Origin of the sequence: Pseudoxanthomonas yeongjuensis (genome assembly GCF_010093345.1) — a bacterium.
GTDB classification, from domain to species: domain Bacteria; phylum Pseudomonadota; class Gammaproteobacteria; order Xanthomonadales; family Xanthomonadaceae; genus Pseudoxanthomonas_A; species Pseudoxanthomonas_A yeongjuensis.
The window spans coordinates 171857-224512 of sequence record NZ_PDWT01000005.1; the positions used below are offsets into that span (position 1 = coordinate 171857).

Here is a 52656-nt window from a genome sequence, read left to right on the forward strand (position 1 = left end):
GGCTGCGTACCCGGCTGCGGTTTTCCGAACGCGGCGGGGGTGCCGAACGCTCCGGCGGCCGCGACCTTTCCACCGGACGGGGCCGCGAGGGTTCCGCCATCCGCTGCGGTGGTTCGCTGGCCGGGCGCTGGCGGATCCCGTTGTTGCCGCTGGGCTCGCGCCCGTCACCCACGACCCGGGGCAGGCCGGGAGACTGGGGAACGCGGTTCTGCGGCGGGATCTTCACCCGGCCCGATTCCCGGTAGCGCCCGTCCTCGGGGTTGCGCCACGGTGGCGCGCGATCATTGTCGGGATCCGGCTTGTCATTGTGGCCGGGGCGGTGCGGACGATGCGGGCGGTAGAGATAGTACGGGTAGTAACCGCCGTAGCCGTAATAGGGCGAGTAACCGTAATAGCCATAGCCGCCATAGCCATAACCGTCGTCGTAGGGGCCATAGCTCGGCGCGGAACGTCCGTAGTAGTAACCGCCCGGGGCGCTACCGCCAGCGTAGTCGTAGGTGGCGCAACCGCTGAGCGCGGCGGCGGCGATGAGTGTGGTGATCAGACGTAGTTTCATGACGCCCCCCGGCGTTGCTTGCAGTGAGCATCGGCCCGCGGCATTGAATCCGTGCTTAACCCTTCCGGCGGCACGCGGAACAACGGGTTCCATTCACATGTCGGTGGCGACAGTCGACGATGCTGGAATCCGTACTCGCTTCGATCGCTTCCGGGAAGCCGGGCCCGATACGTTAATCTTTCGGGCATGCCTGCCCCACTCCCCGTTTTCGAAGACCTCCTGGCCGCCGCCGCGCGGATCGCACCGCATGCGCTGGTCACCCCGGTGCTGCGTTCGCGCGCGCTGGATGCGCTGGCCGGCGCGCAACTGCATTTCAAGGCCGAGCACCTGCAGCGCGTCGGCGCGTTCAAGTTCCGCGGCGCCTGCAACGCGGTCTGGTCGCTGACCGAAGCGGAAGCGCGCGCCGGGGTGGTCACCCACTCTTCGGGCAACCATGGCGCCGCGCTGGCGCTGGCGGCGCGGACCCGCGGCATCGCCTGCCACGTGGTGGTGCCGGAAGGCGCGGTCGCGGCCAAGGTCGCTTCCATCCAGCGCTACGGCGCCACCGTGCATGCCTGCGCCGCAAGCATCGTCGCGCGCGAGGAAATGTGCGCGCAGGTGCAAGAAGCCACCGCCGCTGTGCTGGTCCATCCCTACACCGACCCGCGGGTGATCGCTGGCCAGGGCACCGCCGCGCTGGAACTGCTCAATGCCACCGACGCACTCGATGTCCTGGTGGTGCCGGTGGGCGGTGGCGGTCTGGCCGCGGGCACCGCTATCGCGGCCGCCACGCTGGCGCCAGGTTGCAAGGTGCTGCTGGCCGAGCCCGAGGGCGCCGCCGACACCTTCCGTTCGCTGGCGGCGGGCCAGCGACGCGTCGATTTCACTCCCGATACGATCTGCGATGGCCTGCGCGGCAGCCTGGGGCAACCCAACTTCGAATTGCTGCGCCAGTACGCGGCGGAGGTCGTCACCGTCAGCGACGTGCGGACCGTTGCTGCGATGCGCCTGTTCTGGCAGATCGCCAAGCAATTGGTCGAGCCGTCTTCGGCCATCGCCCTGGCCGCGGTGCTGCAGGATCCGTCGCGATTCGCCGGGCAGCGCATCGGCGTGCTCCTGTCGGGGGGCAACGTCGACCTGGACGCGCTACCGTGGGGGCGGGCGTGAACGCGCGGGCCAAGAGGAAGCGGAAGGGATTCCTCGGCTGGGCCTGGCGCCTGTTGCTGCTGTTGCTGCTGTGGCTGACCGGCGTGGCCGCCTACATCGTATGGGTCGGCGAACGCGACCAGGCCGCGCCTTCCGACGCGATCATCGTGCTCGGCGCCGCCGCCTACGACCGGAATCCCTCACCGGTGTTCAAGGAACGCATCCGTCACGGCATTGATCTGTACAAACGCGGCTTGGCCCCACGCCTGATCTTCACCGGCGGCTTCGGCAACGGCGCGCCGTATTCCGAGTCGCAGGTCGCCCGGCGCTTTGCGCTGAAACAAGGCGTGCCGGCGCAGGCTATCCTGATCGAATCCCGCTCACGGACCACGCGCCAGAACCTGCAGGAAGCGCGGGCCTTGATGGAAGCCAACCACCTGCGCCGCGCGATCATCGTCAGCGATCCGCTGCACATGGCGCGCGCGCTGCGCCTGGCGCGCGAACTCGGAATCGACGCCCTGGGTTCCTCCACCCCTACCAGCCGTTTCCGCAGCTTCGCCACCCGCAAGCGCTTCCTGCTGCAAGAGGTGTATTTCTTCCATCGCGACCTGCTGCTGGAATCGAGGTAATCCCCGGCGACGCCATTGGCGGCATGCGGCGCTATGATGCGGCGCTGCTACTTCACAGGGGACCCCCGGCCCATGAAAATCGATGGCAACCGCAAGCAGGACCGCGCCACCGAACTGGTCCTGACCTATTACTCCGCCTTCAATCGCGGCGACTGGGACGGCCTGCTGGCACTGCTGGCCGATGACGTGGCGCACGATCCGAACCAGGGCGCGCGCGAGAACGGGCGCGAAGCGTTCGCCGCGCACCTGGCGCGGATGCGTGCCAGCTGCCACGAACAGTTGCGCGATATCGTGGTGCTGGTGGCGCCGGATGGCGACCGTGCGGCCGCCGAATACGTGGTGCATGGCGAATACCTGGAGACCGAAGAAGACCAGCCCGCCGCGCATGGGCAGAAGTACCGGCTCCAGGGCGGCGCGTTCTTCGAAATCCGCGAGGATCGCATTGCGCGGGTATCGCATTACTACAACGAGCAGGCGTGGCTGGCGCAGGTTTCGGCCTGAACTGCGCGGGCCGAGCTTGCCCGGATGCCGTTGCCCCTGCTTCGTAGATCCGAGCTTGCTCGGATGCTCTCGCGGAAGATCAAAAGCATCCGAGCAAGCTCGGATCTACATGTCTTCGCGGCGCTCGGTCACTCGCGGCGCCGGATCGGGATCGCCGACACCGGCACCGTCGCGATTTCCTCGCCCTGGCCGCGGATCGGCGCGCCCGGCGGCGGCGCCCAGGCATGGGCATAGATCACTTCCCAGGTGCTGGGCAGCTTGCCATCGTCGCGACGGAAAGTGTCGTAGGCCATGCTGGCCGCGGCGAAGCGCGAACGTCCTGTCAGTGTGTGCCTGCGTGATCGCAGGGCATTGGTCGCGCCCATCGCGCGCAGTTCGCGCATCAGCGCCGGCAGGTCGTCGTAGGTCAGGGTGAAGCGGTCGCGGTCCAGCACCGGATCGCGGAAGCCGGCGATCAGCAACGCATCGCCGAACTGGGCGATCGGCGGGAAGCGGCTGACATGCGGCACGGCGTCGGCCTGGGCGAAGGCATCGCGCAGTTCGATCAAGGTCTCGGGGCCGAAGGTCGAGCACAGTAGCAGCCCGCCCGGCTTGAGCACGCGGCGGAACCCGGCGAACACCGCCGGCAGGTCTTCGACCCATTGCAGGCACAGATTGCTGAACAACACGTCGACGCTGTTGTCGGCGACCGGCAACGCGCGCGCGTCGGCGCAGACGCGGGCGAAGGGCTTCCACCAGCCGGCATGCTTCTTCGCTTCGCGCAGCATCGGCATGGCCAGGTCCAGCGCGACCACCTGGGCGCGCGGCCAGCGCTTGCGCATCTCCGCGGCCGCGTGCGCGGGGCCGCTGCCGACGTCGAGCACTACCGATGGGGTCCGCTCGCCCAGGTAGTCGAGCGATTCCAGCAGGCGCGCTTCGACCTCGTGCTGCAACGCCGCCGCTGCGTCGTAGCTGGAGGCGGAACGCGAAAATGCGCGGCGGATCTGGCGGTGGTCGAAGGGGGTGTTCATGGGCGACGGTGATTCTGAGCCGGGTCGTAGGAGCGACGTGAGTCGCGAAGAGGTTTTATCGATTGCACTTCATTCGCGACTCACGTCGCTCCTACGCGCCCGGTCTTGTCCATGAAACGGCGGATTTCATCGGCGACCTGGTCGGCGTGGCCCAGGAAAGGCGCGTGTCCGCCGCCACTGATGTCGAGGTAATGGCTGCCGGGCGCCATCGCCGCGGCCTCGCGCATCGCCGTCGGCGATACCAGGCGATCGCGATGCCCGGAGATCCACAGGCTGGGTATCGGCAACTCCGGAAGCACTGTCCGCAAATCGCTTTGCTCCAGCAGCGCAAGGCCTTGCTGCAGCGCCTGCGGCGCGGGTTCGCCGCGTGCATACAGATTTTCTTTCAAGGTACGCAACTCGGCCCGCGCATGTTCCGAGCCGATCGTGTCCAGGGCCAGGAACCGTTCCAGCGTGCCGCGATAATCCTGCTCCAGGTCCCTGCCGAACTGCTCGAACACGGAAGGCTCCACCGCGTGCGGCCAGTCCTGCCCGCGCACGAAACGCGGGGTGGCCGCGACCAGGGCAAGGGCACGAACCTGCGATGACACCGAAGCGGCATGCAGGGCGAACAGGCCGCCCAGCGACCAGCCCAGCCATGCTGCCGGCGGCGTGCGCGCGAGGATTTCGGCGGCGCAGGCTTGCAGCGTCAACGATGTAGCGTCATCGCGGCTGTAGCCATGGCCCGGCAGGTCGGGCAGGTGCAATTGGTAACGGCCGGACAAACGATCCACCAGCGGCGCGAACACCCCGCCATGCAATCCCCAGCCATGGACCAGCACCAGCGGTGGGCCCTCGCCCACTACCTCGATATGCAACGCCATCGGCTCAGGCCGCGCCGCGAACGCGCTGGACGGCGTCGCGCGAACGCGCCAGCGCCTCGACCAGCGCATCCACTTCGGCAGCCATGTGCAAGGCCGACAAGGTCACCCGCAAACGCGCCTTGCCTTCAGGCACGGTCGGCGGACGGATCGCGGTGACCAGGTAGCCGGCGCTTTGCAGCGCCGAGGACATGGCCATGGCGCTGGCGTCGTCGCCGCACAGGATCGGCTGGATCGGCGAATCGGAAACGATCGTTTCCAGCCCGTGCCGCTGTGCGCCGCCGCGGAAACGCGCGATCAGGCCGGTGAGTTTCTCGCGCCGCCATTCGTCGCGACGCGCGTGCTTGACCGCGACCAGGGTCGCCGCGGCCTGTGCCGGCGGCAGTGCGGTCGTGTAGATGTAAGGGCGCGCGGTTTCGGACAGGTGCTGGATCAGCGCATCGTCGCCGACCACGACCGCGCCGTAGCCACCCAGGGCCTTGCCCAGGGTGACCAATTGCAAGGGGATTTCAACCGGGCCCAGGTTGGCCTCGGCGACGCTGCCGCGTCCTTCCGGTCCACGCACGCCCACGCCGTGCGCATCGTCGACGTAGAGCAAGGCCTTCTGCATGCGTGCGACCAGGGTCAAGGCGCGCAGCGGAGCGACATCGCCATCCATGCTGAAGACACCGTCGGTGGCCAGCATCGCCGCGCCCTCGGGGGCGTGCTTGAGCTGGCGCAAGGCGCCTTCGGCATCGGCATGCGGATAGCGCCGCAGCTTGCAGCCGGCGAGCAGCGAAGCATCCAGCAGGCTGGCATGGTTGAGCCGGTCCTGCACGCAGACATCGCCATCTTCCAGCAGTAAAGCCTGTTGCACGGCCAGGTTGGCCAGGTAGCCGCTGCCGAACAGCAATCCACGCGGATATCCCAGCCATTGCGCGATCTCGCGCTCCACCGCCTCATGCGCGGCGTGGTGGCCGCTGACCAGATGCGAGGCTCCGGCACCGGCGCCATCGCGCCCAGCGCCTTCCTGCAGCGCGCTGACCACCTGGAATTGTTGCGACAGGCCCAGGTAATCGTTGCCGCAGAACTCGGTCAGCCAGCGCCCGTCCATTTCCACGCGTACGCCATCGCGGCGGGTGATGGTGCGACGCACGCGCACGCGTCCCTGGGCGATGCGCAGTTTGCGCAGGGCTTGGATGCGTTCGTGGAGGTCGGGTCGGGACATTTGCTGGTTATCTCTTCGGTCAATGGGCGATAAGGACTTCGGCAAAGGGGCAAAGCACAAAAGTCTGTTGTTCCACTGCTTTCAGGCGACCTGTTCGCAGACTGCCGTCTCGACGATGTCCGCATGCACGGTGCCGCTCCGCACTTCCACCGCCATGGGGCGCAGGCCAAGGCGTGCGAACAGCGCCAGGTCGCGCTCCGTGTCCGGATTGCCGGTGGTCAACAGTTTTTCCCCGTAGAAGATCGAATTGGCGCCGGCGGCGAAACAGAGCGCCTGCAGCTCGTCGCTCATGGATTCGCGGCCGGCCGACAACCTGACCATAGAGTGCGGCATGGTGATGCGCGCGATTGCGATGGTGCGCACGAATTCGAACGGATCCAGCTCGGCGGTACCGTGCAGCGGGGTGCCTTCGACCTGGACCAGGCGGTTGATCGGCACAGAATCCGGGTGCGCCGGCAGGTTGGCCAGCGCCAGCAGCAGGCCGGCGCGCTGGGCCCGCGACTCGCCCATGCCGACGATGCCGCCGCAGCAGGTCTTCATGCCGGCGTCGCGCACGTGTTCCAGCGTGTCCATGCGATCCTGGTACTCGCGGGTGTGGATGATCTCGCCGTAGAAGTCCGGCGCGGTGTCCAGGTTGTGGTTGTAATAGTCCAGACCCGCCGCCTTCAAGGCATCGGCCTGGCCACCGCTGAGCATGCCCAGGGTGGCGCAGGTTTCCAGGCCCAGCGCCTTCACTTCGCGGATCATCGCCGCGACCTTGGGGATGTCGCGATCCTTGGGCGAACGCCAGGCCGCGCCCATGCAGAAGCGCGAGGCGCCGGCGGCCTTGGCCTGTTTCGCCTTTTCCAGCACCGCTTCGGTACTCATCAGCTTCTGCGCGTCCACGCCGGTGTGGTAACGCTGGGCCTGCGGGCAATAGGCGCAGTCCTCGGGGCAACCGCCGGTCTTGACCGAGAGCAGGGTGGAGACCTGGACCTCGGCCGGATCGAAATGCTGGCGATGCACGCTGGCGGCGCGGTGCAGCAGCTCCGGAAACGGCAGCTCGAACAGGGCCAGCAACTCGGCCTGCTGCCAGTCGTGGCGGAGCGGGGGGGCGGCGGAAATGACGGAAGCGGACATCGGGGCCTCGCGGCGTTAAAGTCCGGCCAGTCTGGAAACCGCAAGCAAGGCTGTCAACCGCATGGATGCTTTGAAAGTTGACGGATGGCTGCGCAAGGCCGTCCGTACGGTGTTCCCGCCGCGCTGCCTGCTATGCGGCGAAAGCGGCGCGAATAACCGCGACCTGTGCCCGGCCTGCGCCGAGGCCCTGCCCTGGAATGCGAGCGCCTGCCTGCGTTGCGCCTTGCCGTTGCCGGTCCCCGCCACTTGCGGCGCCTGCCTGCAAAAGCCGCCGTCGATGGACGAAACCCATGCGGTGTTCGTCTACGGGTTCCCGCTGGACCGGCTGGTGCCGCGACTCAAATTCCACAACGATCTGGCCGCCGGACGCTTGTTGTCGGGGTTGATGGCCGAAGCCCTGGGCGCCTTGCCCAGGCCCGCGGCGCTGGTGCCGGTGCCGCTGCACGGCACCCGCCTGGGTCGGCGCGGCTACGACCAGGCGCTGGAACTGGCCGCACCGCTGGCTCGCAGCTTGCGGATTCCCCTGCTTGCCGACGTGTTGCTGCGGACCCGGGCCACTGCGCCGCAATCCGAGCTCGATGCCGGTGCCCGCCAGCGCAACCTGCGGCGCGCATTCGCGGTCCGCGCCGATGCGCCATTGCCCGGCCATGTGGCGCTGGTCGACGACGTCATGACCACGGGGGCCACGCTGGAAGCGGCGGCCCGGGCCTTGCGGCGCGCCGGCGTGTCGCGGGTGGACGCATGGGTCTGCGCGCGGGTGCCGTGACCACCGGTGATGCCTGCCGAACGGGCAAATCCTGCCGCCACTCAGGCATGCCGCCGGCCAGGGATTCCCGGCGCCGGTCTGCGTACCGGATCAGCGGTCCGGGGGCCCGTACTGGGTGTCGTGGCCGTAATAAGGATACGGATAACGTCCTCCGAAAGCCGGCCCGTCGCCCTGTTCGACATTGATCTGCAGGTTGACGCTGTTCTTGCGTTCGCCCTCGCCGAAGGACTTGCTGACATTGATCTCGGCGGCGTTGAAGTGCGAAGTGCCGTAGCCCTTGCTGTGGCCGATGCCGGTAGTGAAGCTGCCCCAGACCTTGGCCTTGCCATCATCGGCCTCGGCTTCTTCGGCAAATCCGGACGAGGCGGGCTTGCCGCTGGTGTCGCCGTAGTAAGTGCCGGGCGGATCGCGTTGCGGACTGGGCTCTGCCGCATACGGATTGGGCTGTTCGGGCAGGCGAAGGTCGAGCGACTCGGCGGTGGCCTGGGCCCAGGCATGGCTGGCAGCGAACAGGCCGAGGCACAACAAGACCAATCGTTTCATATGGCGCCTGCGAATGGGGAAGGTTGCCTGGAGCCTTAGATTCGGACCAAGCCTTCGGACAACAGGACGATAGCCCGGCCAGCTTGAATGCAGGCTGCACTCTTCAGTGCGCCGGCTGCGACTTCCATCATTCGCTTGTCGTGGAGGGAGGCGCGGGCGGCGAAATATCCGCCCTGGGCGCGCGACCGGAGCCGATGACCGCCTCCGCGCGCAGTTCCATCGGCGCATCGGCCGAGTACAGCGCGCTGGTGCCTACCGCGGTCCATGCCGGGTAATGATCCTTGAAGAATTCACGATGCACGCGCAATACCGGCTCCAGGCGGGCGCGGAACTCCGCATGGTCCGTGGCCACGTGGAAGCTGGTCAGCTCGACCACGTCCTCCATGGTCGCCCCGGCTTTTTCCAGATGCAGGCGCAGTTGCTCGAATGCCCAGCGGATCCTGGCTTCTTCGCTGTCGCCCTCGATCGCCGGAATCCCGGAAACGATGACCCGGTCGCCGATCTTCACCACCGGCGAGTAATGCAGTTCGTTGTAGGAGCCCTCCCAGCCGGAGGGCGCAAGATGTTCGCGCGATGGCGATGCCTCGGCGGCGCAGGCGCAGTGGGCGACGAGCAGGAGCAGGCAAGCGAACGGGATTCTCATGGCGTCGACCTCTGGCGAGCGGAAGTCCTGGCGGACCATCGGCAGGGTAATGCGCTGGGCCGGCTTCAGCTTTGCACGGCGTGGTGGATCGCGATCCCCGCGAACAGCGCGGCCCCGACCCAGTTGTTGTGCAGGAACGCGCGGAAGCAGGCTTCGCGCTCGCGATGGCGGGCGATGACGAATTCGTAAATCACCAGCACGGCGGCGACGGCCATGGCCGTCCCGTAGTACATGCCGAGCTGCGCCTGCCGGCCGACCAGGTACAGCGCCAGGAACACCAGTGCGTACAGCACGCCCTGCGCGACCAGGTCCAGGTCGCCGAACAGGATCGCGGTGGACTTGGAACCGGCGCGGATGTCGTCGTCGCGGTCGACCATCGCATACCAGGTGTCGTAGGCGGTGGCCCAGAGGATGTTGGCGCAATACAGCACCCACGCCACCGGCGGCACCGTGCCCTGCACCGCGGCGAACGCCATCGGGATGCCCCAGCCGAAGGCCAGCCCCAGGTACACCTGCGGCAGGTAGGTATGGCGCTTGAGGTAGGGATAAGTGGCGGCCAGGAACAGCCCGACCACGCTCAGGACCATGGTCAGCCGGTTCAACGTCAGCACCAGCGCGAAAGCCACCAGCATCAGCACCGCGAACACCGCCAGCGCCTCGCGCCCGGAGACCGCGCCGGTAGCCAGCGGTCGCCCCTTGGTGCGCTCCACCTGCGGATCCAGCCAGCGGTCGGCGTAGTCGTTGATCACGCAGCCGGCCGACCGGGTCAACCATACGCCTGCGGTGAACACGAACAGCGTCCACAGCGGCGGCACCCCCGCCGCCGCGATCCACAGTGCCCACCAGGTCGGCCACAGCAGCAACAGCACCCCGATCGGGCGGTCGCCGCGCACCAGTTTCCAGTATTGATCGAGGCGTTCGCGCCAGCGCGGCAGCGGCGGCGATTGATAGCGTTCGTAACCCATGCCGCCAGACTATCAGGCCCGTCGCCGGCGGAAAAAGACGATTCGCCGGTTTGCCGTTAGAATGCACGCCCCGTGCGCCTGTAGCTCAGCCGGATAGAGTAGTGGCTTCCGAAGCCATTGGTCGGGGGTTCGAATCCCTCCAGGCGCACCAGCTTCTCTTTCCGCTACAACTGCCCCGGGTCGACCCTCGCGCGTCGACGATGGCGGCTGGCCGGCCACTGCAGGCGGGAATTTTTCTGAGTCGCGCCGCCGCCGGGCGGGTCCGGTCGCTCCGCGCCGCTGGCGTACGGCGATCCCTCCCTTCACGGTCCTGCATCGTCCGTGGGCGTCCAATAATCGCATCGGCCGGGTTTTGGCATGAAGCGTGCGTGCAATCGTAGGGAGGACTACCCTGCCAGGGAAGCCCGCCCGGCATCCGCCCCGTCCCAGAGCACAGGTATTGCAGGTGGAACCAGCAACCCCAGCGGCAGCATCCCCGCCTCGGCCGCCCGGTCGCGATGACGAGCGGCGGCTGCAGGGAATGCCGCCACTGGCCTGGGCTGCCGCCCTGTTGATCATCGGCTTCCTGTTCACTGCCTGGGTCGCACGCAGGGAGTGGCGGGATGCCCGGCATCGGGCGGATACCGCTTACCAGATAGCCGCCGACCATGGCGCGCAGCGCCTCGAAGCCCAGCTTGCCGCCACCGCCGCCCTGTTGCGCGCCATGCAGACGGTATTCCTGGCCGACGACCAGATGGACCAGGCGCAATTCTCCCAGTACAACGAGAACCTGCGGCTGCGGACCCGCCTGCCCGGCCATGTCGCCACCGCCTTCGCCCGCCGTCAGCTCGACCCGGCCGATCCGGGACGCATCGCCTATGTCTACCATCTGGCTGCGCCGGTGCGCGGCAACGAATCGCTGATCGGCTTCGACATGGCCCGGCAGAAGGAGAACCTGCTGGCCCTGCAGCGCGCCCGCGATGCGGATGCCGCCACCGTTTCGGAACCGTTTCCCTTGCGCCAGCTGTCGGCCGACGGCAAGCCGCTCATGGGCATCACCGTACGCCTGCCGGTGTACTCGCGTGGCCTCATTCCCGATTCGGTGGAGTCACGGCGCGCTCGCGAAATAGGCGCGCTGGCGGTCAGCCTGCGGCTGGATGCGCTGATCCGGGACGGCTTGCCCGCGCAGGCGCTGGAGCAATTCCGGGTACGGATCCGGGACATGGACGGGGCATCGTCCATCGCCTTTTTCGACTCGGGTACGCCCATCGCAGCGAATGCGCGCCTCTATGTGCGGACACTGGAGTTCGGCGGCCGCCGCTGGCAACTCCAGTTGCAGCCGCGCCCGGCGCCGCTGGACACGGGGCGCCTGCGCACCGTGGTGGTCGCGGGCGTGGTCATCAGTTCGCTGCTGGCCTTGCTGCTGTGGTCGCTGGCGACCACGCGGCGGCGCGCGCTGGTGCTGGGCAGCAGGATGAGCACGCGCTTCGGCGAAAGCGAAGCCCGTTTCCGTACCCTCAACGAATTGCTGCCCGCGCTGGTGCTGCTGGCCGATGGCGACGACGGACGCATCGTCTACGCCAACCAGGCCGCGCGCCTGCGCCTGGGCGATATCGGCGGCCGGGCCATGGCCTCGCTTTTCGAAGACCCGTTGCTGAGCCTTGGCGTCGCCGACCTGGAGGCCGTGGGTCGTGGCTGGAACAGTGTGGAAGCGGAGTTGGCAGGGTCGGAGAGCGGATCGTTCTGGGTGAACTCCTCCATCGCGCAGGTGGAGATGGAAGGCAAATCGCACTTGCTGATGGTGGCCACCGATATTTCCGAGCAGCGCGAACTGACCGAACGCCTCAGCTACCAGGCCACCCATGACGCCCTGACCGAGCTGTGCAACCGGCGCGAATTCGAACGCCGGGTGGAGCAGGCCCTGGCCGAACGCAAGGTCCGGCCCGGGGCCTTGCCTTGCGCGCTGCTGTACATCGACCTCGACCAGTTCAAGCTGATCAACGACCTCTCCGGACACATGGCCGGCGACCAGCTGCTCGCGCAACTGGCGCTGACCATGCGCCAGCAGGGCCGTGCCGGCGACGTGCTGGCGCGGCTGGGCGGCGACGAGTTCGGCCTGCTCGCCTTCGAGGTCGATGCCGAGGCCGCGCTCGCGCTGGCCGACGACCTGCGCGAGCGGATCGAGGCGCAGATGTTCACCTGGCAGGAGCACACCTACACGATCAGCGCGAGCATCGGCGTGGTCATGGTCGACCACGGCGACCCGACCCTGAAGGACCTGCTGGCCTGGGCCGATACCGCCTGCTACCTGGCCAAGGAAAACGGCCGCAACCGCGTGCATGTCTATCGCGAGGACGATGAAACCACGCGCCGGCTGGGCGAGATGGAATGGGCCAATCGCCTGCGCAGTGCGATGGAGCAGGACCGGTTGCTGCTGGACTACCAGGAAATAGTCCCGCTGGGTTCCGTACCCACCCATGCCCCCAGCCTGGAGTTGCTGCTGCGCCTGCGCGACGAGGAAGGAGGCATCGTCTTGCCCGGTACTTTCCTGCCGGCCGCCGAACGCTACGGAATGATGCCGCTGATCGACCGCTGGGTGATCCGCACCGCCCTGGCCCACTTCCACGAACTCCATCCCGCCGGCGCGCGCCTGGGCGTCTGCGCGATCAACCTGTCCGGCGCCAGCATAGAGGATCCGGCGCTGGCCGACTTCATCCTCGCCTGCGCGGCCGAGTTCAAGGTGCCGGCGCAGAAGCTGTGCTTCGAGATCACCGAGACGGTCGCGGTGCGCAGCCTGCTCAAGGTGGTCCATGTCATCGAGCGCCTGCGCGAGGCCGGTTGCCTGATCGCGCTCGACGATTTCGGCGCGGGCATGTCCTCGTTCGGCTACCTCAAGAACCTGCCGGTGGACATCATCAAGATCGACGGCAGCTTCATCCGCGACCTGGGCGTCGACCCGATGAGCCGCACGATCGTCAGCGCGATCGCGCAGATCGGCCATCAGCGCGGATTGAAGGTGGTGGCCGAATGGGTCAACGGCAGCCATATATCCGCGGCGCTGTCCCTGCTCGGCGTCGATTACGGCCAGGGCTATGCGCTGCATCGGCCCGAGCGCGTGCTGTTCCAGCGTCCGGGACCGGAATGGCGTCGCGCGATCGGACATTGAGGCGCGCGACCCATCGCGGCGACGCGTATCGGGGCGACGCTCAGTCGCTGTGCAGTTCCGCCACGAAATCGTAGGCGTCGCCGCGATAGAACGAACGCGTGGACTCGACCACGCGGCCGTCGGCGAGGAACGCGCGACGTTCGATCAGCAGGCCCGGGCTGCCCTCGGGCACGCGCAGCAGGCGCGAGGTTTCGGCATCCAGGGCGACCGCGCGCAGGTGCTGCAACGCGCGCACCGGCCGGTTGCCGTGCGGCTGCAACGCTTCATACAGCGAATCGACCACGCTCAGCGGATCCGGCAGCAACGCATGCGGCACCAGGGTGCGTTCCACCGCCAACGGCGACTCGCCGCCGTAGCGCACGCGATGGAAGCGGACCACACCGCTGCCCGGCGACAGGTTCAGGGCCATGGCTTCTTCCGGGGTCACCTCGCCAACGGCGCGCTCGAAGAACTCCGAACGCGGATCCAGTCCGCGTTCGCGCAGGTCGTCGGTGAAGCTGGTCAGGCGCGAGAACGAACGCTGGATGCGCTCGGCGACGAAACTGCCGGCGCCGTGGCGCTGGGTCAGCAGGCCGGCTTCGACCAGGCCGGCCAGGGCCCGGCGCACCGTGACCCGCGACAGCGACAGTTCCGCGCCCAGGTCGCGCTCGCTGGGCAGGGCCTGCCCCGGCTGCAGCACGCCGCTGTCGATCAGGTTGTGCACCGCCCGGCGCAGGCGCACATAGGCCAGGGCGCGGGTGGTTTCGGCGGCGCCGAGACGCTGGTATTCGAGGGACAAGGGCGAGGACATGCGCCGAAAGTACCAGTGAAATACCAATCATGCAACCACGAGGCTTATCGACCATCAAACAAGTACATGAATGGCGATCATGGTATTTCGGTGGTATTTTCCTTACTCCCTCTCCGGCCCTACTTGCGAGAACTGACGTGACCGCCAAGACCGTCCCCGTCGACACCTTCGACCTCGTCATTTTCGGTGGTACCGGCGATCTGGCGCTGCGCAAATTGTTGCCGGGCCTGTTCCGCCGCTATGCCGACGGCCAGATCCCCGAGGACAGCCGGATCATCGGCGTGGCCCGCGACAAGCTGGCCGATGCCGATTACCGCAGCAAGGTGGGCGAGGCGCTGGCGACGGTCGTGCGCGGCGAGGCCTCGCTGCAGTCCAAGCTGGAGCCGTTCCTGCAGAAGCTGGGTTATCACGCCCTGGATGCGACCCTGGACACCGGCTGGCAGGCCTTCGCCGAGGAACTGCTGACCCATGGCGAGCGCATCCGCGTGTTCTACCTGTCCACCAGCCCCGGCCTGTTCGTGGATATCTGTACCCGCCTGAAGGCGCACGGGCTCAACGGCGGCAAGTCGCGGGTGGTGATCGAGAAACCGATCGGCAAGGATTCGGCCAGCGCCGCGGTGATCAACGACGCGGTCGGCAGCGCGTTCCCGGAAAGCCGGATCTTCCGCATCGACCATTACCTGGGCAAGGAGACGGTGCAGAACCTGATGGCGCTGCGCTTCGCCAACATCCTGTTCGAACCGCTGTGGAACGCCAACTACATCGACCACGTGCAGATCACGGTGGCCGAGACCGTGGGCCTGGAGAAACGCGCCACCTATTACGACGGCTCCGGCGCGCTGCGCGACATGGTCCAGAACCACTTGCTGCAACTGCTGTGCATGGTCGCGATGGAACCGCCGGCGGCGATGGAGGCCGACGCGGTGCGCGACGAGAAATTGAAGGTGTTGCGCTCGCTGCGCCCGATAAGCAACGACGAGGCCGCGCAGGCGACCGTGCGTGGCCAGTACCGCGCCGGGGCCAGCAACGGTTGCGCGGTGCCGGGCTACGTGGAAGAACTCGCCGCGCTGCAGCCCGGGCGCACCGATTCGCGCACCGAGACCTTCGTCGCGCTGAAGGCCGAAGTGGACAACTGGCGCTGGGCCGGGGTGCCGTTCTACCTGCGCACCGGCAAGCGCCTGGCCGAGCGCGTGTCGGAAATCGTGGTCGCCTTCCGCCACGTGCCGCATTCGATCTTCGAACACGGCGCCGGCCCGGTGATGGCCAACAAGCTGGTCCTGCGCCTGCAGCCCGACGAAGGCGTGAAGCTGTGGCTGATGATCAAGGACCCCGGCCCCGGCGGCCTGCGCCTGCAGCACGTGCCGCTGGACATGAGCTTCGCCGAGGCCTTCGGCGTGCACCAGCCGGAAGCCTACGAGCGCCTGCTGATGGACGTGGTCCGCGGCAACCCGACCCTGTTCATGCGCCGCGACGAAGTGGAAGCGGCGTGGAAGTGGATCGACCCGATCCTGGCCGCATGGGAAACCCTGCGCGAGGCGCCGAAGCCTTACACGGCCGGTTCGTGGGGGCCGAGCGCGGCGGTCGCCTTGATCGAACGCGATGGGCGGACCTGGCATGAGGATGAGGCGTAGCGCTGTTGCTCCCTTCTCCCGAACCTGCCCCCGCGAGGGCGGAGAGAGAAGGGGTATCAGTTCGTAGCGGAGCCCAAGTAGCAACTCGGTCTCCTTCCTCAGCCGCCTGACGGCGGCATCGATATCCGTCGCTGCGCGCCGCCTTCTCCCGATGGAGGAGGAAAACAGGAGCTCACATGACCACCGATCTCTCTTCGCAGATCCAGCTCCACACCTTCCCCGATCCCGCCGCCCTGGCCGAATCGCTGGCCGCAACCATCGCCGACAACCTGCGTTCCGCACTCGCGGCACGCGACCACGCCAGCCTCGCCTTATCCGGCGGCAACACCCCGAAGCGCTTCCTGCAGGCGCTGTCGCGGCAAGCGCTGCCGTGGCGAAACGTCGGCGTGACCCTGGTCGACGAGCGCTGGGTACCGGAGTCGAACGAACGCTCCAATGCCCGCCTGTTGCGCGAGAACCTGCTACACGGCGCCGCCGCGGAAGCGCGCTTCCTGCCCTTGCATCGCGACACGCCCGAACCCGAGCAGGCGCTGGCTGGAATCGAACGCGACCTGGCAGCACTGCCCTCGCCTTTCGACGCGTTGGTGCTCGGCATGGGCAACGACGGCCACACCGCTTCGTTCTTCCCCGGCGGCGACCGCCTAGCCGATGCGGTGGACCCGGCCACGACGTCGAAAGTGCTGCCGATGCGTGCACCCGATGCCGGCGAGCCCCGGATCACCCTGACCCTGCCGACTATCCTCGCCGCCCGCCACCTGTACCTGCATGTCGAAGGTACGGGAAAACGCCATGTACTCGATGCCGCAGTGGCGGGCGTCGGCGAAGGTGCCGACTACCCGATCCGCAACGTGCTGCAGCATGCGGCCCTGCCGGTGCAGGTGTTCTACGCCGCATAAGCGTGACCGGCGCGGTTGGAAATGCACGGTCCGTGCACGTACAGTTGCCGCATTGGGGATTCCCTCCGGGAGCAATGCGATGTTCGGTCGGCTGATGAACGTGATCCGTGGTTTCTTCGCCCAGTTCGTGTCGGGCGTGGAAAAGCGCAACCCCGAGGCCCTGCTGGAGCTTGAGCAGGAGAACCTGCGCAAGCAGATCGGCAGCTACAACCAGAGCCTGGCCGTGCACGCCGGACTGGCCGAGCGCCTGATCGGCCAGGTCCGCAAGCTCGAAGCCGAAGAGAAGGAACTACGCGCGCGCACCACCGCGCACCTGCGCGCCGGCAACAAGGACGCCGCCGCACAGCACGCGCTGCGCCTGCAGACCGTGACCCGCGAGCTGCAGGAAAACCGCACCCAGATGGCCCAGGCCGAAGACACCTACCAGAACCTGGTCAAGGCCCGCGACGTGGCGGTGAGCGCGGCGCGCGCCAAGATCCAGAACCTGAAGGGCGCGATCAACGACCTGCGCATGAAGACCGCGCTGGCCGAGATGAACGAGATGGCGGCGGGCATGGTCACCCAGATCGGCGGCTCCGGCGACACCCTCAACCGCCTGCATGAAATGGTGGAAGAAGAACGCAACAAGGCCGCCGGACGCGCACGCGTGGCCAAGGATTCGCTGGACATGGGCCAGATCCATGTGCAGGAAGCCGAGCAGAAGGCGCTGGCCGACCAGGCCCTGGCCGACTTCGCCGCCGCCGAAGGCATTTCCCTGGAAGGCGAAGCGGCTTCGCCCGCGCCGTCGCGCAACATGGGCGCCCAGGAAAAGCCGCTGTCCGAAGGCGGCCAGTAAAGCGCCTGCGGATTCGCCGATGAGGCTTTCCTTCAAGGCCGGGCAACGCTGATGCCACTGGATCCGTCCGCGCCCGCGTGGGCGCAGGAACTGGCGCTGGCCTACGAAAGCGGCGCGCACGGCCAGTTCGTGCTGTACGGCAACGTCAACGACCGCTTCCCGTTGCAGGGCCGGCTGACCAGCCTGACCCGCTGGCTGGACGCGCAACTGCTGACCGGCTTCAGCACGGTGTTCCTCTACGACCCGGGCAACGGCCTGGGCATGCTGCGTGGCAGCGCGCAGTTGAAGCAGTGGCTGGCCTCGCGCGAGCATGCCTCCGAACCCTGGCCGCGCGAACCGCGCGCCGCGGTGGAGCGGGTTTCGCATTACCTGCGCTATCGCGCCAACCTGCGCGCGCTGGGCCAGGGCGATGAAGAGCACGTGGCGGTGATCGTGCGCGGCGCCGACCAGATCCTGCCCGGTGGGCGCGGCGGCGATTTCGAGATCGCCAGCCTGGCCAGCCTGGTCCGCGACTGGGCCGGCGAGCCGCCCTTCGCCGACCAGGCCTTCGCCAGTTTCCTGATCGCCGACAACTTGAACGACCTGCATCCGCAGGTCGCGTTCAATCCGCGCGTGGCGCGGATCCGCGTGCCGTTGCCGGATGCGCAGGTGCTCGGCCAGGCGCTGGCGCAGTTGCGCGTGGACCATGCCGCGGCGTTTGCGGCAGATGAAGACGACGACATCGCCGCGCAAGCCTTGACCGGGGTCAGTATCAGCGCCCTGCAGAGCCTGGTGAAGACCTGCGCCTTCGGGCGCCGCACCCTGGGCGCGACCGACTGGGTGCAGGCGAAGAAACAACTGGTGGAAGCCGACGCCGCCGACCTGGTCGAATTCATCGACTCCGGCCGCACCCTCGACGATTACCACGCGCCGGTCGTGCTCAAGCAGTGGCTGCGCCAGGACATCGCCCTGTGGCGCAATGGCGATGTTCGCGCCTTGCCGATGGGCTATCTGTTCTGCGGCCCGGTCGGCACCGGCAAGACCTTCCTGGTCGAATGCCTGGCCGGCGAGGCCGGCGTGCCGGTATTGAAGCTGAAGAATTTCCGCGACCGCTGGGTCGGTTCCAGCGAAGGCAACCTGGAGAAGATCTTCCGCCTGATCCGCGCGTTGGGGCGCTGCATCGTGTTCATCGACGAGGCCGACCAGACGCTGGGCAAGCGCGATGCCGGCAGCGGCGACAGCGGCCTGTCGGGACGGCTGTATTCGATGATCGCCCAGGAGATGGCCGACGGCGACAACCGCGGCCGGGTGATATGGGTGCTGGCTTCATCGCGCCCGGATCTGATCGAAGTCGACCTGAAACGGCCGGGCCGCGTGGACGTGAAGATCCCGCTGCTGCCGACCACCACGCAGGAAGAAAGCGCCGGGCTGTTGAACGCCTTGCTGAAGCGTTTCGACATGGCCCCCGGTGTCGAAGCACTGCACAAGCTCGAGCTGCCGTTGTTGCTGACGCCCGGCGCCGCCGAAGCCTTCGCGGTCAAGGCCTATCGGCTGGCGCGCACCGGCCCGCTGGCGCCGCTGGATGCGATCGCCGCCAGTCTGGCCGACTATCAGCCGCCGGTGGCGCTGGAGGTGCTGGAGTTCCAGATGCGCATCGCGATAGCGGAGGCCACCGACCTGCGCTTCGTGCCTGCGTCGCTGCGGCCGCTCACCACGAAAACGCCGCCGGAATGAAGGCCCTGTCCTACCTTGCCGCTGCCTTCAACGCGCGTCCGCTGGGCATGCCGGTGCCGCCCAACTGGTTCGGCATCGCCGCGTTCGCCTTGGCCGGATTCTTCCTCAGCCCCGGCTTCTACCTGCTTGGCGCCGGTGCCGAGGCGATCTACCTGTACTGGCTGGCCAACAACCGCCGCTTCCGCGCCAGCGTCGATGCCGGAGCGTTGCAGCAGGATTCGGCCGACCGCCGTTATCGCGAACTGCTGGAGCAGCTGCCGCTGCCGCTGCAAAGCCGCCAGCAGGAACTGGAAGCGCGCGCGCGGGAGATCATCGCCATGCTCGACCGTTCGCCGGTCATGGCCGCGCACGCCGACAGCCTGGAACAACTGGTGTGGCTGCACCTGCGCCTGCTGGTCGCGCAGGCGGCCATCGGCCGCGTGGTGCGGACCGCGCGCGATGAGCACAAGCAACTGGAAGCGCACGAGCAACTGATCGACGCGCGCCTGACCCAGGCCGACCTCGGCGACGAACTGCGCCGCAGCCTGGAACAGCAGAAAAGCGTGATCGACCAGCGCCAGGCCGCGCACATCGATGCCGCGCGCCGCGAGGAACACGTGGATTCGGAACTGGAGCGCATCGCCCAGCAAATCGCCCTGCTGCGCGAACAAGCGTTGCTGGCCACCGACGAAGGCGGCATCGGCCTGTCGCTGGATGCGCTGGCCGCCTCGTTCCGCGAAGCCAACCGCTGGCTCGACGGCCAGCGCGATCTGCTCGGCTCGTTCGACCTCGACCTGCAACCCCACCTGCCGCAGCATGTGCTGCGCGGAAAGAATCCCCGCTCCGCCATGACCGAAGGAGAGTCGTCATGACCCACCGCTCCAAGAGCCCACGCGCCCTGCAACGCGGCAACGCCAGCGGCAAACTGTTCACCGCGCTGCTGGTGTTCGCGCTGCTGGCCTTCGGCAGCTGGCTGGTGTTCCGCGACCTGGGCAAGTCCGGCAAGAAGGACGCCGACGGCAAACCGGTCGCCGAATCGTCCGAAGGCCCGTCCGGCGAAGCGCCCGACCCGATCGAGCCGGTCACCGGCCAGCCGCGGCTGGATGCGGCGGCGCCCTACCAGCCCAAGGGCAATATCGTCGACGTCGACATCAGCGAATACGCCGGCTACGCCGGATTGATCGCGGCCAACGGCGGGCTGGAACCGAATCCGGATTCGTTCTTCGCCAAGCACTATGGCTTCCAGGTGCGCCTGACCCTGAGCGAGGAAGAAGGCTGGTCCAAGCTCAACAACGGCCGCGTCGCCGCGTCGGTGACCACCGCCGACACCCTGGCGGTGATCGGCCGCCAGTTCGACGTGGTGGTGCCGGCGCAGATCGGTTTTTCGCGTGGCGCCGACCAGGTGGTGGTGGATACGGGCATCGCCAGCATCAATCAGCTGAAGGGCAAGACCCTGGCCGCCTCGCAGTTCAACGAAAGCGAATTCTTCATCCGCTACCTGGCTTCCGAAGCCGGCGTGCCGGTCAAGGTGCTGCGCGACCTGGACGGCAAGCCGGGACCCGGAGAACTGGGCCTGGTGTTCTACGAGGACGCCTTCATCGCCTGCGACGCCTACGAACACGAGCTGGCCCGCGCCACCCCGCGGCTCAATGGCTGCGTGGGCTGGTCGCCGCGCACCGATGAAGTGGTCGCCGCCTCCGCCAACAAGGCCAAGACCCTGGTCAGCAACCGCAACCTGCTGATCGTGGCCGACCTGTTGCTGGTCAACAAGGGCTTCGCCCAGGCCAAGCCGGAATGGGTGAAGGGCCTGGTCCACGGCCTGCTGGAGGGCAATCGCCTGGTCCGCGAGCAGCCGGCCACGCAACTGGCGGTGATCGCCAAGGCATTCAAGTGGAGCGAAGCCGACACGCGCGAGGAGCTGGCCAAGGTCCACCTGTCCAACCTGCCCGAGAACCTGGCCTTCTTCGAGGGCACCATCGATTCGGCCGGCTCGTTCCAGGGCATCTATCAATCTTCCGTGCTGGCCTACGGCAGCCTGATCAAGAACCCGGCCGACCCGGCACGCCTGGTCGACAGCACCGCGTTGAATGCGTTGAAGAAGGCCGGGCTGTACGCCGACCAGAGCATCGCCATCGCCCCGATCCGCAGCGGCAACAGCCAGGTCTCGCTGGAAGGCGACGCCCTGCTGAGCAAGGACATCCGCTTCTTCTTCCAGCCCAACTCGGCGGTCCTGGACAAGGCCGCGCCGGCCAACGCCGGCTATCTGGAGACGATCAAGAACTTCCTCCAGGTCAGTCCCGGCTCGGTGGTGCTGCTGCGCGGGCACGTGGATGCCGGGCGCAAGGCCGAATTCGAGCAACAGGGCGGCCAGGAACTGGTCCGCAGCATGTCCCTGAAGGCGATGGAGCTGTCGCGGCAACGCGCCCAGGCGGTTCGCGATGCCTTGCTGGAACGCTATCCGAAGATCGACGCCAAGCGCATCGAGCTGGTCGGCCGCGGCTGGGAGGAGCCGGCCGGCACCGACAGCGACCTCAACCGCCGCGTCGAAGTGCAGTGGTTCACCCTGGAATAGCCGGTGCTATCCGCGGCCCCGGCCATGGGCCGTTACCGGAAACGGCCGCCCTGTCTATAATGGCGGTCTGCCTGCGGGGTTTCCCTGCGCGGGCGTGATCGGGACGCGGCCCTCGGGGCGGTGTCCCGGAACCAAGTTCTTCGTAGCCATGCACGGTCCCGCGACCGTGCTGCCAAAGGTGCAAAGTGCGTAACTACGACCTCGAATTCCTCAAGCATTTCTCCATGGTCCTCGGTTTCCTGATCCTGGTGACCCTGGGCCTGATCGCTGCCGCATTCCACCTGCACGGGCTGATCCCGCCGGAAGTCTCGCCGGTAGCGGTCAAGCAGACCCAGGCGCGCATCGCTCCGACCGGCGCCGTCTATGCCGGCTCCACCGGTGCCGCAGCCCAGGCAGCGGCAGCGGCGGCGGCCCTGGCGGCGGCGGCTTCGCAGACCGCCTACGGCGGCACCACCGATGGCGCGGTGATCTACCAGAACCTGTGCGGCGCCTGCCATACCAACGGCGTGGGCAAGGCCCCGACCCTGGACCACTCGCATTGGGATGCGCGCATCGCCCAGGGCAAGGACACGCTGTACAAGCACGCCATCGAAGGCTTCACCGGCCCCGATGGCGGGGTGATGCCGCCCAAGGGCGGCAACCCGGCGCTGACCGAGGAACAGGTCCACGCCACCGTCGACTGGATGCTGGGCAACCTCAAGTAAGCTTCGGTCCGCCGATGCGCACGACGCCGCCTCCGGGCGGCGTTTTCGTTCCCCCCGCCCGCTTCCCACTCCCCCCCCGGAGCCGCGCATGCCCCCCTCCCGCCCCCCCGCCTCGCTATTGCTCGCGCTGGCCTGCGCCGGTGTCGCCGCCTCGACGCATGCCGCGGTCAAGCGCAGCGTGATCACCATCGGCAGGACCCAGGGCCACGGCGACCGCAGCCCGATGGAAGGCCAGCCGGTCATCGTCCAGGGCGTGGTCACCGGCGATTTCCGCGACGGCCTCGGCGGCTTCTTCCTGCAGGACGCGGGCGATGGCGATGCGGCGACTTCCGACGCCTTGTTCGTGATTCCGCCCAAGTCGCTGAAGGCCGCGCTGAAGGCTGGCGACGCGGTGCGCGTGTACGGCAACGTGTTCGAGGATCCCGGCGACGGCAAGGCCGGCACCTTGACCACGCTGAAGGCCGAGCGCATCGAGAAGGCGAAAGCAGCGGCGCCAGTCGCCACCGTGATCGGCGCACCGCCGGAACGCTGGGAAATATACGAGGGCATGCGGGTCGCGATCGAAGCGCCGCTGAGCTTGAACGGCAGCGATGCGCGTTACGCCGAGACCAGCGCCAGCTTCGGCGGACGCCTGTGGACGCCGAGCGAAGTCGCCCTGCCCGGCAGCGACCATTTCCACGAAGTCGAAACCTACAACGCGCGCCGCCGGATCGTGCTCGACGACGCCAGCAATCGCCGCGATCCGCCGGGTCTCTGGTACCTGCCCGACGGGATTCCACGCGCCGGCAGCATCGCCAGCGGCGCGCAGGGCATCGTCGACCAGCGCCATGGCGGTTACCGGCTGCAGTTGACCGCGCCCCTGCAGGTGAAAGCGGCGCCGCGCCCGGCCGCGCCCAAGGTCGCCGGCGGTCTGCGCATCGCGGTGTTCAACATGGAGAACCTGTTCAACGGCGACGGCAAGGGCGGCGGTTTCCCCACCCGTCGCGGCGCGAAAACACCGGCCCAGTTCAAGGCCCAGGTCGACAAGCTGGTGGCGACGCTCAAGGCCCTGGATCCGGATATCGCCGCCTTGATGGAGCTGGAGAACGACGGCTACGGTCCGCCATCCAGCCTCGCCCAGTTCGTCGACGCCTTGAACGCGGACGGCGGCGACTGGCGCCTCATCGATGCCGGCAAGGGGCCCGGCAGCGACGAGATCCGGGTCGGCCTGATCTACCGCAAGAGCCGCGTCTCCCCGGTCGGCAAACCGGCGACACTGGAAGGCGGGCCGTTCGACTGCGTTTCCTCGCAGGCCTGCAGCCGGGTACCGCTGGCGCAGGCCTTCCGCCGCGGCAAACGACCGGCGTTCGTGGTCGTCGCCAATCATTTGAAGTCCAAGGGCTGTTCCGGCGCCACCGGCGCCGATGCCGACCGGCGCGACGGCCAGGGCTGCTGGAATGCGTTGCGCGTGGAATCGGCGAAGCGCCTGGACGCATGGCTGAAAACCGATCCCACCGGCCAGGGCAGCGCGCTGAAGCTGGTGGTCGGCGACTTCAACGCCTATGCGATGGAAGACCCGGTGCGGACGCTGCGCGACGCCGGCTGGAAGGATGCGTTCGCGGTGGCGAAGGCCAAGCAGCCCTACAGCTATCTTTATGGCGGCATGCTCGGCCGCCTGGACCACGCCCTGCTCAGTCCGGCCCTGGCCAAGCGTTTGAAAGGCGCCACCGAGTGGCACAGCAACGCCGACGAAGCCGATGGCGAAGGTTATGCCGGCAGCGACGTCGCCGGCCCGTGGCGCAGTTCCGATCACGACCCGATGCTGCTGGGCTTCGATCTGTAACCTTGCCGGGCTCCTCCCTTTCGCGTAGCGAAGGGGAGGCTGGGAGGGGCGCTTTTGATCTTGCTTTTGCGGTCTCCTGAGACATTAGGGTGTGCGCGAAGAGCACCCCCTCCCAACCTCCCCCTGCGCTGCGCGCAAGGGGAGGAGCAAAAGCAGAAGCAGTAGCATCGCGGGCAAGGCCCGCTCCTACCGTTATCATTCCCGCATGATCGCTCCCGCCTTTCCCGCTACTTCCTCGGTCTTGATGCTTGCCGGCCCCGCCGGCCAGCTGGAAGTCGCGGTCGACCTGCCCGAAGGCGAAACCGCGCCGTTGCCGCTGACCGTGGTCCTCTGCCATCCGTTGTCCACCGAAGGCGGCAGCCTCAACAACAAGGTCGTGACCATGGCCGCGCGCAGCCTGCGCGAGCTGGGAGCGACGACCATCCGCTTCAATTTCCGCGGCGTGGGCAACTCGGATGGAACCTTCGACCAGGGCGATGGCGAGCGACTGGACCTGCTGGCGGTGGTGGCCTGGGTCCGCGAGCGACGCCCGAACGACGACTTGTGGCTGGCGGGTTTCAGCTTCGGCGCCTATGTCTCGCTGCGCGCCGCGCACGAGGTGCAGCCGGAGGGATTGATCTCGATCGCGCCGCCGGCCGGACGCTGGGATTTCCGCAAGATCGTTCCGGTTGCCTGCCCCTGGCTGGTGATCCAGGGCGAGGACGACGAGATCGTCGAGCCGCAAGCGGTCTACGACTGGATCGACACGCTCAAGCGCAAGCCCGAGCTGGTGCGCATGCCCGACACCAGCCATTTCTTCCATCGCAAGCTGATCGACCTGCGCGGCGCGCTGCAGCACGGCGTGAAGAACTGGTTGCCGATCGCGTGAGTGCGGCGGGCACCGCAGCGACGCCCTCGCAGGCGTATGCGCAGGGCGCGGCGCGCGGCGACTGGCAGGACGATCCCGCGCAATACGTCGCCTTGCGCGAGTTGGATCGCATCCACCTGGCGCTGATCGAGACCGCGGAGACAGGCTGGCGGGAAAAGCTTTCGTTCTGGAAGAAGCCCGAGCCGGTCCGCGGCCTGTACCTGTGGGGCGGCGTCGGCCGCGGCAAGACCTTCCTGGTCGACCTGTTCTACGACGGCCTGCCGATCCAGCAGAAATACCGCACCCATTTCCATCGCTTCATGCGCGGCGTGCACGAGCGCCTGCGCGAGCACGCCGGGCAGAGCGATCCGCTGGCGAAGATCGCGGAGGAATGGCGCGACGAACTGCGCGTGCTGGTGCTGGACGAATTCTTCGTCACCGATATCGGCGACGCGATGCTGCTGGGCCGCCTGCTGGAACGCATGTTCGCCGAGGGCGTGACCCTGGTGACCACGTCGAACACCGCGCCGCAGAACCTCTACAAGGACGGCCTGCAACGCGAGAGCTTCCTGCCGGCCATCGCCCTGCTGCAGCAACATTGCGCGACCGTGCACGCCGAAGGCGAGGAAGACTACCGCCTGCGCGCGCTGACCCGCTCGCCGGTGTACCGCACGCCGCTGGATGCAGCGTCCGACGGCTGGCTGGGCGAACGCTGGGGCGAACTGAGCGGCCTGGCGGAGAAGCGCGGCAACATCGAGATCGAGTCGCGCCGGATTCCGGTGCGCGCCCGCGGCAAGAGCATCGTCTGGTTCGACTTCGCCGCGCTGTGCGACGGCCCGCGCGGGACTAGCGACTACATCGAGGTCGCACGCGAGTTCAACACGGTGCTGCTCGGCGGCATCCCCGCCTTCGACCGCAACAACGAGGACGCCGCGCGCCGCTTCGTCAACCTGGTCGACGAGCTGTACGACCGCCACGTCAACCTGGTCTGCACCGCAACCACCTTGCCGACCGAGCTGTATTCGGGAACACGATTGCAAGGCGCCTTCGAACGCACCGCCTCGCGCCTGATCGAAATGCAGAGCGCGGAATACCTGGCCTCGCAACACAAAGCCTGATCCTGTCCCCCGAGGAGACTTCCGTCGGAGCGTAGGAGCGGGCCTTGCCCGCGATGCCCTTGTTCCAGTAACAACCGTGTCCGTCATTCCCGCGAAAACGGACGGCATGATCGGCCGTTACATGGCACGCCTGCTTCAGGCATACGCTGGTTTGTCCCCGCCGCATCCGGTTCTGCAATTCATCCCGCAAGCTCAAACCGGATCCTGCGCGTAGCCGGATCCGCTTCAACCAACCGCACCCTCACCTGCTCGCCCAATGGAAGCCCGCGGTTGGCAGCAACGCGCGCCAGGATCGCCGGCTCGCGCAACATCACCTCGCCTTGCTGCGGATCCTTCTTGTCGATCTCGACGATCGCACCGTCGAAAACCTCGCCCACCCGCGACGCCAGCGCCGCCGCTTCGGCCAGGTCGAGGATCGCGTTCTCGTAGCGGCTGGCTCGGCGCGCGGATTCCTGCATCGTCGCCGGCAGTCCCGGCAGCGCGTCCAGCACCCATTGCGGCACCGGCGTGCCGGCGCACAGCGCCACGCAGGTTTCGCCCGTGTAGCGATCGACCAGCCGTCGCAACGGCGCGGTGACGTGGGTGTACTGCGCGGCGAGCGCGGAATGCCGCGACTCGTCGGGCACGGCGCCGTCGAAGGCGACGTAGCCGGCGCCACGCAGCACCGTGGTGCAGGCGGTCATCATCGCGATATCGCGCGGATTGGCCGGATCCAGCGAACGGATGAAATCCGGATAGCTGCGCGATCGCGGCCAGTCGATGCCCAGCGCGAGGGCGGTGCGATGCAGGCGCGCGAGGGCGCGCGGATCGGCTTCGGGCAGGGTGCGCAGCAGGCCGACGCCGTGTTCCACCATCAGGTGCGCGGCGGCCATGCCGGTCAACAGGGAAATCTGTTCGTTCCAGTCCTCCACCGGATGGCGGGCGCGGAATTCCAACGTCCAGCGCCCGTCCTCGACGCGGATCTCCTGTTCCGGCAGCGGCAGGCTGACCCCGCCGCGGCGTTGCTCGCGCTGCTTGCGCAGTTCGCCGATCTCGCGCAACACCGCCCACATCGGTCCGGCCTTGCCGCTGTCGATCTGCTGCTGCACGCCGGCATAGTCGAGCTTGGCCCGGCTCCTGATCCGCGCACGACGCACGTCGACCGCGGTGCCTTCGCCACTGGCGTCGAGCTCGATGGTCCACAGCAACGCCGGCCGCACCTGATCCGGCAGCAGCGAGGCCGCGTCTTCGGATAGCGCCCTGGGATGCAGCGGAATCTTGGCGTCGGCACCGTACAGGGTTTCGCCGCGACGATGGGTTTCGAGGTCGATCGCATCGCCGGCGGTGACGAACGCGGCGACATCGGCGATCGCATAATGCACGCGGTAACCGTCGCCGATGCGCTCCACGAACATCGCCTGGTCCAGATCCATCGCGTCGGGTGGATCGATGGTGACGAATTCGATGTCGGTGCGGTCCTGGTCGGGCAAGCGCGGATTGGCGGCGGCGACAGTGGCCGCCTGCTCGACTTCCGGCGGAAACTCCGACGGCAGGCCGAGCTCGCTCTGGAGACCGGCCATGCCGCTGGCCAGGGCGGTGGCTTGCGGCGCAGGCAGGCGCAGGCGTCGTGTCGTGGTCATCGATCAATCCTGATTGCTGGTCCGCATCGATTCTAGTCGTTGCACCCAGCCATGGCGATGCGACACGGGTCGATGCGGAAACCCGCGGACTTCCACCAGCCACCGTGCCGCCGGCAGTGCAAGCAGGCTGCCCTCCCTGATCATCCATGCACTGTCCGGGGCAAAGATTCCCGCGGTCGCAGCGTCCTGCAACTCAAGCTCGCTGGCGCAAACAGCCCGCACTGCCTGATCGCCGGGCTGCATGACCGCCACGTCAACCTGATCGAGATGCGGAGCACCTGGCCTCTGTCAAGCGAATCCTCGTCAAGCGAACCGCCGCAAAAAAAACTCCGCAGAAAAAGCCGGATGCACAGGCATCCGGCTTTTTCTGTTTGCGCAATCGTTTCAGGCTATTTGACGATCTTTCCGTCGATGATCGGGTAGTACACCGACGGATTGGGTTCGTCCACATTGATTTCCAGAAGACTGGTATCCCAGTGATCGACGGTCAGCTCCCAACGCTTTTTCTCCCCCGCCACGTAGGCCTCGGTGTCGGGAAACAACTTCTTGATCAACTCGCCGCGCGAGAGCCCCAGCGGCTTGGGGTCGGCCGGGGAAACGCTGATGATGACGAAGTCGTACGGCGAGCCGATCTGGTGGTTGCTCAGCGCATAGAGGACGCTGCTGGCCGTCGTGCCGGCCTTGATCTGCGCTTCCATGATCGGGCGGTGCCATTTCTTGTACAACGCCAGCCATTCGTCTTGCTTGCCCGGCGGCACCTTGTAATAACTTACCCCGACGCGCGGACGGTCGGGCAGCTGGCGTCCGGACAGCGCCTGCGCAGCGGCGCTCTGGATGCCGATCACGGCAAAGCCCAGAACGGCGACGATACCCAGGATGTGCTTCTTGCTGATCATGTCATGTGCCTCTTCTTGTCTATGGTTGGTGGTTTCAGGGGGTTAAAGCTTCACGCTAAAGCCGACGAAGTACTGGCGGCCGTAGATGTCGTAGGTGCTGTTGTTGGTGCTGCCAGGCGTGCCGCCGACCTGGGGCGGCCCCTTGTCCAGCAGGTTGTTGATGCCGGCCTTCACCGCGAAACGCTCGCTGAATTTCCAGCCGCCGAACAGGTCGAAATAGTCGAACGCGTCGATCGATGGCGTGGTCGAGCCGGGATTGAGCACCTTGGACGAGTGCTCCATCGCGTCGATGTAGCGCCAGCGCAGGCCCACGCTGGCCGGGCCTTGCGCATAACGCACATGGCTGGTCACCTTCCAGGTCGGCAGCGTGCCCACGAAGCCGGCGTAGTCGTATACAGGGCCGCCTTCCACCGATTGCACTTCGTATTTGTCCACCCAACTGAGCACCGAGCCGACGCCCAGCTTTCCGCCGTTGCCGAACTCGCCCTGCCAGTCCAGCTGCGCGTCCACGCCGTTGGTTTTCAGGCTGCCCATGTTGAAGGTGGGCTTGTCGATGTTGTCGATGCGGCCGGTTTCCGCATTGCGCTGGATCTGCGCGCAATAGAAGTTGTCCACCGAATAGCCCGGGTTGGAGCCGTCCTGGTTGAAGCAGGCGGCAAGAACCTGCGACGAACCCAGGGTGCCGATCACGTCTTCCACGCTGATGTCGAAGTAATCCACCGCCAGCGAGAAACCCGTTCCTTCCGGCGTCCACACCACGCCGAAGGTATAGGTATCGGCGCTTTCCGGCTTCAATCCGGTGTTGCCCGCCCGCGTCGCCAGGGATTCCCTTTGCGTATCGACATAGGTGGCGAGCAACTCGGCAGGGATGCCGTGCGCCAGGCACAGGGCCTCGATCTGCGCGGCATTCGAGCCCGCGCGCAAGGGGCTGCTGGCGTCGCACTGGTCGCCCTGGCCGTTCGCCACCAGGCCATAGCCGTTGGATTCGGTTTCCGCTGCGACGTACAGCTCGCCCACGCTGGGCGCACGCACGGCACGCTGATAACCACCACGCAGGCGCAGGCTTTCGGTCAACGCCCAATTGAAGTCGACCTTGTACGTCTCCACGCCACCGGACACGTCGTAATCGGAGTAGCGGTACGCCAGCCCCACGTCCAGCGAATGCACCAGCGGCTTGTCGTAAAGCAGCGGCACCAGGGTTTCGACATAGGCTTCCTTCACGCCGGTGCTGCCGTTGCTGGAACCCTTGGCCGGCACGCCGACGATGCCGCCTTGTTGCAGCAGACGGTCGGACTGGAAGTCGTAGCTGTTCCGCCGCCAGCCCAGGCCGGCGGCGAAACGCACTTCACCGGCGGGCAGGTCGAACAGCCCGCCCTGCAGGTTGGCCTCCAGCACTTCCTGTTCAAACACGGTTTCGCTGACCGTTGCGGCGACCAGATAGCTGCGGCATTCCGGCGACAACACGGTCAGTCCGAACGGGTTGTAGCCGCCCGCGCACAGGCTGGCGCCGCCGTCGGCTGCGGTGATCAGTTTGTTCAGCGACTCGATGACCACCGCGCCGTTGTTGACTTCATGCACGCGTGTGCTGCCCTTGCTGGCGTAGACATCCCAGGAGCCGTTGATGGCATCCAGGCTGCCCTTGGCCCCGGCCAGGAACTGCCAACTATCGAAATCCCGTTCGAAGGTGCGCGGCCCGGCTTCCTGGAAGCGCTTGTGCAAGCGGAAATCGGCATCGGGGTTTTCGCGCGAAGCCAGGATAGTGCGCAGGTCGTCCGGGATGAACGGATTGCTCACTGGGACGCTGATCCCGGTATTGCCGCCTTCGGCGGCCACGTAGCTGTGCAGGCCGGACCAGCTGAACTGGCTATAGGCCTGCACGCTATCGGTGATGTCGTAGTTGACGCGGCCGAAGGCGGTATGGCGCTCCAGCGGCACCTGGATCAACGAATACTGGTTGAGGTTGTTCAATTGCGTGCCGGTGTCGTTCAACTGGCCTTCCGGACCACGCCAGTTGAACGGCCCCTTGTTGGCGGCGAACAAGGTGCCGTCGTCGTTGAAGCCCAGGTAGGTCGTGGGCGAAACCGGCACCCGACCGGGTGCGGCGCCATACTGCGCGAATACCTGGTCCACGGCCTCTTGCGTTGGCAAGTTGGCGCCCAGTTCGTAGGTGCCGGTCTGGATGCGGAAATCGGTACCGCCGGGGTTCTTGCGGAAGAAATCGCGAGCCATGAAATCGACGCCCTGGCGATCCGTCCACGAAAACGACAGCACCGCGTTGCCGCGATCGTCGGCGAAGTTGCCGCCGAAGGTCACCGCGACGTCGCTGGTATCGCCATCGCCTTCTGCGTACTGCGAGAACTGGGTGTCGAGCCGGATGCCCTCGAAGCGCTCCTTGAGCCGCACGTTGACCACGCCTGCGATGGCATCGGATCCGTACACCGCCGACGCACCGCCGGAGATGATCTCGACGCCCTCGATCAAGGCGGCGGGGATAGTGTTGACGTCGACCACATTGTCGGTGGTCGAGGGTTGCAGGCGGCGGCCATCCAGCAATACCAGGTTGCGTTGCGCACCCAGGCCGCGCAGGTTCAACGTGGCCTGACCCGTGCCGCCCCAGCCGGCGTTGGCCTTGTTGGCGCCCAGGCCCAGTTGCGGCAACTGGTTGAGCGCCTCTTCGATGGTCGATGTGCCCGTCTCATCCAGAATCTCGCGCGATACCGTGGTCAGCGGACTGCTGCTTTCGTAGTCAAGGCGCGAGATGCGCGAACCGGTCACGACCACCGCATCCAGTTGCGTCGCGCTCGCCTGCCGCTCCGTGGCAGCGCCCGCACTGTCCGCATCGCCCGCGGTCGCATCGGAATCCATTGCCTGCGCAAGCGCAGGCAACGCCAGCGCCTGCGCGATCGTCAAAGTCAGCAACGCCCGTAGCGGCGCGCGGCGCGCCACTTTCAAATATCCATTCATCGTCATGCCCGTGGGAGAAGGTGAACCGGAGTCTCCGACGCAAGAATTCGCGCGGCCGTTCCGGTAGCGAAGGACTGTAACGAGGCCTACAGCCATGCGTCTATGCGGATGGATGCGTTTTTTTATGCTGTTTTTTCATTCGCTCATGCGCATGAGCACATGCTTATCAAAGTCGGCTCATATGCAACCAACATCACGTCATGAGCGCCGACGCGCGAAAGACTTGCGCAACGGCTACGCGAAGAGCGACACGCGAGCGCGCGAGGTTTTCTGGTTGTGCGAATGCAGAGCGCAAGCACGAATCAATGCAATGGAAACAGGCGGAACACGCGCGCAGAGTTGCATGCGCCACGTTTCGATTCGCGTGGCCACACGGAATCGCGAACCGACAAGACGACTCGTGCGGTCCGATCTTCCGCACGGCTCTGGACTGCTCTGCCTGCAGCGCCCGATGCGGCCAGGGGGAACGATCGAAGGGAACCGCCACGCATCCGCCATCCACTGCATTTTGTCGCTCGTGCATCGGTCGCCATGTTCCACGACGCGCGCCTTGTGCGTGGCTGGCGTGAAACATGGAAGGCGTTGTTCTGCCCCCGGGCTGAAAATCGGAATCGCCAAATAAAGCCAACATGTCGTGTTGACGCGTGGTTGAAACCACACTATGTTGTGGTCGTCGGTTCCGGCGGCTCGTGTCTCCGGATGAAAAGGGAAGCCGGTTCGAATCCGGCACTGCCCCGCAGCGGTATGTGGAAACGAACCCGTCATTGCACTGGGGCATGGACCCCGGGAAGCGGCGGGCTAGGAGAAGCAGGAACGAGCAACGAGTAGTGAGGAACGAGTAAAAGCAGGCACATCCGCGCTTTCACTCTTTCCTCGTTCCTCGTTCCTCACTACTCGTTCCTCGCTTCAAGTCCACGAGTCCGAAGACCTGCCGACAGCCGCGCGAAGCACACCGCGCGGTGCCGGCCGCGGAATCTCCGGGGGGAGAAAGGCTGGTGACGCGATGCATGGCGGCTTCTGTCGCTGCGCTTGCGACGCCGTCTTCCCATCCTGCGATGCACAAGGCCTGCGCTGCCTGCGAGGGACAGGCCGCCGCGTGCATCACGATGGGAGAAACACCAGTGACACAGACCGAACAGGCGCTCGCAGCAGCGACCGACGACAGCTCCTTCCTGCTCACCCCGCCGCCCACCGCCACCGCGATGAGCGTGACCAAGCGCAACGGCGGCCAGGAGCCGGTGGACCTCAACAAGATCGTGCGCGCGGTGCAGCGCAACTGCGAAGGCCTGCACGCGATCGACCCGATGCGCGTGGCCACGCGCACCATCAGCGGCCTGTACGACGGCGCGACCACGCGCGAGCTGGACGAGCTGTCGATCCGCACCGCCGCGTTGTTGACCGCGGAAGAACCGGAATACGGCCGCCTGGGAGCGCGCCTGCTGGCCAACTACATCGCCAAGGAAGTCACCGGCCAGGAAATCCACGCGTTCTCGCAGTCGATCCTGCGCGGGCACGAGGTCGGCCTGATCAACGACCGCCTGCTCGGCTTCGTGCAGACCAACGCGCGCAAATTGAACGACGCGCTCGACGCGTCACTGGACCTGCGCTTCGACTACTTCGGCCTGCGCACCCTGTACGACCGCTACCTGCTGCGCCACCCGCACACGCGCAAGGTCATCGAGACCCCGCAGCAGTTCTTCTTGCGCATCGCCTGCGCCTTGAGCGAGGACGTGCCCGAGGCATTGGCGCTGTACCGGCGCATGGGCAACCTGGATTACCTGCCCAGTTCGCCGACGCTGTTCAACGCCGGCACCACCCACGAACAACTGTCCAGCTGCTTCCTGCTGGATTCTCCGGTCGATTCGCTGGAATCCATCTACCAGAAATACGGCGACATCGCCCAGCTGTCCAAGTTCAGCGGCGGCATCGGCGTCAGCTTCACCCGGGTGCGTTCGCGTGGCTCGCTGATCAAGTCGACCAACGGCCATTCCAACGGCATCGTGCCGTGGTTGAAGACCCTGGATTCCTCGGTCGCGGCGGTCAACCAGGGCGGCAAGCGCAAGGGTGCGGCCTGCGTGTACCTGGAGCCGTGGCACGCGGACGTGGAGGAATTCCTGGAACTGCGCGACAACACCGGCGACGAAGCGCGGCGCACGCACAACCTCAATCTTGCGAACTGGATCCCCGATCTGTTCATGCAGCGCGTCGAAGCCGACGCCGACTGGTCGCTGTTCGACCCGCGCGTGGTGCCGGAATTCACCGATCTGTTCGGCGCCGACTTCGAGCGCGCCTACGAACAGGCCGAGCTGCAGGGCAAGGCGGTGAAGTCGATCAAGGCACGCGAGCTGTATGGCCGGATGATGCGCACCCTGGCCCAGACAGGCAACGGCTGGATGACCTTCAAGGACAAGTGCAACCGCGCCAGCAACCAGACCGCCAAGGCCGGCAACGTCATCCACCTGTCCAACCTGTGCACCGAGATCCTGGAAGTCACTTCGGCCGAAGAGACCGCGGTCTGCAACCTGGGTTCGATCAACCTCAGCCATCACCTGGACGAGGATTCGATTTTCGATTTCGACAAGCTGGCCGAAACCGTGCGCCTGGCCGTGCGCCAGCTGGACCGGGTGATCGACCTCAATTTCTATCCGATCGAAACCGCGCGCCGCGGCAACCTGCGCTGGCGTCCGGTCGGGTTGGGGGTGATGGGCCTGCAGGACGTGTTCTTCAAGTTGCGCCTGCCCTTCGACAGCGAAGACGCGCGCAAGCTGTCGGCCAGGATCGCCGAGACCATCTACTACCACGCACTGGAAACCTCGGTGGAACTGGCCGAGGAACGCGGCCGCCATCCCTCGTTCGCCGACACGCGTGCGGCGGCTGGCGGGTTCCAGTTCGAATCCTGGAACGTGACACCCGAGCACATGGACCGCTGGGAGACCCTGCGCGAGCGCATCGTCGAAAGCGGCCTGCGCAACTCGCTGCTGATCGCCATCGCCCCGACAGCGACCATCGCCTCGATCGCCGGCTGCTACGAATGCGTGGAGCCGCAGACCAGCAACCTGTTCAAGCGCGAGACGCTGTCGGGCGATTTCCTGCAGGTCAACCGCTACCTGGTCAACGAGTTGAAGAAGCTGGGCATGTGGACCCCGGAGGTGCGCGACGAAATCAAGCAGGCCGAAGGTTCGATCCAGTCCATCGCCCGCATCCCGGAAACCCTGCGCAACATCTACCGCACCACCTGGGAGGTACCGATGCGTTCGCTGATCGACATGGCCGCCGACCGCGGCGCCTTCATCGACCAGTCCGCCTCGCTCAACCTGTTCATGGAAAGCCCGAGCATCGGCGCGATGTCGTCGATGTACATGTATGCGTGGAAGAAGGGCATCAAGACGACGTATTACCTGCGCTCGCGTCCGGCGACGAAGATCGCCAAGACGACGGTGGGCGAGGCGAAGGTTTATGCACCGGCAGAGGCGGTTTCTTGTTCGCTTGAGAACCCGGAGAGCTGCGAGGCATGTCAGTGAGGCAGGAACGAGTGGTGAGGAACGAGGAGCGAGTAGGAGCGGCCCGTCACTCGTTTCTCGTTCCTCTCAGCTCGTTTCTCAGCTTGCGAGGCGTGCTAATGAAGCAGGAACGAGTGGTGAGGAACGAGGAACGAGTAGGAGCGGCTCGTCACTCGCTTCTGGTTCTTCTCAGCTCGTTTCTCAGCTTGCGAGGCGTGCTAATGAAGCAGGAACGAGTGGTGAGGAACGAGGAACGAGTAGGAGCGGCCCGTCACTCGTTTCTCGTTCCTCTCAACTCGTTTCTCAGCTTGCGAGGCGTGCTAATGAAGCAGGAACGAGTGGTGAGGAACGAGGAGCGAGTAGGGGCGGCCCTTCACTCGTTTCTCGTTCCTCTCAACTCGTTTCTCAGTTTTCGTCGCAATGCCGTCAGCATGCGACTGACTTCGTCAACCAATGCATGTATTGGCCTAAGCGGCTCGGGATCGAACCACCCTAATCGCTCACAGAGCAATAACTGCGTGTGCAGCTCGGAGAGCGACCCCTGGGCGATGGCCAGGAATTGCGCTTTCTCGCGCCTGGATTCGCGTGACCAGCCTTCGGCGATGTTGCTGGGTACCGATACGGCCGACCGACTCAGTTGCGAGCGCAATCCGAAACGTTCCACGGCCGGCAAGGTTCCCGATAGCCGGCACGCCTGTTCGGCCAGAGCCATTGCCTTGTCCCATACCACTGCATCCCGATAGTGCATCGATGCCTCCTTGCATGCCCACGCATGCTGACGCTCTTGCGCAATGCCCACCATCAGGAAACTCCCATGCCTACTTCGGAAAACTCCATTCTCGTTCCTCGTTCCTCCCCACTCGCTCCTCGCCTGCTGGACCCAGGCTTCGAACTGACCCTGCGCCCCATGCGCTACCCGCAGTTCTACGAGATGTACCGCAACGCCATCCGCAATACCTGGACGGTGGAGGAAGTCGATTTCTCGCTGGACACCAAGGACCTCAAGGACAAGTTCGGCCCGGCCGAACGGCACCTGATCGAACGCCTGATCGCGTTCTTCGCCACTGGCGATTCCATCGTCTCCAACAACCTGGTGCTGAACCTGTACCAGCACATCAACGCACCGGAAGCGCGCATGTACCTGTCCCGGCAACTGTACGAGGAAGCGCTGCACGTGCAGTTCTACCTGACCCTGCTCGACACCTACCTGCCGGATCCGAACGAGCGCGCCAGGGCGTTCGCCGCGGTGGAGAACATCCCCTCGATCAAGCGCAAGGCCGAGTTCTGCTTCAAATGGATCGACTCGCTGCAGGGCATCACCCGCATCGGGACGCGCGAGCAGCGCCGCCAGTTCCTGCTCAACATGGTCTGCTTCGCCGGCTGCATCGAGGGCCTGTTCTTCTTCGGCGCCTTCGCCTACGTCTACTACCTGCGTTCGCGCGGCCTGCTGCACGGACTGGCCAGCGGCACCAACTGGGTGTTCCGCGACGAAAGCGCGCACATGGCCTTCGCCTTCGAAGTGATCCGCACCGCGCGCGAGGAAGAGCCCGATCTGTTCGACGACGACCTCAAGGCGCAGGTGGTGCAGATGATGCGCGAAGCGGTCGACTGCGAAGTCGCTTTCGCCGAAGACACACTGAGCGGCGGCGTCGCCGGGCTGTCGATCAAGGACATGCGCCAATACCTGGAATACTGCGCCGACCAGCGCATGGCCCAGCTGGGCATGCCGAAGCATTTCGGCTCGACCAACCCGTTCCCGTTCATGGACCTGCAGGACGTGCAGGAGCTGACCAATTTCTTCGAGCGCCGGGTGTCGGCCTATCAGGTCGGGGTACAAGGCGAAGTCGGCTTCGACCACGCATTCTGATTCCCGATTGCGATTGCGATTGCGATTGCGATTGCATTGATTGCGTAGGAGCGACGTAAGTCGCGAAACATGCTTTACCGAATCGGTGAATGGCTTCGCGACTTACGTCGCTCCTGCGCAGATTTGGCACGGGCTTGATAGGCTGGCGGGAAACCTGTCCAATGCAGCGATGTCCCAATCTTCCCTACCTTCAATAAGTCGCCGCCATTTCCTTGCGGCGAGCGCCGCCCTGGGCGCGGCGGCATGCGCTCCGTGGCAGGCGCTGGCGGCGACCTGCCACAAGCAATCCGATTCCTGGATTCCCTCCGGCGAATTCCTCGAGGAGTTGTCGCGGATCATGCAGGCGTTCGCGGTTCCGGGCGTGGGCATCGCCGTGGTCGAAGACGGCGAAGTGGCGTGGAGCCGCCCGTTCGGCGTGACCCATGCGCTCACGCGCAAACCGGTGGACGCACGCACGATCTTCGAGGACGCCTCGCTCAGCAAACCGGTGTTCGCCTACCTGGTGCTGCAGCTGCTCGACCAGGGACTGATCGACCTCGACCGCCCCCTGGTGGAATACAGGCGCCCCGACTACCTGGCCGATCATCCGTGGATCGAAAGGATCACCGCGCGCGACGTGTTGCGCCATTCCACCGGCCTGCCCAACTGGCGCAAGTCGCCGGCGACGGAGAAGCTGGTACCGATGGTCGAACCCGGTACGCGCATCGATTATTCCGGCGAGGCCATTTTCTGGCTGCAACTGGCGCTGGAAACCATCACCGGCCAGAGCCTGGACGAATCGATGCAGGCGCATCTGTTCGGCCCGGCCGGGATGAAGGACAGCAGCTATACGTGGAATGCGGACCTGGCGGCGCGGTCGGTGTACGGACATTCCACGCACGACAAGGCCGGTGCAGGCATGCCGCCGCAGATGTTCCGCGAGCAGTGGAGCATCGCCCAGCAGGTCGCCGATCGCTGGGGCAAGCCGCTGTCGGCCTGGAAATACGACGACGCGGCGCGCGCGCTGCCTGAAGTAATGGCGCTGTCGCCGCCGGGACTGGTGACCTGGCCGGGCGACATCGTCGCCAACGCGGCGGCGAGCCTGCGTACGACCGTGCAGGACTACGCCACCTTCATGACCCTGGTGATGGCGCGCAGGCAGCGCGCGCCGTGGGAAATCAGCGAGGCCACGCGGCAGGCGATGCTCACCCCGCAGATCAGGATTCCCGGGCGCTGGACGGAAAAGGGGCTGGGCTGGAACATGGAGGCGACGCGGGACGGACCGGTGTTCTACCACTCCGGCAGCAACGGCGACATCTTCAAGAATTTCGCGGTCGGCGATGCGCAGAGGCGGCGCGGCATCGTGGTGCTGACCAACGGCGGCAGCGGCTCCTTCGTCCACCAGCGGGTGGTGCGCGCGGCCACGGGCTACGACCTGCTGTCCTACGACCTGTAGCTCCCTTCGATGCGTAGAGCCGAGCTTGCTCGGCTGCTTTCCGGCGAATCCCGCTAAGGGCAGCCGAGCAAGCTCGGCTCTACAAATCAGGGCGCGGGAAAAGCTAATATCCCCGTATGCGCCCCGACTACATCCTCACTCTGTCCTGCCCCGACCGCACCGGCATCGTTTACCGGGTGACCGGGCTGCTGTTCGAATCGGGCTGCAACATCGTCGATGCGCAGCAATTCGGCGACGACGAAACCAGGCGCTTCTTCCTGCGCGTGCATTTCGATGCGCCGAACGTGGCCGAGATGGAGGCATTGGAGGAAGGCTTCGCCTCATTGGCCGAGGTCTTCAACATGGACTGGCGGATCCACGATGCGCAACGGCGCGCACGCCTGCTGGTGCTGGTCAGCAAGCAGGGGCACTGCCTCAACGACCTGCTGTTCCGCGCGCACAGCGGGCAGTTACCGGTGGACCTCGCGGCCGTGGCGTCCAACCACGACGATTTCGCGGCGTTGACGGCGTCCTACGGCGTCGCCTTCCACCACCTGCCGGTGACGCCCGCGAGCAAGGCCGCGCAGGAACGGCAGATCATCGAGCTGGTCGAGCGCGAGCGTATCGACCTGGTGGTGCTGGCGCGCTACATGCAGATCCTGTCGCCGGAACTGTGCGCCGCGCTGGCCGGGCGCGCGATCAACATCCACCACAGCTTCCTGCCCAGCTTCAAGGGCGCCAAGCCCTATCACCAGGCGCACCAGCGCGGGGTCAAGATCGTCGGCGCCACCGCGCACTACGTGACCGGCGACCTGGACGAGGGCCCGATCATCGAACAGGACGTGGCCCGGGTGGACCATACGATGACGCCGAAGGAGCTCGTGCGGCTGGGCAGCGACACCGAATCCCAGGTGCTGGCGCGCGCGGTGCGGCGACATGTCGAGCACCGGATCCTGTTGAACGGGCATCGCACGGTGGTGTTCCGGTAAGGACTGCCCGATCAAGTATTCGTCATCCCGGCGGAAGCCGGGATCCATTTTGATCTTCGCCTTGCATGATGCTGAAAGCAAATAGGCCCCGGCTTCCGCCGGGATGACAAGCAAGAGCGGGACTTCTCTTCATATCTGCCCCGGAAACGCCACGATGACCAATCGTTACCACCTGATCGGCAACTACGTCTCGCCCTATGTGCGCAAGGTACTGGTGTGCATGGAGCTGAAGGGATTGGACTACACCATCGATCCGATCGCCCCGTTCGTAGGCAACGAGCGCTTCAGCCAGTTGAGCCCGCTGCGCCGGATCCCGGTGCTGATCGAGGGCGACCGCGTGCTCAACGATTCCTCGGTGATCTGCCAGTACCTGGACGAACGCCACCCGCAACCCTCGCTGTATCCGTCCGACATCGGCGATCGCGCGCAGGCGCGCTGGATCGAGGAGTACTGCGACACCTGGCTGGGCGACGTGGTGGTCTGGGGCATGTTCTTCCAGAAGGGCGTCAAGCGCTATGTGTTCGGCGAGGAACCGGATGAAGCCATCATCGCCCGCGCCCGCGACGAACAGTTGCCGGTGGCGCTGGACTACCTGGAGTCGTTGCTGCCGGCGGATGGCTTCCTGTTCGGCGAACCCAGCGTGGCCGACATCAGCATCGCCAGTTTCTTGCGCAACGCCGCGTTCGTGCGCTACACGGTGGATGCGCGGCGCTGGCCGCGCGTGGCGGCGCTGCTGGAACGCGCCTGGGCCCTGCCTGCGTTCCGCAAGCTCGCCGGACTGGAAGAGAAAAGCATGCGCTCGCCCTTGGCGGAGCAGCGCAAGGTGCTGATGGAGCTGGGTGCGCCGGTGAGTGCGGAGACTTTGGGGACCTCGGTGCCCCGACGTGGGGTGATGCGGCTGGAATAGGTTCTGTAGATCCGAGCTTGCTCGGATGCTTTCGCATTGAAGCCAAGGCATGCGAGCAAGCTCGGATCTACATCGATGGGATTACGCTTGACGCGACTTCAGCCCGCGCACCACCGCATACACCACCCCCAACCCCGCCAGCGCCACTCCGATCGCCAGCCATTCCTTGCCGGTCAGCGTGGTCACGATCAATCCCATCGCCACCACCGCCAGCAGCGGCACCAGCGGGCCGCCCCATAGCAAGAAGGGTTCGCCGCCGCGCTCGCGCAGGTCGGTCTTCTGCCCACGCCAGGCGGCGAGACCGACCAGCGCGTAGACCAGGCAGATCGCGCCACCTGAAATCAGCGCGAGCGCATCGAAGGTTCCTCCGAGCGCCAGAAGCCAGGCGAATCCCGCATGCGTGGCCAGCGCCAGCAGCGGCACGCGATGCGTGGCGCTGACCCGGCCATAGGCATGCGGCATGTAGCCATCGCGCCCGAGCGCGAACAGCAGTCGCGACGAGCCGAGCAGGTTGCCGAGCAGGAACCCGGCCATCGAAATGCACGCGGTGACCAGCAGCAGGACCCGGCCCGGCGCCCACAACGCGGCCGCGGTATCGGCGATCGGCACGCCGCTCTTGGCCAGCGCCGGGCCCAGCACGCCCTGGTTGACGACCTGCAGGCCCATGTACAACAGCACCACCAGCAGGATCGCCGCCATCGTCGCACGCGGCACGCTGCGCGAGGGATCGCGGACTTCGCCCGAAGGCACCAGCGCCGTCTCCATGCCGGAGTAGGCGAACATCACCAGCACCATGCCCGTGCCCAGCGCTGCCCACGACGGCACCGCACGGGGGTCGAAACTCACCTGGGTCCAGTCGACGAAGAACAGGCCTGCGCCGGCCAGCAGGAACAGCGGCGTCAGTTTCAATGCCGCCAGTGTGGTGATCGCACGGGCGCCCAGCTTCACTCCGAACGCATTCAACGCATACAGGATGAGGTACAGCGCGGTCAGCAATCCCGCGCGCGGCAACGGTTGCCCGAACCACGGCACGAGGTTCGCCACCTGCACCGAGAACGCCGCGGCCACGCCCGCGCTGGAAGCCACGTTGCTGATCCACATCAGCGCCCCGGCGACGAAGCCGGCGAAATTGCCGAAGGTCGCTCCCAGGTAACTGTAGGGGCCACCGGTGGCGACCGCGCGGCTGCCGATGGCGGCGAAGCACAACGCGACCGGGATGATCGCCAGCGCACCGGCGACCAGCGCCAGCGGTGCGGCGATTCCGACCTGCGCCGACAGCGCCGACGGCATGCGGAAGATGCCGCCGCCGACGATGATGTTCATCACCGCTGCGGCCAGGGCGAACGATCCGACCGCGCGGATGAGGGCGGCGTCGCCTTCCAGCGGCTTCCGGATCGGGGCTGAATCGCTGCTCATCGGCATCCTCGGTCGGAGGCGCGCAGCGTCGCATGGCCGCAGGCGGAACGCGAGCCGCTTGCGGCTTGTCGATATGCCATTCCCTTATGTGTGTGTAGGAGCGGGCCTTGCCCGCGATGCTCTTCCCTACACCCGGCGAAGAGCATCGCGGGCAAGGCCCGCTCCTACATCGTTGGCCCGCCGAGTCGGGATACCATCGCCTGATCTTCTCGTGGACATGCCCTGATGCACCGTCGGAACCGTATCTCCCTCTGCGCGTTGCTCTTCACCCTCCTGCTTGCAGACGCTGCGTCGGCACAGTCGCAGAACTCGATGGCCATGAAGGTGTTGCAACACCTGCAACCGAAGATCGTCGAATGGCGACGCGATATCCACCAACACCCGGAACTGGGTACCCACGAAATCCGCACCGCCAAGCTCGTCGCCGACCAGCTGCGCGCGCTGGGGCTGGAGCCGAAGACCGGGATCGCCTCGACCGGCGTGGTCGCGATCCTCAAGGGCGGCAGACCGGGGCCGCGCATCGCGATCCGCGCAGACATGGATGCGCTGCCGGTGACCGAGCAGACCGGCCTGCCGTTCGCCTCGAAGGTCACCGGCGACTACCGCGGCCAGCCGGTCGGGGTGATGCACGCCTGCGGCCACGACGCGCACTTGGCGATGCTGCTGGGCGTGGCCTCGGCGCTGGTGGCGGTGAAGGACGAGTTGCCGGGCGAAGTGATGTTCGTGTTCCAGCCGGCGGAGGAAGGTCCGCCCGATGCGGGGGACGAATTCGGCGCGGCACTGATGTTGAAGCAGGGCATCTTCAAGGATTTCAAACCGGACGCCGTGTTCGGCCTGCACGTATGGGCCGGCTTGGCGGTCGGCAAGGTCGGCTTCCGCAGCGGTTCGCTGATGGCCAGCGCCGACGAATGGACGCTGACCGTACGCGGCAAGCAGACCCATGGTTCGCGGCCGTGGGACGGCGTGGATCCGATCACGATCGGCGCGCAGATATTGCTCGGCACGCAATCGATCATCGCGCGCCAGGTCAACATCGCCGCGGCCCCGGTGGTGCTGACCGCCGGCCAGTTCCAGAGCGGCGTGCGTTTCAACATCATTCCCGACGAGGCGAAGCTGGTCGGCACGCTGCGCACCTTCGACCCGCGGGTGCGCGAAGACGTGATCGCCCGCTTCCGCCGCACCGCCGAGGATTTCGCCCATGCCGGCGGCGGCAGCGCGGAACTGCAGGTGGTGAACAACGCGCCGGCGACGATCAACGATCCCGCCCTGGCCCAGCGCATGCGGCCGTCGCTGGAAACGGCGGTCGGCGCGGACAACGTGACCGAGATGCCGCTGGTGACCGTGGCCGAGGATTTCTCGCAATACGCGACCGCAGCGCCGACTTTCTTCTTTTTTGTCGGATCGACCGCCGCCGGTATCGATCCCACCACCGCGCCGATCAACCATTCGCCGCAGTTCCTGCTCGACGAGCAATCGTTGCAGGTGGGAAGCCGGGCGATGCTGCAGGTCGCGCTGGATTACCTGAATAAGAAACCGTAGGAGCGACGTAAGTCGCGAAGGAACAGCAGGCACCGCACGTCATCAAATCCCAGCGTGCATTCGCGACTCACGTCGCTCCTACGCGGCGCCGAGGCGCGCCGCGCAAACGCCTACATGCCCAGCCAGGTACGCAACGGATGCGCCGGGTCGGCGAGCAGGCGGATGGCCAGTGCGACCGACGCCGTCACCAGCAACGGCTTGATGATCCTGGCGCCCTGCTTCATCGCGAAACGCGATCCCAGCTGCGCGCCGATGAACTGTCCGCTGCCCATCACCAGTCCGACTTTCCACAGGACCGCACCGAAGGCCAGGAACACCGCGAAGGCGCCGACGTTGGAGCCGAAGTTGAGGAACTTGGTGTGCGCGGTCGCCTTGAGCAGGCCGTAGCCGGCCAGCGAGATGAAGCCGAGCATCAGGAAAGAACCGGTGCCGGGGCCGAACACGCCATCGTAGAAGCCGATGACCGGCACGAAAGCCAGCGCGAACGTCTTCGCGCTCATGCGCCGATGGCGATCCACTTCGCCGGCATCGGGTTTCAGGCCGAAGTAGATGGCGATGCCGATGAGCAGGAACGGCAGCCCCGCCTTGAGCACGTCGCCCGGCACCACCGTGGCCAGAAACGCGCCCAGCGCCGCACCCAGCGCCGCGGTCAGTGCCATCGGCAATTGTCCGCGCAGGTCGACATGGCCGTGCCGCGCGTACGCCAGGCTGGCCGAGCCGGAACCGAACAGCGATTGCAGCTTGTTGGTGCCCAGTACCTGCAGCGGCGGGATCCCGGCCAGCAGCATCGCCGGAATCGTGATCATGCCGCCGCCACCGGCGATGGCGTCTATGAATCCGGCAAGCAGTCCGGCGGCGAACAACAGGAGCAGGATCTGGAGGCCGAGCTCTTCCAAGGGATCATCCGGGCAGGTAACGGGCAGGACGCAGGCACCGTCATCGGGCGCGGAATGCGAAGTCCCTTCATGATAAGTCACCAACGCGTCCCGCCGGCGCGCGGCGCGGGTTAGCATCGCCCAAACCCTTTGGAGCCTGTCGATGCCTTTCACTGTCCGGATCGTCCCGCTGCTGGCCGCGATGGCCATCGCCTTGAATGCGAATGCGCAGGAAGTTTCCACGCAACGCGCGGAAGTCGCCGCTGCCGCGACCAAACTCGATGCGAAGATCGTCGCCTGGCGCCGCGACTTCCACGCCCATCCGGAATTGTCCAACCGCGAGGAGCGCACTTCGGCCAAGGTCGCCGGGCACCTGCGCGCACTCGGATTGCAGCCGAAGATCATGGCCGGCCATGGCGTGGTCGCGATCATCCAGGGCGGCAGGCCGGGGCCGAAGATCGCCCTGCGCGCCGACATGGATGCGCTGCCGGTGACCGAACAGACCGGCCTGCCGTTCGCCTCGAAAGCCATTTCGACCTATCGCGGCGAGAACGTCGGGGTGATGCATGCCTGCGGCCACGACGCGCATACCGGCATCCTGATGGGCGTGGCCGAAGCGCTGGTGGCGATGCGCGCGGAGCTGCCCGGTTCGGTGATGCTGGTCTTCCAGCCGGCCGAGGAAGGGCCGCCGCCACCGGAAGAAGGCGGGGCTTCTCTGATGTTGAAGGAGGGGCTGTTCAAGGACTTCAAGCCCGAGGCGGTGTTCGGACTGCATGTGTTCTCCACCGTGCAGGCCGGGCAGATCGCGGTGCGCGGCGGGCCGTTGATGGCCGCGTCGGACCGTTTCGCGATCAAGGTGAGCGGTCGCCAGACCCATGGTTCGGCGCCGTGGAACGGCATAGATCCGATCGTCGCCGCCGCCGACCTGATCGGCACCGCGCAGACCATCGTCAGCCGCCGCACCAACATCGCCAGGCTGCCGGCGGTGGTGACCTTCGGCGCGATCAAGGGCGGCATCCGCTACAACATCATTCCCGACGACGTGGAAATGGTCGGCACCATCCGTACCTTCGACCCGACCATGCGCCGGCAGGTCTTCGCCGACCTGCGCAACGTCGCCGAACACACCGCGGCCGCGCACGGGGCCACGGCGGTGACCGACATCTACGAGAACGACGGCAATCCGCCCACGGTCAACGATCCGGCGCTGACCGCGCGCATGCTGCCCAGCCTGCAGGCGGTGGTCGGCAAGGACAACGTGTACGAACCGCCGCTGCAGATGGGTTCGGAGGATTTCTCGCTGTACGCGCTGGAAGTGCCGTCGATGTTCTTCTTCGTCGGCTCGACCCCGAAGGGCATCGATCCGGCCACCGCGCCCAGCAACCATTCGCCGAAATTCCTGCTGGACGAATCGTCGCTGGACATCGGCTTCCGCGCGTTGATGCAGGTGACCCTGGATTACCTGCACGGCGGGGGCCGATAAGAACGATTGTGGGAGCGACGTCAGTCGCGAAGGGGGTTCACGAGAAGGCCTGTTCGCGACTGACGTCGCTCCCACATCGTATCCACCTACCTCTTCATAACGCTTGCGCCGCTAAAATGCGCGCATGAACACCCCCCAGGATTCCAGCCTCGGCCACGAGGTCGCCTACCCCTCGCAATACGACGCGGGCCTGCTGTTCCCGATCCCGCGCGCCGCCGGCCGCGCGGAAATCGGCATCGCCGATGGCGCCCCCGGATCAAGTCCGGGGCAGGCTCTTCCGTTCATCGGCCACGACCGCTGGCATGCCTACGAGATCGGCTGGCTGGATGCGCGCGGCAAGCCCCGCGTGGCCACGGCCACCTTCACCGTGCCCTGCGCTTCGCCGAACCTGGTGGAGTCGAAATCGCTGAAGCTGTACCTGAACTCGTTGAACGCCGAACGCTTCAACAGCGAAGAGGCCGTGCGCGAGCGCATCGCCGTCGACCTGTCCGCGCGTGCCGGTGCCGACGTGGCGGTCGCCTTCGGCTTGCCGCCGATGGCGGAAGCGAGGTCCGGCCAAGCAAGCTCCGGCGAATCGATCGACTTGCTGGATATCGACATCGACGACTACGGTCCGCCGAATCCAGACCATCTCTCGGCGGATCCGGCGCAAGTGGTCGAGGAATCGCTGACCTCGCAGCTGCTCAAGTCCAATTGCCCGGTGACCGGCCAGCCGGACTGGGCCAGCGTGGTGATCCTGTATCGCGGGCCGCGCCTCGACCGCGCCGGCCTGCTGCGCTACCTGGTCAGCTTCCGCGACCACGCCGGATTCCACGAGCAATGCGTGGAGCGCATGTTCCACGACCTGATGGCGCGCTGCCGGCCGCAGGCGCTGTCGGTCGAGGCGCGCTACACGCGCCGTGGCGGACTGGACATCAATCCCTGGCGGGCGACGGAGGGATTCCCGCCGCCCACCCCGGCGCGTGAACCACGCCAATAACGGCCTGGCTGCGAAATCCAGGTTTCACCTGGACGCGATGAATCCTTAACACCTCATGTGTAGATTTGGTCTCCCCAGAACATCATCTCCCTCAGGGAGGAGCCCCGCATGAGCACCGAAAAGAAAGCCGATTTTTCCGGCGTCAGCGCCACGGTCGACAGCACCGAGCAGAAGGCCGCCGATTTTTCCGGCGTGACCGCCAGCGTCGACAGCACCGAGGAGATCGTCGGAGCGACGACCTACACGATAGAGAAAGGCGACACCCTTTCCAAGATAGCCAAGGAACAACTCGGAAGCGCGAGCGCCTGGAAGCAGATCTTCGAGGCGAACCGCGACGTGATCGACGACCCGGACCGGATCTTCCCCGGCCAGGTGATCAAGCTGCCGCCGAAAGCACCCAGTGCCTGATCGCTTCTTTTCTCCTTCCTCAATCCAAGGACCGACACCATGAAACTCAATCGCATCTCCTATGCCCTGATCGTCGCCCTGGCCGGCACCATTGCGCTGGCCGGCTGCAAGAAGAAGGAAGAAGCCGCGGTCGCCCCGCCGGTCGTCACCGAGCCGGCACCGGCGCCCGCACCGATGGAACCGGCACCCGCTCCGATCACCGCCACCAGCGTCACCATCGGCAACACCGCCGCCGCCGACAAGTCGGTCGCCGCGGTGAGCACGTTCGGCGTCAAGGACAAGATCATCGTCTCGGTCAAGACCGACGCCGCCACCGCGGCCAATGCCGCCATCGACGCCAAACTGACCTACCAGGACGGTCAGGTAGCGGGCCAGCAGACCGCCAACGTGATGGCCGAAGATGCAGGCACGACCAACGTGACCTTCAGCAATGCCAATGCATGGCCGGTCGGCAAGTACAAGGTCGACGTGACCGTCAACGGCCAGCCCGCGGGCATGACCCAGGAAATCGAAGTCAAGTAACGATCTCCCCGAAAGGCGAGCAAGTTGGGGCGCGGAGAGATCCGCGCCCTTTTTTTTGCCTTCCCACGTAGGAGCGTCGCCGAACCGGCCCGGACTTTGCCCCGGCCGGCGTAAAGCGCGACAATGCGCGTTCCGCGCTTCCACTGCGCTGTCCCCCGCACCGCGCGTCTCCGCGACCGGCGCGCCGCATCCCAACTCCAGGAGCGACTCCATGGCAGAACCCGTCCTCACCCCGCCCGCCGGTGGCGAAAAGATCACCATCAGCGGCGGCAAGCTCAGCGTGCCCAACCACCCGATCATCCCCTTCATCGAAGGCGACGGCACCGGTCCCGACATCTGGCGCGCAAGCGTGCGGGTGCTCGATGCGGCGGTGGAAAAAGCCTACGGCGGCGCCAAGAAGATCCACTGGCTGGAAGTGTTCGCCGGCGAGAAGGCCAACAACAACTACGGCACCTGGTTGCCGGAAAGCACGGTCCAGGCCTGCCGCGATTACCTGGTCTCGATCAAGGGCCCCCTGACCACGCCCGTCGGCGGCGGCATCCGTTCGCTCAACGTCGCCCTGCGGCAGATGCTGGACCTGTACGTGTGCCTGCGTCCGGTGCGCTGGTTCGAGGGCGTGCCCTCGCCGGTCAAGCGCCCGGGCGACGTGGACATGGTGATCTTCCGCGAGAACACCGAGGACATCTACGCCGGCATCGAATGGGCCGGCGGCAGCGCCGAGTCGCAGAAGGTGCTGGACTTCATCCAGAAGGAATTCCCGCAACCGTTCGGCAAGATCCGCTTCGGTACCCAGCAGCTGGTCGACGACTGGCAGAAGGCGCTGGAAGGCATCGGCGCGCCGCACCGCGACATGACCGTGGAAGTCGGCCTGGGCATCAAGCCGGTCAGCCGCCTGGGCACCGAGCGCCTGGTGCATAGCGCCATCAGCTACGCGATCGAGAACAAGCGCAAGTCGGTGACCCTGGTGCACAAGGGCAACATCATGAAGTACACCGAAGGCGGCTTCCGCGACTGGGGCTACCAGGTGGCGCGCGATTTCTTCGGCGCGGTGGAACTGGACGGCGGCCCGTGGCATGTGATCCCGGAAGGCAAGCCGGGCGCGGGCCTGATCATCAAGGATGCGATCGCCGACGCCTTCCTGCAACAGATCCTGTTGCGTCCGAAGGAGTACGACGTCTCGGCGACGTTGAACCTCAACGGCGATTATTTGAGCGACGCCCTCGCCGCGCAGGTCGGCGGCATCGGCATCGCCCCGGGCGCCAACATCAACTACGTCACCGGCCATGCCGTATTCGAGGCCACCCACGGCACCGCGCCCAAGTACGCCGACCTGGACAAGGTCAATCCGGGTTCGGTGATCCTGTCCGGCGAGATGATGCTGCGTTACATGGGCTGGACCGAGGCCGCCGACGCGGTCATCGACGGCCTCAACAAGGCCATCGCCAACAAGCGCGTCACCTACGACTTCGCCCGCCAGATGGAAGGCGCGACCGAAGTGAAGTGCAGCGAGTTCGCGGACGAGATCATCAAGCAGCTTTGATCGACTTGCGGCAGGCATGAAAAAGCCCGGCATGTCCGGGCTTTTTTTTGGCGGAAGGTACACGTTTCAGGGAACCCTTCTCCTGCTTGGCGGGAGAAGGTGGCAGGGCCGCGCGGCGCCTGACTCCCTGGACGGACGCTGACTGCGGACATGCGCCGTTGGTTGGTCGAGCGGGCCGGCTGCAGGCCGCCTGATGACGCGCCTGTCCGCAACGGCCTGCTCATCCCTTCCTCAGATCGAAACCGCTGCGCGCTTCTGTCGGCGCTGCATCGTCATCACCAGCATCACCGTCAACAGCACCGTGGCCACGGCGAACACGCCCATGCCCAGGTACTCGCCGCCCAGTCCGCCGACAGTGCTCAGCGCCGCGTCTTCTCCGGTGGGCATGAATTGCGCCGCGTACATACCGGTATAGTGCATGCCGCACACCGCCACGCCCATCACCAGCGCGCTACCCAGCATCTGCACCCAGCCGCGTAGATTGAAGGCAAGCCACAGCGCCACCGTCGAGGCGACCACGGCGATGACTATGGAAATGCCGACAATGCCCAGATCGTAATGGGTAGTGGCTGGCATCCGCATCGCAGCCATGCCGGTGTAGTGCATGCCGGCCACGCCCAGACCCATGAACAGACCGGCCAGCACCAGCTTGCCCCAACCGAACACGCCCATGCCGGCAATCGCCAGGCCAGCCATGCACGCGGCGGCGGCAATCACCGCCGACAGCACGGTCAGGCCAAGGTCGTAGGTCACCGGGATATCCATCTTGCATGCCAGCATAGCGATGAAGTGCATGGACCAGATGGCGCCGGCGCCCAGGGCCACGCCACCGGCGGATATGGCCTGCCAGCGCTGCGCCGTGGTCCGCGCCGCCGGAATGCCGACGGCCACCTGCAATGCGGTGAACGAGCCCAGCGCAGCCACCAGGAACGAAAGCAGAACCAGGATCGGGTCGTGGATACATTGAATCGCATGATCGTGCGGCATGATGGTTTTTTCCCCCTTGCTTTTTCTTGTGGAGGGCCCGCTATGGGCCCGGATCAAACATTGAAAACGAACTTGCAGCAGTCGGCGCCTTGCGCGCGGCAGGACACTTCGCTCACCCGGACCATTCCGAGGTTGCCGGCTTCGTTGAGCGCGCCCTCCAGGAAACCGCGCAGGAAATGGCACTGCGGTGCGGTCGCCGGCTGGCCTGGATTGCAGAAGGGACTGCTGCTGGTCTTCAGCGACTCCTCTTCCAACTCGGTGGGCAGCAACTGGCGTATGGCTGGCAGGGCGATATGCCGGATCGAACCCGGCAGGGGCAAGTGCGCGCCCAGGGCGAAGTCGCGCTTGTACACCCATGCGCCCACGCGCGTACCGACATAGCGCATGGTGGCTTCGCGCTGTGCCGGCTCCAGGCCGCGCTCCATCCCCAGGGTCAGGCCGAAGATCTGCGGATAGTCGCGCGCGATCTGCGGCAACAGCGCCTCGACCCGCTTCTGGTTGTCGACGGAACTGGCCGGCGCCGTGGCCGGTGGTGGCGATGGCGGCGCGGACGATGTCGCCGTGTCGACCCGAATCGGTGCGATCGGCGCCGTCGGCGCGGCTGCATCGTAGGGATTGGCCTCGAAACTCTGCACCATCCAGTGCGTGCCCAATTGCTCTTGCAGCTGCAGCAGGTTTACTTCCGGCCCCTGCACCACCAACACCATGACCACGCCGGTCTCGGTATTCGCACGGCGCTGGCGCAGCAAGTTGAAGCGGTTGGCGACCAGCACCTCGCCCAAGGCCAGCAGCAACCCATCCCTGCGGTCGGAGACGACCTTCAGTTCTATATCGACTAGCTTTTCCATTTTTCCCCGAGTCGTCTGGCCGTTTTACCGGACACTTGATTGCGCCACGCTTCCCCAAGCCGGCCGGCTCCATAAGCGTAAGAGAGATAACACGCGGCGCATGAAATAAGAAGGATTCGGCGGCGGATAAATCATCGCTGTGAGACTCGTCACGCTTTTTCTGTCGGCATTCCCATGCCGACTATTATTTGTCTTCGTATAGGCCGATTGAGAGAGCCCGCCATCCGCATCGAAGGCATGCGCAAGGCTGCCGCTCTGTGTCTGCTCACCGAAGGACGGCGTCACAGAAGCGAGTGAGTTCGCCGACGGGATCGTCGAGCAGCTTTGCTCGTGAATTGCATGCCGCAACAAGAAAGGCCCCGCGTCGCGGGGCCTTTTCGTTGCTTCAGCGGGCCGCGGATCCGGCCTCGATCGCCGCCCAGGTTCGCAGCAGATTGCCGCCGAGGATCTTGCGGATGTCGGCATCGCCGTAGCCACGCGCCTGCAATCCCGCGACCAGGTTCGGATAGTCGGCGGTCGTGCGCAAGCCATCCGGCAGTTCGCCGCCGACGCCGTCGAAGTCCGAGCCGATGCCGACATGGTCGATGCCGATCAGCTTCACCGCGTAGTCGATCTGGTCGAGCACGGCGTCGATCTTCGTCTGCGGCGCAGGATGCGCGTCGGCCCAGGCCTTGTCGAAGGCATCGCTGTCTTCAAGCGGCTTGCCGGCCGCCTTCAGCGCGGCATTGCGCTGGTTGAGCGCATTGGTCGCGCGGAAGTGCGCTTGCGTATCCGCGGCCCCCTGCGGATCGACGAATGCGGTGCCGAACGGAACCTGCACCACGCCGCCCTTGTCCGCCACGGCCTTGGCGAGTTCGTCGCTGATGTTGCGCTCGAAGTCCGGGGTGAAATGGCGGAACGCCGAATGGCTGGCGATCACCGGTACTTTGCTCAACGCGATCGCCTCGCGCGCGGACTCGTCGGAGATGTGCGAGACGTCGACCATGATGCCGAGGCGGTTCATCTCGGCCACGACCTGCTTGCCGAACGGGCTCAGGCCATGCCACTTGCGCTCGAGCGCGTACGAGGAATCGGCGATGCGGTTGGCCGCGCTGTGGGCCAGGGTGATGTAACGCACGCCACGGTCGAAGAAGAACTGCAGGTTGGCCAGGTCGTCGCCGATCGGCGCGCCGTTTTCCATGCCCAATGGCAGCAACACGCGATCGCCCACCCGCAGGGATTCGACCTGTTTCGGCGAACTCAGCAATGCGAACTTGTCCGGATGCCGCTGCACCAGCGCCTCGACCGCATCGATCATCTCGTTGGCGGCCTGCCAGGCGCTGCCATCGGCGTCCTGCCTGGGCGAGGTATAGATCGACATGAAAGCGACATCCAGGCCGCCGGCGCGCGCCTTGGGATAATCGAACTCGCGCCCCTTGGCGTCCACGCCCAGATCCTTCCATCCGTCCATCAGCATCCCGGGCGCATCGATGTGGGTATCGACGATGACGGCGTCCTGCGCCAGCTTGCGTGCCGCGTCGGGCGGGGTTTGGGCAGTAGCCGATGTCATGGCCAGTATCAGGGCGCAGCAGATCAGGGTGCGGGACATGGATCCTCCGGGTAGGTGGGAAAGTCGGGACAGGCGCGTCGACCGACGCGCTCGCCCCAGCGTACACCCCGCCAGCAATCGGAAAAAGCCAAGGTTGTTCCCACGAAGCACGCTTCACCGATCACGACAGTCGTGGGAGCGGCGTCCCCGCCGCGAGCCCTTGCTTCTCTCGCATGGAAGAAAAAGCCGAAAGCCCGCGGCGGGGACGCCGCTCCCACGAATGCCCTACGAGACTTCGTAATGCTCGACGGTCGGCTCGAATTCCAGCAGGAAGTCCACGTCCTCCCGGTAGTACTTCGCCTGCGCGATGTCGTTTCCGGCGAAGGCCGCGATCGCCTC

General features: G+C 66.2%; 43 protein-coding genes, 1 tRNA gene, 1 pseudogene and 1 riboswitch (1 of these 46 running past the window's edge). Of the genes and pseudogenes, 27 read left to right on the forward strand and 18 right to left on the reverse strand.

Going from position 1 to position 52656, the window contains the following annotated elements; all coding sequences use genetic code 11:
- Positions 1-556 carry the 5' portion of a hypothetical protein gene (locus CSC74_RS13725; RefSeq protein ID WP_211369649.1) on the reverse strand. It extends 11 nt beyond the left edge of the window, so only the first 556 of its 567 coding nucleotides appear in the window; it begins with the start codon at positions 554-556; the stop codon falls past the left edge of the window.
- 186 nt (positions 557-742) lie between these two features.
- Between CSC74_RS13725 and CSC74_RS13730 the strand changes: the two genes are divergently transcribed.
- From CSC74_RS13730 to CSC74_RS13740, 3 genes are all read left to right on the forward strand, one after another.
- A complete protein-coding gene (locus tag CSC74_RS13730; RefSeq protein WP_162315052.1) occupies positions 743-1702 on the forward strand; it encodes a pyridoxal-phosphate dependent enzyme in 960 nt (319 codons plus the stop codon).
- Entirely contained in the window at positions 1687-2310 is a 624-nt protein-coding gene (locus CSC74_RS13735; RefSeq protein WP_162315053.1) for a YdcF family protein, read from the forward strand. Before CSC74_RS13730 ends, CSC74_RS13735 begins: the two co-directional genes overlap by 16 nt.
- 72 nt (positions 2311-2382) lie before the next feature.
- Complete coding sequence (locus CSC74_RS13740) at positions 2383-2811, forward strand: ketosteroid isomerase-related protein (protein WP_162315054.1); 429 nt, start codon at positions 2383-2385, stop codon at positions 2809-2811.
- A 128-nt stretch (positions 2812-2939) separates the two neighbouring features.
- Here the strand turns inward: CSC74_RS13740 and bioC are convergent, their stop codons facing one another.
- The 4 genes from bioC to bioB form a co-directional block, all read right to left on the reverse strand.
- Positions 2940-3821 (reverse strand): malonyl-ACP O-methyltransferase BioC, encoded by an 882-nt coding sequence (gene bioC / locus CSC74_RS13745; RefSeq protein ID WP_162315055.1) that lies wholly within the window; start codon positions 3819-3821, stop codon positions 2940-2942.
- Positions 3822-3901: 80 nt separating this feature from the next.
- Complete coding sequence (gene bioH / locus CSC74_RS13750; RefSeq protein ID WP_162315102.1) at positions 3902-4678, reverse strand: pimeloyl-ACP methyl ester esterase BioH; 777 nt, start codon at positions 4676-4678, stop codon at positions 3902-3904.
- A 10-nt stretch (positions 4679-4688) separates the two neighbouring features.
- A complete protein-coding gene (gene bioF / locus CSC74_RS13755; RefSeq protein ID WP_162315056.1) occupies positions 4689-5888 on the reverse strand; it encodes an 8-amino-7-oxononanoate synthase in 1200 nt (399 codons plus the stop codon).
- A gap of 81 nt (positions 5889-5969) precedes the next feature.
- Entirely contained in the window at positions 5970-7007 is a 1038-nt protein-coding gene (bioB, locus tag CSC74_RS13760) for a biotin synthase BioB (protein WP_162315057.1), read from the reverse strand.
- Between the two features lie 61 nt (positions 7008-7068).
- On the opposite strand from bioB, the gene CSC74_RS13765 reads away from it, so the two are divergent.
- Complete coding sequence (locus CSC74_RS13765) at positions 7069-7773, forward strand: ComF family protein (protein ID WP_162315058.1); 705 nt, start codon at positions 7069-7071, stop codon at positions 7771-7773.
- 90 nt (positions 7774-7863) lie between these two features.
- On the opposite strand, the gene CSC74_RS13770 is transcribed toward CSC74_RS13765, so the two are convergent.
- The 3 genes from CSC74_RS13770 to ubiA all read right to left on the reverse strand — a co-directional run bounded on the left by CSC74_RS13770 (position 7864) and on the right by ubiA (position 9924).
- The gene (locus tag CSC74_RS13770; RefSeq protein ID WP_162315059.1) at positions 7864-8316 is read right to left on the reverse strand and encodes a hypothetical protein; all 453 of its coding nucleotides are present in this window, start codon (positions 8314-8316) and stop codon (positions 7864-7866) included.
- Between the two features lie 127 nt (positions 8317-8443).
- A complete protein-coding gene (locus CSC74_RS13775; RefSeq protein WP_162315060.1) occupies positions 8444-8959 on the reverse strand; it encodes a Rid family hydrolase in 516 nt (171 codons plus the stop codon).
- A gap of 65 nt (positions 8960-9024) precedes the next feature.
- Complete coding sequence (gene ubiA, locus CSC74_RS13780; protein WP_162315061.1) at positions 9025-9924, reverse strand: 4-hydroxybenzoate octaprenyltransferase; 900 nt, start codon at positions 9922-9924, stop codon at positions 9025-9027.
- Between the two features lie 74 nt (positions 9925-9998).
- Here ubiA and CSC74_RS13785 point away from each other — a divergent pair.
- Positions 9999-10075, forward strand: a tRNA-Arg gene (locus CSC74_RS13785).
- Between the two features lie 369 nt (positions 10076-10444).
- A complete protein-coding gene (locus CSC74_RS13790) occupies positions 10445-13069 on the forward strand; it encodes a bifunctional diguanylate cyclase/phosphodiesterase (RefSeq protein ID WP_162315062.1) in 2625 nt (874 codons plus the stop codon).
- Positions 13070-13109: 40 nt separating this feature from the next.
- Here the strand turns inward: CSC74_RS13790 and CSC74_RS13795 are convergent, their stop codons facing one another.
- Positions 13110-13859, reverse strand: a complete 750-nt coding sequence (locus tag CSC74_RS13795) for a GntR family transcriptional regulator (protein ID WP_162315063.1) — start codon at positions 13857-13859, stop codon at positions 13110-13112.
- A 137-nt stretch (positions 13860-13996) separates the two neighbouring features.
- Here CSC74_RS13795 and zwf point away from each other — a divergent pair, with 137 nt between their 5' ends.
- The 10 genes and pseudogenes from zwf to zapE all read left to right on the forward strand — a co-directional run bounded on the left by zwf (position 13997) and on the right by zapE (position 25976).
- Positions 13997-15490: a glucose-6-phosphate dehydrogenase gene (gene zwf / locus CSC74_RS13800; protein WP_246193249.1), complete on the forward strand. Its 1494-nt coding sequence runs from the start codon at positions 13997-13999 to the stop codon at positions 15488-15490.
- 176 nt (positions 15491-15666) lie between these two features.
- On the forward strand, positions 15667-16386 hold the full coding sequence (gene pgl, locus CSC74_RS13805) for a 6-phosphogluconolactonase (RefSeq protein WP_162315065.1): 720 nt from the start codon (positions 15667-15669) through the stop codon (positions 16384-16386).
- A gap of 79 nt (positions 16387-16465) precedes the next feature.
- Positions 16466-17221 carry a PspA/IM30 family protein gene (locus CSC74_RS13810; protein WP_162315066.1) on the forward strand — a complete coding sequence of 252 codons (756 nt, stop codon included), beginning with the start codon at positions 16466-16468 and terminating at the stop codon, positions 17219-17221.
- Between the two features lie 51 nt (positions 17222-17272).
- Complete coding sequence (locus tag CSC74_RS13815) at positions 17273-18934, forward strand: AAA family ATPase (protein WP_162315067.1); 1662 nt, start codon at positions 17273-17275, stop codon at positions 18932-18934.
- Entirely contained in the window at positions 18931-19785 is an 855-nt protein-coding gene (locus CSC74_RS13820) for a hypothetical protein (protein ID WP_162315068.1), read from the forward strand. The genes CSC74_RS13815 and CSC74_RS13820 overlap by 4 nt, the downstream gene beginning before the upstream one ends.
- Positions 19782-21485 carry a phosphate ABC transporter substrate-binding/OmpA family protein gene (locus CSC74_RS13825; RefSeq protein WP_162315069.1) on the forward strand — a complete coding sequence of 568 codons (1704 nt, stop codon included), beginning with the start codon at positions 19782-19784 and terminating at the stop codon, positions 21483-21485. Before CSC74_RS13820 ends, CSC74_RS13825 begins: the two co-directional genes overlap by 4 nt.
- 185 nt (positions 21486-21670) lie before the next feature.
- A complete protein-coding gene (locus CSC74_RS13830; protein ID WP_162315070.1) occupies positions 21671-22189 on the forward strand; it encodes a c-type cytochrome in 519 nt (172 codons plus the stop codon).
- 117 nt (positions 22190-22306) lie between these two features.
- Positions 22307-24011: pseudogene (locus tag CSC74_RS13835) on the forward strand (ExeM/NucH family extracellular endonuclease).
- A gap of 205 nt (positions 24012-24216) precedes the next feature.
- Positions 24217-24879 (forward strand): alpha/beta hydrolase, encoded by a 663-nt coding sequence (locus tag CSC74_RS13840; protein WP_162315071.1) that lies wholly within the window; start codon positions 24217-24219, stop codon positions 24877-24879.
- Positions 24876-25976, forward strand: a complete 1101-nt coding sequence (gene zapE / locus CSC74_RS13845) for a cell division protein ZapE (RefSeq protein ID WP_162315072.1) — start codon at positions 24876-24878, stop codon at positions 25974-25976. The genes CSC74_RS13840 and zapE overlap by 4 nt, the downstream gene beginning before the upstream one ends.
- A 179-nt stretch (positions 25977-26155) precedes the next feature.
- On the opposite strand, the gene CSC74_RS13850 is transcribed toward zapE, so the two are convergent.
- From CSC74_RS13850 to CSC74_RS13860, 3 genes are all read right to left on the reverse strand, one after another.
- Positions 26156-27595, reverse strand: coding sequence for an RNB domain-containing ribonuclease (locus CSC74_RS13850; RefSeq protein ID WP_162315073.1), 1440 nt, complete (start codon positions 27593-27595; stop codon positions 26156-26158).
- Between the two features lie 389 nt (positions 27596-27984).
- Positions 27985-28491 (reverse strand): hypothetical protein, encoded by a 507-nt coding sequence (locus CSC74_RS13855; protein ID WP_162315074.1) that lies wholly within the window; start codon positions 28489-28491, stop codon positions 27985-27987.
- Between the two features lie 42 nt (positions 28492-28533).
- Positions 28534-31455 carry a TonB-dependent receptor domain-containing protein gene (locus tag CSC74_RS13860; RefSeq protein WP_162315075.1) on the reverse strand — a complete coding sequence of 974 codons (2922 nt, stop codon included), beginning with the start codon at positions 31453-31455 and terminating at the stop codon, positions 28534-28536.
- Positions 31456-32112: 657 nt separating this feature from the next.
- Positions 32113-32405: riboswitch (cobalamin riboswitch) on the forward strand.
- A 156-nt stretch (positions 32406-32561) separates the two neighbouring features.
- On the opposite strand from CSC74_RS13860, the gene CSC74_RS13865 reads away from it, so the two are divergent.
- Positions 32562-34976: a ribonucleoside-diphosphate reductase subunit alpha gene (locus CSC74_RS13865; protein ID WP_162315076.1), complete on the forward strand. Its 2415-nt coding sequence runs from the start codon at positions 32562-32564 to the stop codon at positions 34974-34976.
- A 352-nt stretch (positions 34977-35328) separates the two neighbouring features.
- Here CSC74_RS13865 and CSC74_RS13870 read toward each other — a convergent pair whose 3' ends face one another.
- Positions 35329-35757: a four helix bundle protein gene (locus CSC74_RS13870; protein ID WP_162315077.1), complete on the reverse strand. Its 429-nt coding sequence runs from the start codon at positions 35755-35757 to the stop codon at positions 35329-35331.
- Positions 35758-35769: 12 nt separating this feature from the next.
- Here CSC74_RS13870 and CSC74_RS13875 point away from each other — a divergent pair, with 12 nt between their 5' ends.
- The 4 genes from CSC74_RS13875 to CSC74_RS13890 all read left to right on the forward strand — a co-directional run bounded on the left by CSC74_RS13875 (position 35770) and on the right by CSC74_RS13890 (position 40132).
- Complete coding sequence (locus tag CSC74_RS13875; RefSeq protein ID WP_162315078.1) at positions 35770-36822, forward strand: ribonucleotide-diphosphate reductase subunit beta; 1053 nt, start codon at positions 35770-35772, stop codon at positions 36820-36822.
- Positions 36823-36991: 169 nt separating this feature from the next.
- The gene (locus CSC74_RS13880; RefSeq protein ID WP_162315079.1) at positions 36992-38257 is read left to right on the forward strand and encodes a serine hydrolase domain-containing protein; all 1266 of its coding nucleotides are present in this window, start codon (positions 36992-36994) and stop codon (positions 38255-38257) included.
- A gap of 116 nt (positions 38258-38373) precedes the next feature.
- A complete protein-coding gene (purU, locus tag CSC74_RS13885) occupies positions 38374-39225 on the forward strand; it encodes a formyltetrahydrofolate deformylase (RefSeq protein ID WP_162315080.1) in 852 nt (283 codons plus the stop codon).
- A 154-nt stretch (positions 39226-39379) separates the two neighbouring features.
- A complete protein-coding gene (locus tag CSC74_RS13890) occupies positions 39380-40132 on the forward strand; it encodes a glutathione S-transferase family protein (protein ID WP_162315081.1) in 753 nt (250 codons plus the stop codon).
- An 81-nt stretch (positions 40133-40213) separates the two neighbouring features.
- Here the strand turns inward: CSC74_RS13890 and CSC74_RS13895 are convergent, their stop codons facing one another.
- A complete protein-coding gene (locus CSC74_RS13895; protein WP_162315082.1) occupies positions 40214-41548 on the reverse strand; it encodes an APC family permease in 1335 nt (444 codons plus the stop codon).
- Positions 41549-41773: 225 nt separating this feature from the next.
- On the opposite strand from CSC74_RS13895, the gene CSC74_RS13900 reads away from it, so the two are divergent.
- Positions 41774-43087, forward strand: a complete 1314-nt coding sequence (locus CSC74_RS13900; RefSeq protein WP_162315083.1) for an amidohydrolase — start codon at positions 41774-41776, stop codon at positions 43085-43087.
- Between the two features lie 110 nt (positions 43088-43197).
- Here the strand turns inward: CSC74_RS13900 and CSC74_RS13905 are convergent, their stop codons facing one another.
- Positions 43198-43983, reverse strand: coding sequence for a TSUP family transporter (locus CSC74_RS13905; protein ID WP_162315084.1), 786 nt, complete (start codon positions 43981-43983; stop codon positions 43198-43200).
- A gap of 181 nt (positions 43984-44164) precedes the next feature.
- Here CSC74_RS13905 and CSC74_RS13910 point away from each other — a divergent pair, with 181 nt between their 5' ends.
- The 5 genes from CSC74_RS13910 (at position 44165) to icd (ending at position 48894) form a co-directional block, all read left to right on the forward strand.
- Positions 44165-45445 carry an amidohydrolase gene (locus CSC74_RS13910; RefSeq protein ID WP_425501466.1) on the forward strand — a complete coding sequence of 427 codons (1281 nt, stop codon included), beginning with the start codon at positions 44165-44167 and terminating at the stop codon, positions 45443-45445.
- Positions 45446-45569: 124 nt separating this feature from the next.
- Positions 45570-46424, forward strand: a complete 855-nt coding sequence (queF, locus tag CSC74_RS13915; RefSeq protein ID WP_162315086.1) for an NADPH-dependent 7-cyano-7-deazaguanine reductase QueF — start codon at positions 45570-45572, stop codon at positions 46422-46424.
- A 108-nt stretch (positions 46425-46532) separates the two neighbouring features.
- A complete protein-coding gene (locus tag CSC74_RS13920) occupies positions 46533-46832 on the forward strand; it encodes a LysM peptidoglycan-binding domain-containing protein (RefSeq protein ID WP_162315087.1) in 300 nt (99 codons plus the stop codon).
- 39 nt (positions 46833-46871) lie between these two features.
- Positions 46872-47354 carry a hypothetical protein gene (locus CSC74_RS13925; RefSeq protein WP_162315088.1) on the forward strand — a complete coding sequence of 161 codons (483 nt, stop codon included), beginning with the start codon at positions 46872-46874 and terminating at the stop codon, positions 47352-47354.
- Positions 47355-47565: 211 nt separating this feature from the next.
- On the forward strand, positions 47566-48894 hold the full coding sequence (gene icd, locus CSC74_RS13930; protein WP_162315089.1) for an NADP-dependent isocitrate dehydrogenase: 1329 nt from the start codon (positions 47566-47568) through the stop codon (positions 48892-48894).
- Positions 48895-49125: 231 nt separating this feature from the next.
- Here the strand turns inward: icd and CSC74_RS13935 are convergent, their stop codons facing one another.
- The 3 genes from CSC74_RS13935 to CSC74_RS13945 all read right to left on the reverse strand — a co-directional run bounded on the left by CSC74_RS13935 (position 49126) and on the right by CSC74_RS13945 (position 52317).
- Positions 49126-49881: an MHYT domain-containing protein gene (locus CSC74_RS13935; protein WP_162315090.1), complete on the reverse strand. Its 756-nt coding sequence runs from the start codon at positions 49879-49881 to the stop codon at positions 49126-49128.
- A gap of 53 nt (positions 49882-49934) precedes the next feature.
- Complete coding sequence (locus tag CSC74_RS13940) at positions 49935-50729, reverse strand: V4R domain-containing protein (protein ID WP_162315091.1); 795 nt, start codon at positions 50727-50729, stop codon at positions 49935-49937.
- A 385-nt stretch (positions 50730-51114) separates the two neighbouring features.
- Positions 51115-52317 (reverse strand): dipeptidase, encoded by a 1203-nt coding sequence (locus CSC74_RS13945; protein WP_162315092.1) that lies wholly within the window; start codon positions 52315-52317, stop codon positions 51115-51117.
- Positions 52318-52656 lie beyond the last annotated feature (339 nt).

What these genes read in the sequence shown, in the direction of transcription:
- CSC74_RS13730 (WP_162315052.1), top strand. Translation starts at nt 743, where the DNA reads ATGCCTGCCCCACTCCCCGTTTTCGAAGACCTCCTGGCCGCCGCCGCG.
- CSC74_RS13740 (WP_162315054.1), top strand. Translation starts at nt 2,383, where the DNA reads ATGAAAATCGATGGCAACCGCAAGCAGGACCGCGCCACCGAACTGGTC.
- bioC (WP_162315055.1), bottom strand. Translation starts at nt 3,821, where the DNA reads ATGAACACCCCCTTCGACCACCGCCAGATCCGCCGCGCATTTTCGCGT.
- bioF (WP_162315056.1), bottom strand. Translation starts at nt 5,888, where the DNA reads ATGTCCCGACCCGACCTCCACGAACGCATCCAAGCCCTGCGCAAACTG.
- bioB (WP_162315057.1), bottom strand. Translation starts at nt 7,007, where the DNA reads ATGTCCGCTTCCGTCATTTCCGCCGCCCCCCCGCTCCGCCACGACTGG.
- CSC74_RS13765 (WP_162315058.1), top strand. Translation starts at nt 7,069, where the DNA reads ATGGATGCTTTGAAAGTTGACGGATGGCTGCGCAAGGCCGTCCGTACG.
- CSC74_RS13770 (WP_162315059.1), bottom strand. Translation starts at nt 8,316, where the DNA reads ATGAAACGATTGGTCTTGTTGTGCCTCGGCCTGTTCGCTGCCAGCCAT.
- CSC74_RS13775 (WP_162315060.1), bottom strand. Translation starts at nt 8,959, where the DNA reads ATGAGAATCCCGTTCGCTTGCCTGCTCCTGCTCGTCGCCCACTGCGCC.
- ubiA (WP_162315061.1), bottom strand. Translation starts at nt 9,924, where the DNA reads ATGGGTTACGAACGCTATCAATCGCCGCCGCTGCCGCGCTGGCGCGAA.
- CSC74_RS13790 (WP_162315062.1), top strand. Translation starts at nt 10,445, where the DNA reads ATGCCGCCACTGGCCTGGGCTGCCGCCCTGTTGATCATCGGCTTCCTG.
- CSC74_RS13795 (WP_162315063.1), bottom strand. Translation starts at nt 13,859, where the DNA reads ATGTCCTCGCCCTTGTCCCTCGAATACCAGCGTCTCGGCGCCGCCGAA.
- pgl (WP_162315065.1), top strand. Translation starts at nt 15,667, where the DNA reads ATGACCACCGATCTCTCTTCGCAGATCCAGCTCCACACCTTCCCCGAT.
- CSC74_RS13810 (WP_162315066.1), top strand. Translation starts at nt 16,466, where the DNA reads ATGTTCGGTCGGCTGATGAACGTGATCCGTGGTTTCTTCGCCCAGTTC.
- CSC74_RS13815 (WP_162315067.1), top strand. Translation starts at nt 17,273, where the DNA reads ATGCCACTGGATCCGTCCGCGCCCGCGTGGGCGCAGGAACTGGCGCTG.
- CSC74_RS13820 (WP_162315068.1), top strand. Translation starts at nt 18,931, where the DNA reads ATGAAGGCCCTGTCCTACCTTGCCGCTGCCTTCAACGCGCGTCCGCTG.
- CSC74_RS13825 (WP_162315069.1), top strand. Translation starts at nt 19,782, where the DNA reads ATGACCCACCGCTCCAAGAGCCCACGCGCCCTGCAACGCGGCAACGCC.
- CSC74_RS13840 (WP_162315071.1), top strand. Translation starts at nt 24,217, where the DNA reads ATGATCGCTCCCGCCTTTCCCGCTACTTCCTCGGTCTTGATGCTTGCC.
- CSC74_RS13850 (WP_162315073.1), bottom strand. Translation starts at nt 27,595, where the DNA reads ATGACCACGACACGACGCCTGCGCCTGCCTGCGCCGCAAGCCACCGCC.
- CSC74_RS13855 (WP_162315074.1), bottom strand. Translation starts at nt 28,491, where the DNA reads ATGATCAGCAAGAAGCACATCCTGGGTATCGTCGCCGTTCTGGGCTTT.
- CSC74_RS13860 (WP_162315075.1), bottom strand. Translation starts at nt 31,455, where the DNA reads ATGAATGGATATTTGAAAGTGGCGCGCCGCGCGCCGCTACGGGCGTTG.
- CSC74_RS13865 (WP_162315076.1), top strand. Translation starts at nt 32,562, where the DNA reads ATGGGAGAAACACCAGTGACACAGACCGAACAGGCGCTCGCAGCAGCG.
- CSC74_RS13870 (WP_162315077.1), bottom strand. Translation starts at nt 35,757, where the DNA reads ATGGTGGGCATTGCGCAAGAGCGTCAGCATGCGTGGGCATGCAAGGAG.
- CSC74_RS13875 (WP_162315078.1), top strand. Translation starts at nt 35,770, where the DNA reads ATGCCTACTTCGGAAAACTCCATTCTCGTTCCTCGTTCCTCCCCACTC.
- CSC74_RS13880 (WP_162315079.1), top strand. Translation starts at nt 36,992, where the DNA reads ATGTCCCAATCTTCCCTACCTTCAATAAGTCGCCGCCATTTCCTTGCG.
- purU (WP_162315080.1), top strand. Translation starts at nt 38,374, where the DNA reads ATGCGCCCCGACTACATCCTCACTCTGTCCTGCCCCGACCGCACCGGC.
- CSC74_RS13890 (WP_162315081.1), top strand. Translation starts at nt 39,380, where the DNA reads ATGACCAATCGTTACCACCTGATCGGCAACTACGTCTCGCCCTATGTG.
- CSC74_RS13895 (WP_162315082.1), bottom strand. Translation starts at nt 41,548, where the DNA reads ATGAGCAGCGATTCAGCCCCGATCCGGAAGCCGCTGGAAGGCGACGCC.
- CSC74_RS13900 (WP_162315083.1), top strand. Translation starts at nt 41,774, where the DNA reads ATGCACCGTCGGAACCGTATCTCCCTCTGCGCGTTGCTCTTCACCCTC.
- CSC74_RS13910 (WP_425501466.1), top strand. Translation starts at nt 44,165, where the DNA reads ATGGCCATCGCCTTGAATGCGAATGCGCAGGAAGTTTCCACGCAACGC.
- queF (WP_162315086.1), top strand. Translation starts at nt 45,570, where the DNA reads ATGAACACCCCCCAGGATTCCAGCCTCGGCCACGAGGTCGCCTACCCC.
- CSC74_RS13920 (WP_162315087.1), top strand. Translation starts at nt 46,533, where the DNA reads ATGAGCACCGAAAAGAAAGCCGATTTTTCCGGCGTCAGCGCCACGGTC.
- CSC74_RS13925 (WP_162315088.1), top strand. Translation starts at nt 46,872, where the DNA reads ATGAAACTCAATCGCATCTCCTATGCCCTGATCGTCGCCCTGGCCGGC.
- icd (WP_162315089.1), top strand. Translation starts at nt 47,566, where the DNA reads ATGGCAGAACCCGTCCTCACCCCGCCCGCCGGTGGCGAAAAGATCACC.
- CSC74_RS13935 (WP_162315090.1), bottom strand. Translation starts at nt 49,881, where the DNA reads ATGCCGCACGATCATGCGATTCAATGTATCCACGACCCGATCCTGGTT.
- CSC74_RS13940 (WP_162315091.1), bottom strand. Translation starts at nt 50,729, where the DNA reads ATGGAAAAGCTAGTCGATATAGAACTGAAGGTCGTCTCCGACCGCAGG.
- CSC74_RS13945 (WP_162315092.1), bottom strand. Translation starts at nt 52,317, where the DNA reads ATGTCCCGCACCCTGATCTGCTGCGCCCTGATACTGGCCATGACATCG.